Genomic DNA, 57229 nt, shown 5'->3' with positions numbered 1-57229 from the left:
GACCTGGCGCAGCGTGTCCTGGACTGCCCGGCCGGCGCCGCGAGCTTCGTGGCGGAGGCCGGGCGGCGCGGCATCGACGCCGTCGCCGTCGACCGTCAGTACGCCGAGCACCGCGAGGAGCTGGGCCTGCTGGTGGAGCGGGAGACCGGGTTCAAGCGCGAGCGGCTGGTGAAGGAGACGGCCGACCACGTGTGGTCCTGGTACACCGACGCGGACGACATGATCCGCCAGTGGACCGCCAACGCCCGGGACTTCCGCGCCGACATCGCCGCCCGCCCGGACCGCTACGTGGCCGGCTCGCTGCCCGAACTCCCCTTCGCCGACGACTCCTTCGACCTGGTGCTCAGCTCGCACCTGCTGTTCTCGTACGGCAACCGGCTGGACGGGGACTTCCACCGGGCGGCCCTGCTGGAGCTCGCCCGGGTGGCGCGGCACGAGGTGCGGCTGTTCCCGCTGATGGTGTACGACACGCGGGAGCGCTACCCCGGGCTGGAGCCGCTGCGCGAGGAACTGGCGGACCTCGGCGTCCCCAGCCGGGTGGAGCGGGTGGCCTACGAGTTCCGGCCGGGGGAGAACGAGATGCTGGTGCTCGCCACGGCGGGCTACCGGACGCCGGCCCGGACCGCGGCGGGCGCCGCGGCGGCCGAGGATCCGGTGCGGTGGCGGCACCGGGAGGCCGGGGACTGACCGCTGCCGGTCGCCCGCTCGCGCCCCGGGCCGGAGCCGTACGAGCTCAGGCCCGGGGCGGGCCCGGTCGGGTCGGTCCGCGGGTCGGTCGGTGGGTCGGTCGGCGGCCCGGTCGGCGGCCCGCGGAAATCCGTACCGGTTCGTTGTCGTCCGTTTCCGGTGGGTGCCGCGTCCTGGTGGTATGAACCACTGTCCAGTCCGACCCGAACCCGACCTGCGCCCCGGCCCCCAGGAAGCCGCGCCGGAACGAGGGACCCCGCCTCCGCGCCGGGCCGATCCGGTGGTGCCGGTGCCGGTGCCGGTGCCGGTGCCGGTCGCGGTGGCGGCGGTGGCGTCCGCGCTCCTGCTCCGGGGCCTGCTGCTGCAGTACGAGTCGTCGGACTGGTACTACTTCCTCGGCCCCTGGTACCGGTACATCGCGGCGCACGGCGGATTCCAGGCCCTCGGCGACACCGGCTTCTCGGACTACAACGTCCCCTACCTGTACCTGATGGCCGCGCTCGGCCGGCTGCCGGTGCCCGCGCTGACGGCGGTCAAGTGCCTGTCGGTCCTCTTCGACCTGGCGCTGGCCTACTACACCCACCGCATCGTCGCGCTGCGGTGGCCGCACCGGCCCTGGCGGCCCTTCGCGGCGGCGGTGACCGTGCTGTTCCTGCCCACGGTCGTGACCAACAGCGGGTGGTGGGCCCAGGCCGACGCGATCTTCACCGCCTTCCTGCTCGGCGGCGTCCACCACCTCCTGCGCGGTCGGCCCTGGTGGACCTGCGCCTTCTTCGGGATCGCCCTGGCCTTCAAGCTCCAGGCGGTCTTCCTCTTCCCCCTGCTGCTCGTCGTGGTCCTGGCCCGGCGGATGCCGTGGCGGTGCCTGCTGGCCGTCCCGGCCGCCTACCTGGCGCTCGACGTCCCCGCCGTGCTGCTCGGCGCCGACCCCTGGCAGCTGCTGACGGTGTACGCCCGGCAGACCGGGACCTACCGGGACCTCACGCTCAACGCGCCGTCGGTCTACCAGTTCGTCTCGGTGCCGTCCGGCGAGGACGACCCGGTGCGCCGGGCGGGCGTGCTGGTCGCGGGCCTGCTGGTGCTGGCGCTAATCGCCCTGGCGGTCCGGGCCCTGCGAAGCACCGGAGGCGCGGCCGGAGAGTCCCTTGCCGGCAGGTCCACGGCCGGGAGCGGCGGGGCGGGGCTCACCGGGACGGGGATCCTGCTGCTGGCCACCGTCTCCGCGATCGCGGTGCCGTTCCTGCTGCCGTCCATGCACGAGCGCTACTTCTACGTCGCGGACGTCCTCAGCGTGATCGTCGCCTTCCACCTGCCCCGGCGGCTCTGGTACCTGCCGGTGCTGGTCCAGCTCGCGTCCTTCGGCAGCTACCTCAAGTTCATCGCACCCGGCGTGGCGCCGTACCTGTCGATGCCGGCCCACGGCGCGCTGATGCTGCTGGCACTGGTCGCCGTACTCCGGGCCGCCGCCCGGGAGTTCGGCCTGCTCCGGGTCTGACCGGAGCCGGGGTGGGCCCGGCGGCGCTGCCACGCCCGCCCCGACTCCCTTGCGGGTGCGGTCAGTTGACGAAGACCGCCGGGCTTCCCGACTGGCTGGTGTCCGCGACCGGCCCGTACGTCGCGGAGAAGTAGCCGTCGGCCGGGCAGAGCGTCGAACCGCCGCTCTTGGCGAAGTGCTCGGTGCGGAAGGCCAGGCTGTGCGCGGTGTTGTCGGCGCTGCCGGTGAACGCGCCGCTCAGCTGGTAGGAGCAGGTGATGGTGCCGAACCAGGTGTCCAGCACGGCGGTGGCCTGGATCGTCCCGGCGGACCCGCCGGTCAGGGTGACCGGCAGGCCGGGCGCGTCGGAGACGGTGACGCCGTACGGCAGGTTGCCGACCGTCAGGCTGCGCACCGAGGTGACCCCGGTGACGTTGGCGGTGCACGAGCCGAAGGTCAGCCCGGTCAGTGACGCGGTCGCGCTGCCCGGCGCCGCCGGGTTGCCCAGCACCGAGGCCGAGAGCTGCGAGGTGGCGCAGGTGACACCGGTGGTGCTGGTCGCGGTCGAGTAGAAGGTGGCCTTGGTGCCCGGGGCGAGCGGTGCGGCGAGCGCGTCGCCGACGGCGACGGCGGTGCCGCCCGCGCTCCCGGCGGTGAGCACCGGGCCGGCGGCGAGGGACTCGGGCGACGCGGAGGCGGGTACGGCGGCCAGCGCGAGCGCGGCGGTCGCGCAGACGGCGGCGGCGGTGGCGGGGAGGCGGCGGCTGAAGCGCATGGGAAAACCTCTTCCTCGGTGAGGGGCGAGAAGACGTCCTCTCGCGCGCTCCCGAGCGGTGGGGACCGGGGAGCGCGCGGCGTTTCCGGGTCCACAGGGTCCAGCCGTGACCGCATGCCGTCAAGGCGATCGGACGAACTTGCTGACATTTCGTCAACAAGACCGTCCGCGCCGACGACGCCACGGCGCCACGGCGCCACGGCGCCACGGCGCCCGGGGCTTGCGGCGCGGGTCTTCCCTCCACCCGCCGGGAACCGCCACTGTGGTGGACGCGGATCCCTCGGACGGGGTGGGTGGAGTGGGCGACCAGCATGAGACGCACAACAGGATCAGCCAGAGCACCATCCACGGCAACGTGTTCATGGGCGGCGTCCTCACGCTGATGGGCGGCCGCAGACCGCGCCTGCGGCTGCTGATCGCCGTGCTGTGCGTGCTGGCCCTGCTGGGCGCCGGCACGACGTACTGGGCGCTGACCGCGACGGAGGGCGGCAGGGGGCCGGAACTCGGCGCCCACTACGACCCCGAGCACGCCGACGCCGACTCGACCACGGTCGTCCCCCGGGTCGTCAAACCGACCGACCCGCCGGCCGTCACCGGCTGCGAAGCCGCCCGGACGTGGGCGCACGCGCAGGGCGGTACGGACGTGGGCGCGTCGCCGCTGTCGGTCTCGATGGTCGGCAACGGCCACACCGTGGCGATCGAACAGGTGCGGGCGACGATCGTGGGCGAGCCCCGCGATCCGCTGCCCGGCACGGTCGTGGACTGCGCCGGACAGGGGGAGGGCAAGAAGATCGACATGGGCGTCGACCTGGACTCCCCGAACCCGGTAGCGCTGATCGGGGCCGCCGGACCGGTGTCGTTCGCCCCCTACTTCACCGACAAGTACCTCTACCTGGAGGACCGGAAGCCCGAGATCGTCGGCCTCACCGTGCTCGCGACCCGGCACAGCTACGACTACGTGCTCACGGTCGAGGGCACCGTCGACGGCAAGCGCCGCACCTGGACGCTGAAGGACGGCGACCGCCCGTTCCACGTCTCCGGGGTGCGCAGGGAGTCCGGCACCGAGCTGTCGACCCACGGCAGGGGCTGGGAGACGAGCTACGGCACCGGCTCCGGCGAGCGCATCCGGTGCAACCCCTGCTACGACCAGGACCAGCAGGAGATCCCGGGCACCACGGTCGCCGTCGCGCCGGCCGGCTACAGCTTCCCCTCCAAACCGGGATACCAGCCGGGGGATCCGATCGCCCCGCCGAAGGACCGGCCGACCGCGCAGACGCCGCCGCTGACGGTGGACGGGCACGACGCGGAGTCCGTCGCGATCGCCTGGGCCGTCACCTCGGGCACCTTCGACACCTCCCGCGGCGACACCGGGCCGGCGGCCGTCCTGAGCCGGTCGCGCCGGTACCTGACCTCCGAACTGGCCGCCGCCGGCGGCGGGTTGACCGCCTGCGAGGAGAACGGGTCGGCCTGGCCCGCCGACCTGACCGCACGCCGGGGCTGGTCGCTGGTCAGATGGGTGGTCGCGGGGCCCGCGGCGGGCCGCTTCGATCCGCGCGACCTCACCGGCGAGGTGGTCGAGCTGGAGGTCTCCGCCTACTGCACCTACGCCGCCGAGGAGGGCTGGTTCCGAACGCCCAGGCAGTCGTACACCCCGCGACTGACGCTCCGACGCGGGCCCGACGGCGGCTACCTGGTCTCCGACATCGGCAAGGTGACCTACGACATCCCGGCGCTCACCGACCCGGCCCCGCAGCCCTGAACGGCCCGACCCGAGCGCCGCGCCCCGATTGCCCCGGCCGAGCCGCCGCCTGCGAGAATCCCGGCATGGCTGAGCACGAGAGCGACCACGGCTACCTCCTGGACAACCGCCAGTCGGAGGCGGGCACCCGCTTCGGCGCCCTCGCCGAACTCTTCGACCCGGTGACCTTCCGGCACATCGACGCCCTCGGGATCGGCCCCGGCATGCGCTGCTGGGAGGTCGGCGCGGGCGGCCCCTCGGTGCCGCTCGGGCTCGCCGAGCGGGTCGGCCCGACCGGCGCGGTGGTCGCCACCGACATCGACGTCTCCTGGACCGCCCCCGCCGCCGGCGGCGTGATCGAGGTGCTGCGCCACGACGTGGCCGCCGACCCGCCGCCGCCCGGCGGATTCGACCTGGTGCACGCCCGGCTGGTCCTGGTGCACGTCGCCGACCGCGCCGAGGCCCTGCGCAGGATGGTGCGGGCGCTGCGCCCCGGCGGCCGGCTGCTCCTGGAGGACGCCGACCCGGCCCTGCAACCGCTGCTCTGCCCCGACGAGTCCGGCCCCGACGAGCGCCTCGCCAACCGGCTGCGGACCGGCTTCCGCACCCTGATGGCGGGCCGCGGCGCCGACCTCGCGTACGGGCGGACGCTGCCCAGGGCGCTGCGCGAGGCGGGCCTGGTCGACGTCCAGGCCGACGCGTACTTCCCGATCACCTCGCCGGCCTGCGCGGTCCTGGAGGACGCGACCGTCCGGCAGATCCGCGGACTGCTGGTACGGGAAGGCCTCGCGACGGACGAGGAGATCGACCGCCACCTGGCCAACGTCGCGACCGGCCGGCTCGACCTGGCCACCGCCCCGATGATCTCGGCGTGGGCGCGCCGCCCGTGACGTCTCCCGGGCCGCCGCCCGCAGGCCTGGACGGGGCCGGGGCCGGCGCGCTGCTCGCCGAGGTGCGCGCCTCCGCCGGGCGGGTCCTCGCCACCGTCGGCACGCTGACCGACCGGCAGGCCCGCGAGCCCTCGACGCTGCCCGGCTGGAGCCGCGCCCACGTCCTCACCCACCTCGCCCGCAGCGCCGACGCGTACCGGTGGCTGCTGACCGTGGCCCGCACCGGCACCGAGCCGGGTCCGCGCGCCGGGTCCGCCGCGCCGGACCGTGCCCCGCGCGAGGGCGCCGGGCGCGGTGCGGCGGAGCCGGCCGCCGACCTGCGGAACAGCCTGGACGGGATGTTCGCGGCGGCCGCCGCGATGCCCGCCGAACGGTGGTCCACGCCGGTCACCGCCCTCGCCGGCTGGCGGCACCCGGCGTGGTTCACCCTGCACCGGGCGTGGCGGGAGCTCGAAACCCACCACGTCGACCTGGACCTCGGCCGCTCGACCGCCGACTGGCCCACCGGGTACGTCGCCTGGGCGCTCGACGGGACGGCGGCCGCCCTGGCCGCGCGCGGATTCCCCGTCGCCCGGCTGACGGCCACCGACCTCGGCCGCGACTGGGCCCTGGCGCCGTCCGGCCCCACCGTCAGCGGCCCCGGCCACGCCCTGCTCGCCTGGCTGTCGGGGCGCGGGTCGGTGGAGCGCCTGCGGGCGGAGGGCCTGCGGGCGGACGGGCCGCTGCCCGGGCCGCCGGGGTGGCCGCTGCCGCCGGTGCCCGGCTGGGGCTGAGGCGGCGGGTCCGGCGTCCGGTCGCCGGAATGCGGCAACATCTGCTCCTGTAGCGGCGGTTCGGCCTCGTTCACCTCCGCGTCGGCGGGGTTTCCCGAGGGGCGGGTCCACTGGAACGGCGGCTCCGGCGGGTTCCGGCGGCGCGATGCCGCCGTCCGCCGTCCGCCACCCGCAGGGGAGGTGGCGGGCGGCGGCCGCCCGGCGCAGACTCGGCAGGCATGACACCCTCCCTCCCGACGACGGACCGAACCCCCAGCACGGACCGAACCCCCACCATGGACCGACGCCCGCACCTGCTCGTCGTGAGCGGTCCGCCCGGGGCGGGCAAGACCACGCTGGCGCACGCCCTGGCCGACGCGCTCGGCCGCCCGGCGGTCTGCCGGGACGAGATCAAGGAGCGGATGGCCGCCGCCCGGCAGGCCCCGGCCGAGGACCTGGGCCTGGATTTGGGCCCGGACCAGGACCTGAACCAGCGGACGCTGACCGAGTTCTTCCGCACCGTCGACGGACTCCTGCGCGCGGGAACGGACCTGGTGGCGGAAGCGGCCTTCCAGGACCGGCTGTGGCGGCCCGGTCTGCTGCCGCTCGTCGGCCGCGCCGAGCTGCGCATCGTACGCTGCACCGTCGACCCCGGGACCGCCCGCGAGCGCATCGCCCGCAGGGCCGCCGAGGAACCCGGTCGCGCCGTCCACGCGGACGGTGAGCTGCTGCGCCGCATCGCGCGCGGCGAGCGGCCGATCGAGTCCTGGGTGCCGATCGCGCTCGACGCCCCCTGCCTGGCCGTGGACACCACCCGGGGCTGGAACCCGCCGCTGGAGCGGATCACGGCCTTCGCCGCCGGTGCCGCCGGTGCCGCCGGTGCCGCCGAGGAGCCGTCCGGGCGGGTGGGGAACCACGTGCCGCGGGGTCGGAAGAGCTGACGGGACCGCGCGGTGCCGCGATCACGTCCCGATGCGTCCGGGACCTGTGCCGGCCCCTCCTGCGGCGCCACGCCCTAACCTCGACGGTATGGACGCGTTCGAACACCCGGGCGGGCAGGCCGCCGTTCCCCCGGGGGAGGAGCTGGAAGGCCTGGTACGGCTGCTGGACCGGCGCGGCGCGGTGGTGCTCAGCGGGGCCGGCCTGTCCACCGAGTCCGGTATCCCCGACTACCGCGGCGCCACCGGCCGCCGCCGCAGCGGCACCCCGATGACGTACCAGGAGTTCACCGGCAGCGCGGAGGCCCGGCGCCGCTACTGGGCCCGCAGCCACACCGGCTGGCCCGCGATCGCCGGGGCCCGGCCCAACGCCGGGCACCACGCGGTGGAACGACTGCGCCGGGCCGGGCACGTCGCGGCGGTCATCACCCAGAACGTGGACGGCCTCCACCACGCGGCCGGCACCCGGGAGGCCGTCGAGCTGCACGGCGGACTCCGCCGGGTGGTCTGCCTCGACTGCCGCCGCACCAGCACCCGGGCCGAGCTGGACCGGCGGCTGGAGGAGCTCAACCCGGGCTTCCGGTCGGCCCGGGCGGAGCTGCGGCCCGACGGCGACGCGCGGCTGCCGCAGTCCGCGGTGGACGGCTTCCGGGTCGCCGCCTGCACGGCGTGCGGCGGCGTGCTCAAGCCCGACGTGGTCTTCTTCGGTGAGAACGTCCCACCGCCCCGGGTCGAGCACTGCTACGAACTGGTCGACGCGGCGGGCTCGTTGGTGGTCCTCGGATCCTCCCTGGCGGTCCTGTCCGGGCTGCGCTTCGTCCGCCGCGCCGCCCGGGCCCGGCTGCCGGTCGCGATCGTCAACCAGGGGCCGACACGCGGGGACGAACTCGCCGGGCTCCGCCTCGACCTGCCACTGGGGGCGGCCATGACGGAGGTCGCCCGGCTGCTCGACGCGGCCTGACCGGGCCGGCCGGCGTTCCGGCCGGCCCGGTCGGTGCGCCGGTCGGCGGCCCGATCAGCCCGGGTCAGCCGGCGGGCAGGGCCGGTCGGCCCGGTACCCACAGCGGCACCCGGCCGGCGCGCGGCATGGAACGTGCCGCGTCCTGCTCCAGCCGGCCGGCCACCCGCTCCGGATCGCCCTCGCACAGCTCCACCAGCGCGGCCGCGGCGATCCGGGTGCAGCACAGCACCAGCGCCAGGGTGTCCTGGCGGCAGTGCCGCTCCCGCACGTACGCCTCGGCGCGCTCCTCGATCCGGCGGGCGTGATCCGGCCCGTCCTCGGCGGTCAGCGCCTGGACCCCGTGCCACACCAGGGTCAGCGCACAGGGCTCGGCCGGGTGCGAGGCGCCCTCCCGACGCGCCTGCTCCCGGGCCTCCGCCGAGCGCTGCCCGAGCCACTCCAGGGCCGCCGGACCGTCCTCCCGGCAGGAGCGCAGCACCAGCTCCGCGGCCCGGGCGACCACGGCCCGCAGCACCTCCGGCGCGGGCGCCCGCAACCCGGACGCGGGCCCGTCCCCGAACGCCAGCCAGGCATCGGCGAACGAGGCCGCCCGCAACCCGCCCACCCAGGCCGGCGCCCCGCCCTCCGTACTCAGCCAGTCCTGCGCCCCCAGCCGCACCAGCCCCACGGCCGCCAGGCGCACCGCGTCCCCGTCCAGCTCCCGCAACCATCCATTCCGCACCAGCACACACCCCCGTCAGCGGTTCATCCCCGTGAGGCTCATCCCACCACACCGGGACGGGAACGAACTAGACAGGGGCACGTCACAATCCGGAAGCAGGCCTTCCGGGTGGTTCTCCCGCGGGGACGGCCGCGCCGCGGGGGCGGGCGCGCGGGCGGGCGTCGACGCGGCGGGTCGACCGGGCTGGTGCCGGACGCCGTTGGCGGGCTGGTCGCGCGAGGGTTCCCGGCGGGAGCGTCAGGGCGGTCGGGCGGAGCGCGCGGGGGCGGCCCCGGCGGCGGCGGGATCCGGCCAGGGTTCGGCCGGGTGTGCGGGCCGCCGCATGGGGTGGCCGGGTTTCGGTGTGACGGCCGTGGCGTGTTCGGTCGTTCGGGGTGTGGGTGTCGGGTGAGTTGGGCAGGGACGCGTCAGGACCCGGGCGGCTGTGCGGACGCCCGGTGCGTCAGGGCTGGGCCGGTCACGGCCCGCCGTCAGTGTGCCGTGAGCCCGTCGACCGGGCCGCGGGCGCCCTTCACCGATCCCGCCGGGTCGATCACCGGTAGCGGACCCCACGGATGGTGCGGGTGGCGTCCGGCGCGAGGGTGATCCGTTCGGGCCGGTCGACGCCCGCGGCCCGGACGGTGGGCGGGTGCGGCGCGGCGTGCTCGGCGAACGCGACCGGCTGGTCCGTGACTTGGGCGCCGGTGCGGTGGCCCGGGGCCTCGCGGGTGGTGCGTGCGGCCGTGCGGTCTCGATGGGCGCCGGACTCCAGCGTGCGGCCGGGAGCGCCGGCGCCGGGGAAGCAGGGGAGCGATGGGTGGGCCGGTTGCGACGGAAGGGACGGACCGAAGATGGATGTGACGACGCGGACGGCGGTCGCGGCGGACCGCGCAGCGGAGGGGGAGGCGCGACACCGGACCTCGGCGGGGGTGTTCTGGCGCTACTGGACCGGATCGCTGGTCAGCCGGCTCGGGAACCAGGTGTCCGTCGTGGCCCTGCCGCTGATCGCTGTGCTCACCCTGCACGCGACGGCCTGGCAGGTCGGCCTGGTCACCGGCGCCGGGTACCTGGCCTGGCTGCTGGTCGGACTGCCGGCCGGGGTCCTGGTCCACCGGCTCCCGCTGCGCGGCACCCAGGTGGCGATGGACCTCTTGCGCGGGGCGGCGGTGGCCTCGGTGCCGGTGGCGGCGGCCCTGGGCGTGCTCGGCCTGCCGCAGTTGGTGGTGGTCGCGCTGCTGGTCGGGCTGGCGGGTGTGGTCTTCGACGTCGGCAACTCCACCTTCCTGCCCTCGATCGTCGCCAAGGAGGAGCTGACCGTCCGCAACAGCCTGCTCTCCGGCAGCAGCGCCGCGACCGAACTGGCCGGCCCCTCGCTGGGCGGGGTGCTGGTCCAACTCGTCGGCGGCGCGGCCGCGATGGTGCTGGACGCGGTCAGCTACCTGGTCTCGGCGGCGCTGCTGCGCAGTCTGCCGCGCGCGGAGCGGCCCGCCCCGCGGCCGGGCGGCGCGGGGATGTGGAGGCAGATCCGCGAGGGCTGGCACTTCGTCACCCGGCATCCGGTGATCGGGCCGTGTGCCGCCTACGCCACCGCGGTCAACTTCGTCTCCGGTGGGCTGATGACGCTCACTCCGGTGTTCCTGGTGGACGCCCTCGACGCCCCGGCCGCGGCCGTCGGCGCGCTGATGGCCACCGGCGGCCTGGGCAGCCTGGTCGGCGCCGTCCTGACGCCCCGGGTGGTCTCCCGGATCGGCAGCGGCGGGGCCCTGCGGTGGTCGGCACGGATCGCCGCGCTCGTCACCTTCCTGCTCCCGGCGGCCGGTTCGGGGTGGGCGGTGCTGCTCTTCGCCCTCGGCAACGCGGGCTTCGCGGCGGGCGTCGTCGTCACCACCATCGTCGCCCGCACCTACCGGCAGACCCACACTCCGCCGGAGCTGCTCCCGAGGGTGATGGCCACCGTCCGGTTCGTCTCCTGGGGCTCCATACCGGTCGGCGCGCTGCTGGCCGGTGCCGCCTCCACGGCCTGGGGGCCGCGTACGGCGCTGCTCCTGCTGGCGGTGTGCAGCCTGGCCGGCCCGGTAATCCTGACGGCCGGTTCGCTCCGCCGTCGGCGCGACCTCGCCTGACCTCGGCCCTCGGGCTTCCCGGCGGTCCGCCGAGCCATCGCGAGATGTCCTGACGCAGCGTCACCACCAGCTCCTTGCAAGGGTGTTGATTCGAGTGTCGAAGGCCCTCGCGCGGCACAGCCGGGGGAGTGGAGCGGCGGGGGCCGTGTACGGATAGCCTGGGCCGCCATGATGCGTGTGTGGATGCTGCCGTTGTTGTTGGTGCTCTGCGGTGCGGCCGTCGCGGGCGGACTCGTGTTGAGCGGGAGCCGCGGAGCGGCCGTCGTGTACCTACTGGGGTTCGCGGGGCTCGCGGCCGTGAGCTCGACCCTGGTCTTCCCGAAGTCGCTCGGCGCGGCGGAGGCGCAGCGCCGCAGCGCGGCCGACGGCCGGCCGGTGGTGTACTGGCGGCCGGGCTGCAGGTACTGCCTGCGGCTACGGATCCGGCTGGGCCGGGCGGCCCGGCGGGTGCACTGGGTGAACATCTGGAGCGACCCGGAGGCGGCCGCGGTGGTGCGCGCGGCCAACGACGGCAACGAGACCGTGCCGACCGTCGTCGTGACCGGCCGGCCGCACACCAACCCCGACCCCGCATGGGTGCGCGGACAGCTGTCCGCCGCCACCGCGAAGCGCTGACCGCCCGTCGGCGCGGCCGTACCGACGGCGGTGGCGGGGGATTTGAGTACGGCTCAGCGCCGGCGTGACCGGAGCCGTGCGGCCAGGGGCGTTGCAGTCCGGTGACACGGAAGGCTCCATTCCGTCGACTGTTCGCACTACCTTCGAACTGCACGCGAAGCCGCCCTCCGGTCCCCGCAGGAGAGGGCGCCGCGCGCTCCTCACCCGCACTTCGCTCAGGAGAACCGCATGCCCTTCTCGACGATCCGCCGCGCGACCACTGCCCGTACGCTGGCCGGAACCGTCCTGACCGCGGCCCTGCTGGTGCCCGCCGCGACGGCCTGCTCCTCCACGTCGGGCGCGACCGGCGCGGCCGCGCCGACCACCGCGTCGGCCGCCGCCACCGCGCCGCCCGCCGCGCCCGCCACCGAGCCTCCGGCCACGGCCTCCGCCGCGCCCACCCCGACCGGCACGCGCGGTGCCACCCCTCCGGCCGCCGCGCCCAGCGGGCACGCCGCGACCACGTCGGCCACCCCGCCCAAGGGGGGCCAGGGGGTCCGTACCGAGACCCTGGTGGACGGCAGCAAGGCCGAGATCCACGACCTCGGCAACCAGCACTACACCGCCAAGATCGTCAACGCCGGTCAGGTCCTCGCCACCATGGAGACGAAGGAGCACGACGACGGGCTCGACGCCAACGGCATGTTCGTCATGCTCTCGCTGGACGGCCGGATCCGCTCCTGGATGGGCGGCAGCCACCAGGGGCCGGGCACCTTCAAGCTGGCGGGCGGCTGGACGGCCAAGGTCACGAAGGTCGGCGAACTCCGGTACCGCGCGGAGATCCTCGGCAACGAGAACGCGGTGTACGGCACGCTGGAGGCGAACCAGCACGATGTCGGGGTCGACGCCAACGGCGTCTCCATCGTGCTCAGCGCCGGCGGCGAGATCAGCGCCCACGAGTGAGCGCGCCGGTACCCGGACACGCCGGACGGCGGAGCCGCCGACCCGATCGGTGACACCGCCCTCCGGCTCCGCCCCTGACCCAAATCCCTTGGTAGACAACGGCGTTGAAACCGGGACCGCTAGCGGACCTCGGCCACCAGGGCCCCGTACTTCGCCTTGATGTCCGCCTCGGCGGACTGCCACTGCGGGGTGTCGACCACGACGCCGGTGCCGTCGATGGCGAGCGTCAGCCCGTCGATCACCACGCCCCTGGCCCGCCACTCCTCGGTGTCCGCGCGGATCCGGTTCAGGACGGTCATGAGCTGCTCGCGGGAGCCCGCGGCGTCGGCGAACCGCACCTTCACCGTGGGCCAGTCGGCCGCCCTGGCGGTCACGGCGGCGTCCAGGCCGCTGCCGGGGACCCGCATCACGTAGAGCGTGTCCGTGTTCCTGTCGCGGCACGTGCCGAAGTAGTGGTCCGGGTAGTCGGTCATCGCCAGCGTCTCGATGGACTCACCCGCCCGGGTCACGCGGGCCTCCGCCGGGTCCTCCGACGACAGCGACGACGGCGAGCCCGAGCCCGAGGCCGAGCCCGAGGCCGAGTCCGTGGGCAGGGACGACGGCGAGCCGGACGACGACGGGAGGCCGGAGAACGGCGTGCCTGTCGACGGGACGTCCGAGGACGAGTGTCCCGGCGGAGGGGTGGCAGGCGACAACAGGCCCAACCAAGGGGAGCCCGGCGGCGGCGTCCACGACGACGAGTAGCCCGACGAGGTGATCGCCGACGGCGTCTCCCAGGGCTGCTGGCTGGAGTGCTGGTGCCAGCCCGGTGTCCGCATCGACGTGGGCCCGTTCACACAGTTCAGCATCACGGCGGTGTGCCCCGGCGCCGTCGCCCCCGCCGTCGGAGTCAGCACGCTGAGGCCCGTCCCGGCCGCCCCCGTACGGTCGCTCCCGGGGCCGCCGCCGCCGAGCTGCGTCAGCGCTCCCGCTCCGAGGACCAGCACCGCGGCCGCCGTCACCCCCCGTACGGCGGCCTGCCGCCGGGCGCGCCGACGCCCGGCCCGGTGCAGTTCGGCCAGCGGCGGGGTGCCGGCGATCCCTGCCGCGTGTGTTCCGAGCCGGGTGACCAGCTCCTCCTCGAACCTGTCCTCAGCGCTCACGGCCTACCAGCTCCCTCACGTTTTCCATGTCCTGTCGAAGCGCCTTGATCCCGCGCGCCAGGTGCGTCTTCGCCGTGGGCACCGAGCACCCCAGCTCCTCCGCCACCTGAGCGACCGGCAGGTCCAGGTAGTAGCGCAGCACCACGGCGGCCCGCTGCCGCTTGGGCAGTCCGGCCAGTGCCGCCGCCAGCTGGTCGTCCCGTTCGCCCTCCGGGGCCGCCGGTCCGTCCGGCAGCGCGGAGGTGAGCACTTCGCGTCTGGTCCGCCGCCAGCGCGAGACGTGGGTGCGGACCATCGTCCTGCGGACGTACCCCTCGGTCGCGGCCGTGTCCCGGATCGTCGAACGCTTCGGGTACACCTGCGCGAGGGCGTCGTGCAGCAGGTCCCGGGCGTCGTGGACGTCACCCGTGATCAGGTACGCCCCCCGCAGCAGGGCCTGGTACCGGGCTACGACGAACTCGTCGAACGGGTCGGATCCGGAGCCCCCCGGGAGGATCGATTCGCGCTTCATGCCTTCAGGACGCCCCAGCCACGGAAAACGGATGACAACCAGCCAGTATTCACGTCCACGGGGGCGCCGCCCCGCGCCGGGGGAGGGGCACCGGACCCGACGGTCCGCGAGGCGCCGTTCCGTTTTGGTCGCACATCTTGTGCGATGTCATGATCCGGCTCACACTTCCGATTTGCGAACACGTGTGCACTTCTGCGCGCGGCACGCGATCGGGCGGCGTCGCCCCCACGAGCCTCGACGGCGCCGAACCCCTCCGATCCGCACGCGCCAACCGGGGCGGGACCCCGCGCCCTCGGACCGCGGCCCGCCCCTCGTCGTCCGTACCTTCCCCCACGCGAAGGAGCTTCGGATGAAGCACCCGCGCACCCCTGCCCGCTGGCGGCGGCCGTTCGCCGTCGCCGCCGCGGCCGCCCTCGTCCTGACCGGCGCGGCCTGGAACGCCGCCCCGGCCGCCGGCGCCGCCCCGTACGCCCTGACCGTCGACGGTGGCGGACCGCGCCTGCTGCAGGTGAGCGCCGACCCGTTCACCGACACCGGGACCGGAAGCCAGCACGCCACCGAGGTGGAGCCCGACACCTTCGCCTACGGCGGCACGATCGTCTCCTCGTCCCAGGTCGGGCGGTTCCCCGCCGGCGGTTCGGCCGCCCTCAGCTGGAACACCTCGCGGGACGGCGGCGCCACCTGGCGGCACGGCATCCTGCCCGGCATCACCACCCACCAGGGCGGCGGCAACTGGGCCCGGGCCTCCGACCCCTCGATCGCCTACGACGCCAGGCACGGCACCTGGATGATCGCCGGCCTGGTCATCGACGCGGCGATCAACCCCGTCGGGGTGACCGTCAGCCGCTCGGTCGACGGCCTGCGCTGGCAGGACCCGGTGCGGGCGGTCGGCTTCGACGGCCAGGGCTACGACAAGGAGTGGATCGTCTGCGACAACACCCCGTCCAGCCCGTACTTCGGCACCTGCTACATCGAGGTCGACATCCCCTCCTCCGACAACCTGGTGGTGATGTCCGCCTCCCGGGACGGCGGCGCCACCTGGTCCGCCCCGTCGGGCCCGTCCGGCGTCAATCTGGGCCTCGGCGGCCAGCCGCTGGTGCAGCCCGACGGCCGGGTCGTGGTCCCCTTCTCGACCGACACCACCTCGATCCGCTCCTTCAACTCCACCGACGGGGGCCGGTCCTGGGGCTCCACCGTCCTAGTCGCCGACGTCGTGGCGCACGGCGTCGCGGGCGGCCTGCGCGACGGCGAGGGCCTGCCCTCGGCCGAGATCGACGGCGCCGGCCGGGTCTACGTCGCCTGGCAGGACTGCCGGTTCCGGGCCGGCTGCCCGGGCAACGACATCGTCTACGCGACCTCGACCGACGGGACCACCTGGTCCGCCGTGACCCGGGTGCCGATCGACGCCACCACCAGCGGCGCCGACCACTTCCTCCCCGGCCTCGGCGTCGACCGCGCCACCTCCGGGCGCAGCGCCAAGCTCGGGCTGTACTACTACTTCTACCCGAACGCCGACTGCACGGACGCCACCTGCGAGTTGGAGGTCGGCTTCATCTCCTCCGCCAACGGCGGCGCCACCTGGAGCGCGCCGCGGACCGTCGCCGGCCCGATGCCGCTGTCCCGGATCGCCGCCACCGGAGGCGGCGCCATGGTCGGCGACTACCTCTCCACCTCCGTGCTCGACGGCAAGGCGGTGGCGATCTTCGCGGTCGGCAGGGCCCCGGCCGACGGCCAGGCCTACGACGAGGCCATGTACGCCGTCGAGGGCGGCCTGCCCGTCCGCGGCGGCAGCACCCCGTCCAGCACCGGTCCGGTCGCCTTCACCGCGCCCGTCCGGGAGCGGCAGCTGCCGCCGCCGGTCCGTCACTGACCCGTCACTGATCCACCGCTGACCCGCCCGGGCCCGCCCTCCCGCCCCACCGGGAGGGCGGGCCCGGCCGCGTCCCGAACCGGGTCGGCGCGGCAGTGCGGCAGTACGGCGACACGGCAGCGCGGCGGATTCGAAAGAATCCGGCGCCGCCCCGGGAACGCGGCGATCCGGATCGCACGGTATTTCCGCTGAATGACCGCAGATTGCGGGAATGGGTCGCCCTTCGCGTATATCCGGACATTGCGGGCGTATTTCGTGAGCATGTATTCGGCAGGTTCGGTGTGGGTACTGTCGTGAGCGCGTCATGTGGTCTAAGTTGTCCGAGGTGTCGAAGTGAGTGGGGGAAAGCAGTGTGGGATCTCGCACCGGTCGTTCTGCTGCGTTACGCGGGGTTTCCGCTGGACCTGTTGGATCCGCTCGCCGATGAGGCCGCGGCCGAGCAGGCGCGGGCGCTGATCGACCGCACCCGTGAGGCGACCGCGCTGGCCCAGCGGGTGAAGGCGGCGTTCCGGGAACGCGGAATCGGGAAGGACGGCGATCTGGCCTCCGACCTGGGCATGCTGCGCGCCGTGCCCGAGGACGTCTGTTCCCGGATCGACTCCCGGCTCGACGGCCCGGGCCGCGAGGCCCTGCGCTCCTACAGCCGGGCCGTCGCCGAACTGGACGGTTCCTGGGGCGAGTTCACCGAGGAGCACGCCGCCCGGCTGGAGGCCGGCCGGCAGTACGTGATCGACGCTTTCGACGATTCGTCGCTGCGCCAGGTGCTGCTGCTCTCGAACGACGCCGGATACCGGGAATTCACGGACTGGCTCGACCGCGGCGGTTCCGGATCCGCCGGACACCGCCGGCGAATGACGGATTTGCTGACGATGTATTTGCAGCGGGTGACGACCAAGAACGAGACGAACTCGCACTTCGGCCCGCTCTCCACCGCCCGGATCACCGACCGGCCGGGCGGTATCGCCTGGTCGGACGGCCCGCTCGAACGCCGCGCCTTCCTGGCCCACTGGGCCGGCGAAGCCCTCGCCGAAGTCTTCAGCGGCCGACCGGAGTTGAGGGACCTCGTCCGTCCCCGGCGGCGCCCGCTGGCCTTCCTGGACGGGGATTCGCTGCGCCGGTACGCCTTCCGGACCAGCAGCGGCATGGCGGGGGACTGGCGCTTCCTGCCGGAGGGGGCCGCCGAGCCGACGCCCGGGGAGCGCTGACTGTGGGAGCGGTGCGACGGCCGGCAGAGCCGCGCCGCGCTGCGCACGGCCTGGTGCGAGCACCACCCCCACGCCCCGGCGGAGGAGTTCGACCGGACCCTGGACGGACTGGACCGCGACGGCTGGGTCGTCGCCCGCTGGGAGATCCCCGTCGGCGCCCCGGACCCGCTGGGCGTGCTGACGCGACTCCTGGAGGGCGCCGGACCGGCCGGAGCGGAGGAGCGCGCCCTGGTCGAGCGGTTGGAGCGCGCCCTCACGCGGTTCGCGACCGCCGCGCCGGACCGGCGGGCCGCCGCGCTGGAGGAGATCAAGACCGAGTTCTCGACGGCGACGGAGCAGTCCGCCAACCGGGCCGGCGGCCGGCACTACGCCGACCGCACGGTGGTCTTCGAAGAGGCCTTCGGGCCGGTGCGGGACATGACGCTCGGGGCCGGGATCGCCGCCACCCTCGGCGCGGAGCTGGCCCCGGCGTACGACCTCGCGCTGCTGGGCGCCCGCCGACGGCTGCGCCGGGAGACCGAACTGCTGCGGGACTGGGTGGTGGAGGAGTTCGGGGCGGACACCCCCGTGCCCCTGGACCACTTCTACGCCCGGTTCTTCGACCGGAAACCGGCTCTCGACCGGGCCTGCGAGGAGATCGACCGGGACGTGGCGGGCCTGGAGGCCGAGATCGCCGCGGCGCTGCTGGGGGAGCGCGACGGCGGGGAGCACGAGGTGGTGATCGAGGCCGCCCTGCTGGAGAAGCTGATCGCGAGCGAACCCGATCCGCTGCCCGCGGTCTGCAACCCCGACGTGCTGCTGGCCGCCCGCGACCGCGCGGCGCTGGACCGGGGCGACTACCTGGCCGTCGTCGGGGAGTGCCACGCGGTCCGGGAGCTGCTGACCCACTCCAGCTTCGCGCCGATGCTCCAGTCCGACGCCCCGGAGCTGCTCGACGAGATCCACCACCGGTACCGGGGGCTGCTCGCCGAGGACGAGCTGCTGCTGGACGTGGTCCGCTCCCACCGGGACAAGACCGGCACGGCCCTCAGCCACCCCTGCCCCGACTTCGAGGTCCACGGGCTGTCCGGCAAGCCGCGGGACCAGGTGCTGCACCCGGCGCAGTGCCACGTCGTCGTCCGCGGCGGCCGGCTGGAGCTGCGGGCGGACGGCGTCGCCCAGCGGCTGCGGCTGATGGCCCCGCTGGCCGGCGGGCCGAGCATCCGGCGGGACCCCCTGGTGCCCTTCTCCTTCCCCCGGCACTTCGGCGGCCTGGGCCTGCGCGGGCCGGACCGCGCCCACCTGCCCCGGATCCGGTACGGCCGGGTGGTGCTCCAGCGGGAGCTGTGGCGCATACCGCCGAGCGCCCTGCGCGGCTGGAGCCCCGGCGTCCACCGGGCGGCCGGGGACGCCCCCGAGTTCGCCGCCGCCTGCCGGCTCCGCGCCGAACTGGGGCTTCCGCGCTACGGGTTCGCGAAGATCCCGGGCGAACCCAAGCCGGTGTTCGTGGACTGGACGTCGCCGCTGCTGGTCCGGCAGCTCTTCCGGCTGGCCCGGAAGGCCGAGGCGGCCGTCGAGTTCTCGGAGATGCTCCCCGGGCCGGACCAGCTCTGGCTGGAGGCCGACGGCGGCCGGCGCACCAGCGAGCTGCGCTGCGCGGTCTTCTCCGGCGGGCCGGCGGCGCCGGCCGGGTACGGGTCGTGAGCGCCGGCCTCCTGCGGCCCGCCACCGTCGACCTGCACCTCCACAGCCGCGCCTCGGACGGGGACCACACCCCGGAGGAGCTCGCGCGGCGCGCGGCGTCCGCCGGCGTCACGGTGGCCGCCTGCACGGACCACGACACCCTCGCCTCGGCCGACGCCTTCCGGACGGCCTTCGAGGCACTCGGCGGACGCTGCGTCACCGGCTGCGAGGTGACCACGAGCTGGCTGGGCCGGGAGACCCACCTGCTCGTCTACGGCACCCTCGACCCCGACTTCGTCCGCCGGGTGCGCCGTGTCCACGACGACCACCTGGCCTGTCTGCGGCAGCGGGTGGAGGCGGCGCGGGACATCGGCGTCCCGGTCTCCTGGGAGGAGACCGAGGCGCTGGTCGGAGCGGACCGGATCCCGTACTTCGGCGAGATCCTGCGCCTGGTGCAGCGCAAGGCCGCGGCGGACGAACGGTTCGCCCACTACACCCCGGACACCCTGCTGGACCTGCAGCGCGACTGGTTCGAGGAGGGCCGCCCGCTGTACGTCCCGGATCCCGAACGGCCGTCCCTGCCGGAGGTGATCGGCTGGGCCAGGGCGGCGCGCGGCGTGCCCGTGCTCGCCCACCCGGCCCGCCTCCTCGGGCAGGTCCCGGAGAGCGCGGACGCGCTGCCCGGGCTGCGCGACGCCGGGCTGGCCGGCCTGGAGGCCTGGACCACCTGGCACTCGCCGGCCGAGGTGCGGACCGTGCTGGACCTCTGCTCCCGGCTGGGGCTCGTCCCCACCCAGGGGTCGGACTTCCACGGCACCCGGATCAAACCGTGGGCGACCGGGCCGGGGCTCGTCCCGGACGGCGGAGCATCCGACCCGCAGGCCCTGGTCGACGTGCTGCTCGCCGCCTGACACCCGCCCACCCCCACCACGAACCCACACCGAGGAGAGCCGACACATGGAACCGGGCACACCGGTCGCGGGGCCCCCGACCGCATGGAGCGTCCTGCCCCTCGCCTTCCTGCGGCAGGCGGGCTTCCCGCTGGACCTGCTCGACCCGCTGCTGGCACCGGAGGCGGCCCGTCAGGCGGAGCGCGCCGAGGCGGCCGACGCCGCGGAACGCGCGGCCGCGGGGAGACTGCGCGCCCTGCTCCACCGCGAGGCCCTGGGCGACGCCCACGCGGACATCACCAGGCGGCTCGGCCAGGGCCAGGAGCTCAGGCCGCGGCAGCTCAGACTGCTGGAGGAGCTGGGCCCGGACACGGCGCGGGCCGTCGAGGAGTGGCGGACCGCCGCCCGGCTGAGCCGGGAGGTCGGGCAGGAGTTCGCCCGCACCCACCGCACGGCGCTGGACCGGGGCCGTGCGGCCGTCCTCGCCGCCTTCGACGACGAGGCCCTGCGGCAGATGCTGCTGCTGTCCAACGACGCCCAGTACGACTTCTTCACCGGCTGGCTGGACTCCCGCGAGGGGCCGGCCACCGCCGCCGAGCGCGGTCGGATCGACACCCTCGCCCGCTACCTGCAACGCGCCTGCACGAAGAACGAGACCCACTCCCACTTCGGCCCCTTCACCCCGGCCAGGCTCACCCCGGACGGCGGACCGGACTGGTCCACGGGCACGGGCCTGGTCCGTACGGCCTTCATGACGCACTGGGCGGCCCAGGCCCTGGCGAGCACCGCCTCGTCCGACGACCGGCTGGCCGACCGGGTACGGCCCAGGCGCCGTCCGCTCACCTTCCTCCTCGACGGCCGCGTCGAACGCTTCCGGTTCGCCACCGACACGGTGTCGGACTTCGACAACTGGCAGTTCAGGAAGGCGGCGGAGCGCGCCCTGACGCCCGTCGAGGAGTGGATCCTGCGGCACAGCGACGGCGGGACGGAGCTGCACGCCCTCCGCGGACTGTGGTGCGGGCAGCACCCGGAGGAGGGCGAGGCCGGCGCCGCCGCGTTCGACGCGGTGGTCTCGGACCTCAGGGCCGACGGCTGGCTGATCGCGGAGTTCGAGGTGCCCAGCGGCACCGTCGACGCGCTCGGCGACCTGCGGGCGGCGCTGCCGGCGCACCCGGACGCCGACGGCTTCCGCCGCCTCACCGACGAACTCCAGGGCCTGCTGGCCAAGTTCGCTCAGGCCGAGCCGCGGACGAGGCCCGGGCTGCTGGACCGGATCAAGCGCCGGTTCGAGGAGATCACCGGACAGTCCGCGAACCGCGGGCAGGGCGACATCTACGCCGACCGCAGCGTCCTCTTCGAGGAGTGCCGCAGCACCCTGCGCGACCTGACCGTCGGCGGCGCGGTCACCGACTTCCTCACCGACGAGCTGACCCTCGCCTACGACCTGGTCCTGGTGCTGCCCCGGCTGCGCATCCAACTGGAGACCGAGCTCCTGCACCGGTGGAGCCTGCGCCGGTACGGCCCGGGCCACGAGGTCCCGCTCCGCACCCTGTACGAGGACTTCTTCGCCGACGTGGCCGGCCTCACCGCCGAGGTCGACGCCATCGAGCGGCAACTGGCGGACAAGGCCGCCGAGATCACCGCCGTCCTGCTGCCCGACGACGCCGGAGCACACCGGGTCGACGTCGCCGAGGACGCGCTGCGCAAGCTCCTCGGCGGCTGCCGCACCTGGCCCGGAGCCGTGCTCAACCCCGACGTGATGTTCGTGGCGAAGAGCGCCGACCAGCTCGCCGAAGGCGACTTCCTGGCCGTCATCGGCGACTGCCACGCCGTCCGCGACCTCCAGACCCACACGAGCATCGCCCCGCTGCTGGCCGGGGAGTTCCCGCAGCTGCCGGAGCTGGTCGCCCGGCACTACGCCGGCATCGTCGCCGAGGACGAGGTGGTCGTCGACATCGTCCGCGAGCACGGGGCCAAGACCTCCGCCCGGGTCGACCTGGGCCTGCCCGACTTCGAGGTGGCCGGCCGGTCGCCCCGGCCGCGCGAGGAGGTGATCACGCCGGAGTCGGTGTTCGTCCGGGTCACCGAGCAGCGGCTGGAACTGCGCGACACCGCGCTCCCGGGACGGCTGCGCCTGATGGCGGCACCGGCCGGCACCCCGAGCATCCTGGGCGACCCGCTCAGCGTGTTCGCCTTCCCCCGGCACTTCGGCGGCGGCGTGCTCCCCGTACGGCCCCGCGAGCACACCCCCCGGATCACCTGCGGTCGGGTGGTGCTCCAACGGGAGGAGTGGCGGATACCCGTCGGACGGCTGACCGGCGGCCGGCCCGGCGGCGACGACGCCGCCGACTTCGCCGCCGCCCGCCGGCTCCGCGCCGAACTGGGCCTGCCCGCCCAGGTCTTCGCCAAGGTGGCCGCCGAGCCCAAGCCCGTCTACGTGGACTGGGACGCGCCGCTCCTGGTGCGCCAGCTGTTCCGGATGGCACGCACCGACGGCGGCAGGGTCACCCTGTCGGAGATGCTGCCCGGCCCGGACGCGCTGTGGTTCTCCCCCGACGGGCGGCACTACACCTGCGAACTCCGGTGCACGGTGTTCTCGCCGGGGGACGATGCATGAACACCGGCCTGCACGCGGAGGCCCGGCCCCGCGCCGAGCGCGGCCTCGGCGCCGGCTTCCGCAGGACCTGGGCCGCCTCCGCCGTCTCGGCCGTCGGCACGGGCATGCACTTCGCCGCGTTCCCGGTCCTGGCCGCGGAGGTGACCTCGGACCCGGGACAGCTCTCGCTGGTGACGGTCCTGGGCAGCCTGCCCTGGCTGCTCGTCGCACTGCCCGCCGGCGTGCTCGTCGACCGGATGCACCCCGGACGGATCATGGTCGCCGCCGACTTCGGCCGCGCCGTGGCCGTCGTCGCGCTGCTCGCCATGCTCTGGGCGGGCGGGCCGAACCTGCCCGCGCTGCTCGTCGTGTCGGCGCTGCTGGGCGTCGGCGAGGTCTTCTTCGAGTGCGCCGCGCAGTCCTTCCTGCCGGCGGTCGTGGCCAAGGAGGACCTGGAGCAGGCCAACGGCCGGCTGTTCACCGGGGTGACGGCGGGCCGCGACTTCGTCGGACAGCTCGTGGGCGGCACGCTCTTCGCGGTGTCCCGGACGCTCCCGTTCGTGGTGAACCTGGTGTCCTTCGTGGCCTCCGGCCTCCTGATCGCCGGCGTGCGCACCACCGAGGCCCCGCCGAAGCGGGCCGCCAAGGGCGCCATGCTGCCGCAGATCGCGGCGGGCCTGCGGCTGATCCTCCGCAACCGCGTGCTGCGGTCCTTCGCGCTGGCGTCGGCGGTGGTGAACGCCGTCTTCCTCGGCGAGCTGGCCGTCCTCGTCCTGTTCGCCACCCGGGAACTCGGGCTGGCCGAGCGGTACTACGGGCTGCTGCTGACCGCGATGGCGGTGGGAGGCGTCGGCGGCGGCCTGCTCGCCCCGCGACTGGTCCGGCGGCTGGACCGCCGGGCGGCCCTGACCGGCGCGCTCGTCGCCATCGGCGCCTCCTCGCTGGTCCTCGGGCTCGCCGCCGAACTGTTCTCCGCGCTGGCCGCGTTCGTCCTGATGGGGTTCGCGATGACGCTGTGGAACGTCGTCGTCGTGTCCCTGCGCCAGATGATCGTGCCGGCGGAGTTCCTGGGGCGCACCAACAGCGTCTACCGGCTGCTGGGCTGGGGCGCGATGCCGCTCGGCGGTCTGCTGGCCGGGGCCGCCGCGGACGCCTGGGGGCTGAGGACGCCCTTCGCCCTGGGCGGCGTCGCCACCGTGCTGTGCGCGCTGGCCGTCGCCCGCGTGCTGCGCCGGGAGACCCTGCCGACCGACGCGCGGGAAACCGACGGGCGGGCAACCGCCGCGCCGGAAACCGACATTCGGGAATCGTAAGAAGAGGAATCTGATGGGGGAGACCGACATGGTGCCAAGGACTGCCGTCGCGCCCCTACCGGTGGGCGACGGGATCCACGCCGACGCCGCCCGGTGGACTTTCGGCGGGGACGTCTTCCAGACGTTCGACCAGCATGTGAGCAAGAGCGTCCCGCTCTACCGGGAAGGCCATGAACTCGTAGCCCAGCTGTCGGACTTCTTCGTCCGCCCGGACGGCCTCGTCCTCGACGTGGGCTGCTCGACCGGTACCCTGATCCGCACGCTGGCGGAGCGCCACCAGGGCAGCGGGGCGAGGTTCCTGGGCGTCGACGTGGAACCGGGCATGACGGCGGCGGCCGCGGAGCAGTGCGCGGCGTACCCGGAGATCTCGATCCTGGAGGCGGACGCCGCGGCCATGGAGTTCGACCGGCTCGACTTCGCGACCCTGTACTACACCCTCCAGTTCATGCCGCGGGAACGGCGCAGGACCCTCCTGGCCTCGCTGTACGCCGCGCTCCCGGAGGGCGGTGCCATCGTGGTGTTCGAGAAGGTGCGGTCCGCCACTCCCATGCTGCAGGACCTCATGCAGCAGACGTACCAGGAGTTCAAGGTGAACCAGGGCTACACCCCGGACGAGGTGCTCGGGAAGTCCAGGAGCCTCAAGGGCGTCCTGGACTGCCTCACCAGCGAGGAGAACGTCGCCATGCTCCGCGGGGCCGGCTTCGGCCAGGTGATGACGATGCAGAAGTACATCTGCTTCGAAGGCTTCCTGGCCGTCAAATAACACACAGAGGAAGGTGTCTGGTGAGGTTTCCCGCCACTGAACAACTGATCGACTGTACGGCCCTGAACGGTCCGGCCCCGTGGGACCAGGCCGTGGCGGAGGTGGTCACCGAGGCCGCGACCGCGCTGCGGCGGCACGGATTCGTCGTCTTCCGGATCGGCGCGCTGCGCTGGGACGAGGACCGCAGCCGTGACGTGGCGCACCAGCTCACGGCGGCGCTGCGCACCCGGCTGGTCCGGGACGGGGCGCCCGGGGAGATGTACCTGGAGGTGGACGCGGCGCAGCCCACCCCCGTCCCGGACGCGCGCCAGGTGCGCACGCTGCTGCCGCACCACGACGGCCAGCACTCCTCCTACCTGACGCCGAGCCTGCTCGACGACCCCGAGTGGGACCCCACGCTGCGGACCTTCTCGGACACCGGGTACACCACCACCCACCCGCACAAGCTGTACCAGGGCATCTTCATCGCCCACCCCGGGGAGGGCCTCAGCGTCACCACCTACTACGACTGGCTGCGCATCCTCGACGACGTCAAGGAACTGCGCGGCGACACCGGTGACCTGAGCACGCCGCGCTGGCTCGCCCGGAACATCCGCGACTCCTTCGCCGCGACCCGGCGCAACGGGTCCGCCTACCCCACCGTCGCGGGATTCCTCGGCCTGACCGAGGAGGCGCTGCTGGCCACGCCGCTGCTGCACTGCGAGCGCCCCCTCGCGGAGGCCGTCAAGGAGCGCTTCCCGCTGCTGCGTTCGCTCAGCACGCGCTGCCCCTGCGGGGAGTGCCAGGGCGAGGTCCGGCGGGTGTTCTGCCACGTCACGACCCTGGGCGCCGGGCTCAACTGGCGGGAGTTCCAGGAGCGTTACGAGATCCTGGCACCCAGTGAGCGCTTCGACCTGCTGCTCGGGGACAACCTGACGATGCACCACGGCGGTCTGGCCGGCGGCCCGGGACGGGTGATCGAGCCGCTCTGCCTGGTGCTGGACGAGCCCCGGGGCCCCGCCTACGAGAGCTGGCTCCACGGCATGTGGCGCCGTCCGACCGGCGACGCCACCGCCGCGGCCGGCTCCGCCCGGGTCGCGGAGGTCGCCCGATGACGGGGAGTACGGAGGGTACGGTCGGCCCGACCGGGGACCAGGACGTCACGGACGGGCTCGCCGAACTCGCGGGCTCGCTCGGCTACACCCCGCCCGTGGTGCTCAGCAGCGGCGTGGAGTTCCTCGTCTACCGGGCGAGCCCGCTGAGCGGCGCGGCGCACGAGGACGTGGTGCTGCGCGTGCCGCGCGCCCGTACGTTCCACACCGCGAACAACGTCGGCGTCGGCGCGGACGGCCTGCTGGAGCAGGAACTCCGGATCACCCAGTGGCTGGCCCCGGACGGCTTCCCGGTCGCCCGCGCCCTGGGCATCGAGTACACCCGGACGGGCACGCCGGTGCTGCTCTCGGCCTTCGTGGACTCCGACGCCCAGGCACCGGACTGGTCCGAGGTCGGGGCGCTGTTCGCGGCGCTGCACGCCAAGCCGGCCCCGGACCTCGCGCCCGTCGTCCAGTACGGCCGGCCCGTCCCCGACCTGCTGGCGCAGCGGCTGCCCGACCGGTTCGGCAGGCTGCTGGACCTCCGCCCGGGCCTGGGCGAGCTGCCCGAGCGCGCGGCGATCGCGGCCCGGCTCGCCGAGACGTCGGCCGAGCCCGCGCTGCTCCACCTGGACCTGCGCCGGCAGAACCTGCTGTGCGGCCAGGGGCGGGTGGCCGCGCTGATCGACTGGTCCAACGTGCTGATCGGCGACCCCGCGATGGAACTGGCGCGGATGTCCGAGTACGCGCTCATCCCGGAGAACGGCCTGGACGAGCGGGCGATCCGCCAGGGCTACGAGGCCGCGGGCGGGAAGTCCTCCGTCACCCCCGCGGCCGACCTCCTCTACCGGCTGGACGCGGCGGTGATGCTGGCCCTGGTCTTCATCTCGGTGGCGCCGGACCCGCGGCTCGGGCCGGCGCAGACGGCACGGGTGGTCGAACTGCTGCGGGAGCTCGCCGACGTGTGGTGACGGGTCCGGGGTGAGTCCCTCACCCCCTGGCCACCGGACGACGGAAGGGACCGAGGCCCTCTGCGGGGCTCCGGTCCCTTCCGTCGTCCCACTCTGGTGTTTCGGCGCCGCGCCGGTAACATGACTTCCCCTCATGTTTCCGTCAGGAGGCTGTCATGCCGGACCGCTTCGACCTGCCGGCGGGGTTCCGCTGGGGTGCCGCCACCGCTGCCTACCAGATCGAGGGGGCGGTGAACGAGGACGGCCGCGGGCCCTCCGTCTGGGACACCTTCGCCGCCCGCCCCGGCGCCGTCCGCGACGGCCACACCGGCGCGGTGGCCTGCGACCACTACCACCGGTACCCCGAGGACATCGCCCTGATGAAGGGCCTCGGACTGGACGGCTACCGCTTCTCCGTCGCCTGGTCCCGCGTCCAGCCCACCGGCGCGGGCGCCGTGAACGCCGCCGGCCTCGCCTTCTACGACCGCCTCGTCGACGCCCTCCTCGAAGCGGGCATCACCCCGCTGCCCACCCTCTTCCACTGGGACCTCCCGCAGGGCCTCGAAGGCCACGGCGGCTGGCTGAACCGCGACACCGCGTACCGCTTCGCCGAGTACGCGGGGATCGTCGCCGACCGCCTCGGCGACCGCGTCCCCGCCTGGATCACCCTCAACGAGCCCTTCGTCCACACCGTCTTCGGCTACGCCCTGGGCACCCACGCCCCCGGCCGCACCCTGATGTTCGAGGCCCTCCCCGCCGCCCACCACCAGCTCCTCGCCCACGGCCTGGCCGCCACCGTCCTCCACGACCGCGGCCTGGAGGCGATGCTCTCCAACAACCTCACCCCCGTCGAGCCGGCCACCCCCTCACCCGCCGACCTCGCCGCCGCCGAGGCCTACGACGCCCTCCACAACCGTCTGTTCACCGACCCCGTCCTCCTCGGCCGCTACCCCGACCTCTCCGCCCTCGGCGTCCCCGACGACATCTTCGGCGCCGTCCACCCCGGCGACCTCGACCTCATCCACACCCCCGGCCTCGACGGCCTCGGCCTCAACTTCTACAACCCCACCCGCGTCGCCGCCCCCACCGAACCCGGCCTCCCCTTCGACCTCGTCGACATCCCCGACGTCCCCCACACCGCCTTCGGCTGGCCCGTCGTCCCCGACGCCCTCCGCCAACTCCTCCTCAACCTCCGCGAGTCCTACGGCAAGGCCCTCCCACCCCTCACCATCACCGAGAACGGCTGCTCCGTCGAGGAGTCCACCACCCCCGACCAGCCCCGCATCGACTTCATGTCCGCCCACCTCGACGCCCTCGCCCAAGCCACCGCCGAAGGCATCGACATCCGCGGCTACTACACCTGGTCCCTCCTCGACAACTTCGAATGGGCCGAGGGCTACCACCAGCGCTTCGGCCTCGTCCACGTCGACTTCGCGACGCAGCAGCGCACCCCGAAGGCTTCCTACGCCTGGTACCGCGACCTGATCGCCGCTCACCGGGCGAAGCCGGCGGATCGGTAGCAGCGGCCGCGCCTGGTGGGCTCTACGCACCTGGGCGCTCGTGTCGCAGTGGCAAGTCGTCGAAGACCTGTCGGCTGAAGTGAGCTGCCCGCAGGGCGGTGTGGCGGCCCGCACCGGGATCCGAAGAGAGCGGCGGTGGGCGGTGCGCCCTGCATGGTCCCCTGGACCGGATCTCGCCGCGCCCTGCCCATTGACTCCGATCTTCGCCCCTCTTGCCGTAGCGGTCACTACATGAGTCTGTAGTGACCGCTACATGAACGGGTGCGTCCGTGGCGACGCAGACCCGCTGGTCCGGCATGCCTGCTTGGTGCCGATGACGACCCGCCAACGGTTCATGCTGCGTCCCGTTGCCCACAGGAGGTGCGCGTAATGATCGACACCGAAACCGAGAATGCCCCAAGTCCGGGGCGCCGAAGGCTCCTCAAGGCCGCCCTGCCGCTCGCCGTCGCCACCGCGGCGCTCGATCCGACGCCGGCCCGCGCGGCATCGCCCGACCCGGCGCCGCGGTCGCCCGTGACGCGCGGCCGGGGCCGCATCGACGTGCACTGCCACCTGCTCCCGGACTTCTACCGGCAGTCCCTCGCCGCGCACGGCATCGTCGAGATCGGCGGAGTGCCGGTCCCGGTGTGGAGCCCGGCCCTCGCGGTCGACTTCATGAACCGCTACGGCATCGAGGCGCAGGTGGTCTCCGTCTCCGAGCCGGGGGTCACCTATCTGGATGCCGCCGCCGACCGGTTGGCCATGGCGCGGCGCCTGAACACCTACATGAGCCGTGAGCTCGTCTGCGGATCCACCTACCGCCAGGGGCGCTTCGGCGGCTTCGCGGTCCTGCCGTTGGGCCGCAGGGTGACCGCGATGGACGTGGGCGACGCGGTGGTGGAAGCCCGGAGAGCGGTGCGTGAACTCGGGTTGGACGGCGTGGGCCTGTTCAGCAGTTACGGCGGGACCTACCTGGGCGATCCCGTCTTCGAGCCGTTGCTGCGCGAACTCGACGACCTGCGGGCCATGGTGTTCGTCCACCCGGTGACCCCCTCGGCCTATCCCGACCTGGGGCTGCCGCCCTTCCTCTACGAGTTCACGTTCGACACCACGCGAGCGCTGGTCAACATGCTCTACAAGGGGGTGTACGAGCGGCACGCGCGCATCCGCTGGCTGGCCGCCCACGCCGGCGGCACGCTGCCCTACATCTCCTACCGTGCGAGCCTGTTGACGCTGACCCCCGAGCTCGCCCAGCGGTTCGGCGCCTCCGGGTCGGCGGACAGCAGTGCGCAGTTCCGCGGCCTCTTCTACGACACGGCCCTCTCGCCGGCGCCCCAGGCGATGAAGTCGGTGCGGGAGCTGGCCGGCGCCGAGCACGTCCTGTTCGCCACCGACTGGCCGTTCAGCAGTCCCTTGTTCCTGGGGGCCGGAGATCCCGCGCCCCAACTGGACGAGACGTTCGGTCCCGACGAGCGCCTGGCTGTCGAGCGGGGCAATGCGCTGGCCCAGTTCCCGGCGCTGGCCGCCCGGCTCGGGGCCCGTACGGGCTGACCCCCGAGCCGGGCGCGCTCGGCCGATCCGGCAGGCGGAGCGCGCCGACGAGCGCACTGTGGCACACTTGCTGTAGTGATCGCTCCAATTGGAGTGAACGCTGCAGTAGGATCGCCGTCGACGACAGTCGAACGCACCCGAACACGAGGAGGCACCCGCCATGGCCGGGCCGCAGACGACCCGCAAGAAGCGCGCGAACGGGGTGGAGTCGCGCCAGCGCATCCTGGACGCCGCCGTGGAGATCGCGGGCGAGCGCGGCTACGAGGGCACCTCGATCGCGGCCGTCAGCACCAAGTGCGGGCTGCCCGCCAGCTCGATCTACTGGCACTTCAAGGACAAGGACGACCTGATCGCCGCGGTGATCGAACGCAGCTTCGCGACCTGGCTGGCTGCCGTCGAGCTGCCGGGCGAGGAAGCGGGCACTCCGTTGGAGCGGGTCACCGCCATGGCGGTGAGCGTGGCGAAGTCGCTGATCGACGCTCCCGACTTCCTCCGGTTCGGGCTGATGCTCGCGCTGGAGCGGCGCCCCACGGAGCCCCGGGGCCGGACGGTGTTCCTCCAGGTCCGTGAGATCGCGGGCGCGAAGATCGCCGAGATGGCCCGGGAGCTCGTCCCGGACCTCGACGAGGACTCTGTCCGCCTGCTCACGACCTATGCCGTCGCCGGTGCCGACGGACTGTTCGTCCAGCGCGAGATCAACGGGGACGGCGTCGACCTGGTCGCGATGTTCGAACTGCACGCCCGGCTCGTCTACGAGGCGGCTACACGCATGGCGGCGGAGAAGGAGGAGTGAGCCCGGCCGGTCGCGCGACTCCGCGGCCGGCTCCCCGCGCCGCCCGGCCGCCGACCCGGCCGGAACCGGGCAGGGCCGTGCCGCCGGCCCGGACCCGCCCGGTGCCACCCCGTACGCGTCCGGGGCCGTCGGCCGCTCCGACACCGAAGCGCGCGTCCCCGCCCGAGCGTCGCCTCCCGACCCTGCCGCTGTGAGGCGCCCGCCCGATCGCGGTGCGTCCGTTCCGTGCGGCCCGGTGCACCCGCGGCGCGTCCGCCCCTCGGGCCCTCTCAGCACAGCATCGACCGAGACAGGTTCCCCATGTCCACCATCCCTCAACACCAGACCGACGACCGGGCGGGGGAGAGCCTCGGCGCCGTCGCGGCCGGCCGGGCCGGCCACAACGGCGTACTCGCCGCCATGTGCCTGGCCCTGGTCCTCGTCGTGGCCTCCGTCTCCGCCCTCAACCTCGCACTGCCGGACCTGGCGCTCGACCTGTCGGCCACCAACAGTTCGCTGACCTGGATCGCCGACGCCTACACCGTCGCCCTGGCCGCGCTCGTGCTGCCCCTCGGCGCGATCGGCGACCGGCTCGGGCGCCGCAACGTCCTCGTCGCGGGCACCGTGGTCTTCGGTGCCGCCTCCCTGGCCGCTTCCTTCGCCGACTCCACCACCACGCTCATTGTCTGGCGGGTCGTCATGGGGATCGGCGCCGCGATGATCATGCCGGGCACACTGTCCACCATCACGGCCGCCTTCCCGCCCGAGCAGCGGGCCAAGGGCGTGGCTACCTGGTCGGGATTCGCGGCGGCCGGCGCCATCCTCGGCATGCTCGCCGCGGGGACGCTGCTGGAGTGGTACTCCTGGCGGTCGATCTTCGTCACCGGCGCCGCGGTCGCCCTGGTCGCCGCGCTGGCGGGGATCCTCCTGGCGCCCGACACCAAGGACCCGCACCCCGAGCCGCCCGACGTGCCCGGGGCCGTCTGCACCGCGCTCGGGATCGGCACCCTGGTCTTCGCCATCATCGAGGGCAACGAGCAGGGCTGGACGCAGCCCCCGGCCGTCGCCGCACTCGTCGTCACGGTTCTGGCCTTCACCGCGTACGCCTGGCTCGGCCTGCGCAACGAGCACCCGCTCCTCGACCCCGCCCTGTTCGGCATCCGCGGCTTCCGGGCCGGCGCGATCACCGTCCTCGTACAGTTCATGGCCGTCTTCGGGTTCTTCTTCGTCGGCCTGCAATACCTGCAGCTCATCCTCGGCTACAGCCCGCTCAAGGCCGCCGTCGCCCTCGTCCCCGTCGCCGTGGTCGTCCTGCCCACTTCGCAGCTCACCCCCCGCCTGGTGCGACGGGTGGGGATGAAGGTCACCATGGCCGCCGGCCTGGCCCTGCTGAGCGCCGGCCTGTTCGTCATCTCCCGGATCGACGTCGACTCCGGCTACCTGCCCTTCCTCGGCGGGCTCGTCCTGGCGGGCTTCGGCATCGGCCTGTCCGGGGCCGTGGGCACCTCCGCCATCACCGGCTCGCTCGGCCGCGGCCGGCAGGGCGTCGCCTCCGCGATGAACGACACCACCCGCGAGGTCGGCTCGGCCGTCGGCATCGCCCTCATGGGCTCGATCTACGGCAGCCACTACCGATCCAGCCTCCCCGCTTCCCTCGACCAGCTGCCCGCCGAGGCGGCCTCGGCCGCGCGCGACTCCGCCGCCGCGGGCCTGCACGTCGCCGATCGGCTCGGCGTCGGGGGAGTGGCCCTGGCGGACGGCGTCAAGGCCGCCTTCATGGACGGACTGTCGGCCTCGCTCGTCGCGGTCGGTGCCATCGTCCTGGCCGCAGCCGTCGGCTGCCTGTTCCGCGCGCCGAGAACACCGCCGACGTCGGACTGAACCCGCCCCTCCCGCACCGCCGGTGACGGTCCGTCGAAAGATGTGGCCGTCCGTTCGGCAGCCGGCCCGGTCATCAGTAGGACCGCAGACGCCGCCATGCAGTACATCCCCTACGACGAGTGGGTCGGCCTGACCGGCGGCGGGTACGCGTTGCGCGGGGTGATCGGCCGCGGCGGCGCGGGCGAGGTCCGGTCGGCCGACGACCTGCTCCCGCACCGTACGGTCGCCGTGAAGCCGATGCACCTGCGGCTCGCCCTCGACGACGCCGCCCGGAGCCGCTTCCAGCGCGAGGTCCGCGCCGCCCTTCCCCGCGCACCCCGACGGGCAGCGGACCCAGCCCCTCGGCACCGCGCACGAGCACCGGTCCCGGCCCGGTGCTCCCCCCCGTCGCCGGTCCGTCACTGACGAACCAACACCGCCGCTGTCCGACACCGCGGTCGGACCAGGCCATTACCGCAGAGGAGAGAGAACATGCACGAACCGGTCAACGGCCGGGCGCCGCGCCTCAAGCGCCGCCGCAACGGGTGGATCGCGGTGGCCCTGACGCTGCTCGCCGCCGCCGGCGGCGGCGAGGTACTGGCCACGCAGTACACCCAGGAGCGCATCGCCGACTCGGCTCGTCGGAACCTCGGCCTCGCAGCCGCTCCCGAGGTGCGCGTGCACGGTTTCCCCGTGTCTCTGCAGTTGGCCCGGGGAGTGGTCACCGAGGCGGACATCGACGCCGCACGCGTGCCGGCCGACCTGGACGGCCGCGTCCTGACCGTCGAGGACGTTGCCGTCCACCTGCGAGGAGTGCACCGGGAACGGGACGGCGGGGAGCGGGCCGACGAGGCGGAGGTCACGGCGACCGTCGCGTACGACGAACTCTCGGCCTTCTACGGGGTCGCCATCGGCCGGGGCGAGGGTGACGACCGGGTGGCAGCGACCGCCCGGCTGCCGCTGTTCGGGCAGGTCACCGCCTCCGCCCATGTCGGCGTCGCCGCTCCGGACGCCGTCGGACTCGACGACGTCCGGCTCCCCGAGAACGTTTCCCCGGCCGCACGAACCCTGCTGGCGAGGGCCTTGGAGCGCCGGACCCCGCTCGACGACCTGCCCGAGGGGCTCGCGCTCCGGTCCGTGGCCGTCACCGACCACGGCATCGTCGCCCGCATGTCCGGGCACGGTGTCGAGCTGCGGTCCCGCACCGCCTAGGACCCGGACCCGACGGCCACGACCCGGTCGGCCGGCGGTTCGGCCGCGCCCGTCAGCGGACCCCGCCGCTCCGGGGCCAGGGGTGGCAGGGACGGGTGGCCACCTCGTGGGCGTCCTCGTCCGACAGACCCGGCGTGAGCACCAGCAGCTCGGACATCCGCGTCCCGTCGCCGTCGTCGAGCCGCTTCACCATGGGCAACCGCAACCGCGACCGCAACAGGCCGAGGACGGCCCCTCCGATCGCGCCGAGGGGCACCACGGGGGCCTCGGTCCGGAACCGGCCCGCTGCGCGCCCGGGTTTGAGATCGCGCAGGGCAGGGGCAGGGGCAGGGGCCCGAGCCCGTCGGCCGTGCGGATGTGCTGCATGCCGCGCAGCCTCAGGACACCGGTGACCTCGGGGAGGGAGGCCGCCGGCACCAGGGTCGGCCGGATGCCGGCGGCGAAGCGTTCCGCCGGGTCCTCGACGTCCCGCGGCGCGGCGTCCGTCGGCCCGGGGCGTGCGAGGGCTGTTCGGTCAGTCGGCGGAGCGGGCCGTCGCGAGGTCGAGGGCGATGTCCGTGATCATGTCTTCCTGGCCGCCCACCATCTTGCGCCGCCCGACCTCGACCAGGATCGCGCGGGTGTCCAGGCCGTAGCGGCGGGCGGCGGTCTCGGCGTGGCGCAGGAAGCTGGAGTACACGCCCGCGTAGCCGAGGGTGAGGGTCTCGCGGTCGACGCGCACCTCGCGGTCCTGCAGCGGGCGGACCACGTCGTCGGCGGCGTCCATCAGCGGGAACAGGTCGCAGCCGTGCTCCCAGCCCATCAGGTCGGCGACCGCCACGAACGCCTCCAGAGGGCAGTTGCCGGCGCCCGCTCCCTGGCCGGCGAGGGAGGCGTCGACGCGGGTGACGCCGTTCTCCACGGCCACGACGGAGTTGGCGACGCCCAGGCCCAGGTTGTGGTGGGCGTGGATGCCGAGTTCGGTGTCGGGGGACAGGACGTCGCGGTAGGCGCGCAGGCGGTCGCGCACGCCGTCCATGGTGAGGCGTCCGCCGGAGTCGGTGACGTAGACGCACTGGGCGCCGTAGGACTCCATCAGCCTGGCCTGCCGGGCGAGTTCGGCGGGCTCGGCCAGGTGGGACATCATCAGGAAACCGGCCACGTCCATGCCCAGGCCGCGGGCGGCGTCGATGTGCTGGGCGGCGATGTCGGCCTCGGTGCAGTGGGTGGCGACGCGCACCGAGCGGATGCCGAGGGCTTGCGCCTGCCGCAGGTCGTGCAGGGTGCCGATGCCGGGCAGCAGCAGGGTGGTGGGCACCGCGTGGTGGACGCTGTCGCAGACGGCGGCGATCCACTCCCAGTCGGTGTGGGCGCCGACGCCGTAGGTGATGCTGGAGCCGGACAGGCCGTCGCCGTGGGCGATCTCGATCGCGGCCACGCCGGCCGCGTCGAGGGCGCCAGCGATGGTGCGGGCCTGGTCGACGGTGTAGCGGTGGCGCACGGCGTGCATGCCGTCCCGCAGGGTCACGTCCTGGACGTACAGGGAAGTCATCGCGTCGCCACCTCCGGGGCGCGGTGGGCGGCCATGCGTTCGGCGGTGCGCAGGGCGGCCGAGGTCATGATGTCGAGGTTGCCGGCGTAGGCGGGCAGGTAGTGGGCGGCCCCCTCCACCTCCAGGAACACCGACACCTTCGCGGCACCGCCGGTGCGGGAGGGCGCGGGCAGCAGGGAGCGGAGCGGGTCGTCGGCAGCGACGCGGTCGAACTGCACCTTCTGCTTGAGGCGGTAGCCGGGGACGTACGCCTGGACCCGGGCGACCATCCGCTCGACCGAGTCGGTCACCGCGGCGTCGTCGCAGTCGCCGACCAGGCAGTACACGGTGTCGCGCATGATCAGCGGCGGCTCGGCCGGGTTCAGGACGATGATCGCCTTGCCGCGGGAGGCGCCGCCCACCTTCTCGATGGCCGAGGAGGTGGTCTCGGTGAACTCGTCGATGTTGGCCCGCGTGCCGGGGCCCGCGGAGCGCGAGGAGATCGAGGCGACGATCTCGCCGTAGTGGACGGGAGTCACGGCCGAGACCGCGGCCACGATCGGAACGGTGGCCTGTCCGCCGCACGTGACCATGTTGACGTTGGGGGCGCCGAGGTGGTCGTCGCCGTTGACCGGCGGGACGACGTAGGGGCCGAGCGCCGCGGGCGTCAGGTCGACGACGGTGCGCCCCAGCGAGCGCAGCACCTCGTCGTGGCGGCGGTGGGCTCCGGCGGAGGTGGCGTCGAAGACGATCTGCACGTCCGCGAACTCGTCCAGTGCCACCAGGCCGTCCACGCCTTGATGGGTGGTGGCGACCTTCAGGCGGCGGGCGCGGGCCAGGCCGTCGGAGTCGGGGTCGATCCCGGCCATCGCGGCGATCTCCAGGGACTCGGAGAGCCGCAGGATCTTGATCAGCAGGTCGGTGCCGATGTTGCCGGACCCGATGACGGCGACCTTCGTGGTCATGCGAGGGCTCCTTCCGTGGCGGCGGGCGCGAACGCGGTCGTGACCGTGCCCAGTCCTTCGATGACGGCGGTGAACTCGTCGCCCGCGGCGGCGGGGGCCATCGGGCCCAGTGCGCCGGTCAGGACGGTGTCGCCGGCCCGCAGCGGGTCGCCGAGCCCGGCGAGGGCGGAGGCGAGCCAGAGGGCGGCGGTGAGCGGGCTGCCCAGGCAGTCGGCCCCGGTGCCCCGGGAGACCTGTTCGCCGTTCCGGGTGAGCGTCATGGTCACGGCCCGCAGGTCGACCCGGTCCAGCGGGACCGGGGTGCCGCCCAGGACGTACAGGCCGCAGGAGGCGTTGTCGGCGACGGTGTCGACGATGGTGATGTCCCAGTCGGCGATGCGGCTGTCGACGATCTCCAGCGCGGGCAGCGCGAACGCCGTGGCGCGCAGCAGGTCGGCGACGGTCGGGTCGCGGTGGGGCAGGTCGGAGCCGAGGACCAGGGCGACCTCGGCCTCGACCTTCGGCTGGAGCAGTCGGCCGGGGGCGACGGGCTGTCCCTCGGGTACCGCCATGTCGGCGAACAGGGCGCCGAAGTCAGGCCGGTCGACGCCGAGTTGGCGCTGTACGGCGGGCGAGGTCAGGCCGACCTTGCGGCCCACGAGCCGTCGCCCCGCCGCGAGGGCGCGCTCGACGTGGAGCTGCTGCACGGCATAGGCGGCCTCGATGTCGGCCTCGGGCAGCAGCGGGCGCACCGGGGTGCACGGGATGCCGGTGCGGGCGGCCTCTTCCAGGAGGGCGGCCGCCTCGGCGACGCGGGCGGGCCGGGTCGGAACCGGCAGGGATCGGTGGGGTGGTGCGGAGCCGAGCACGAGGGTGGCCTCCGGGGGATCGTCGAGGGGTGGGGGAACGGCCGGGGCACCGGCTTGTGCCGGGTGCGGGCGTGCGCCGCGGACGCCGGGCAGGGCGGGGACGGAGCCGTACCGGCGGTGCGGCGGCTGTCCCGGGTCAGTCGTCGGGGATGCCCGTGCCGCTGAGGGCGGGCACGGTGCGTTCCGGACGGGCCAGGGAGCGGGCGCCGGCGCGGAACTGGGCGAGCTTGTCGACGATGGTCCGGCCGACGGGGAGGTGGCCCCAGGCGCTGATGCCCTGGTGGGTGGTGGGCTCCCAGGTGCTCTCGTCGATGACGACCGGGTTCCAGCCGACCTCCCACTCGAAGCCCGAGGGGGTGCGGGCGTAGTAGGACAGTTCCCGGTCGTTGGTGTGCTGGCCGACGGACAGGGCCATCTCGAAGCCGAGTTCGTGGACGCGCTGGTAGCTGCGGGCGACGTCGTCGAGGGTGGCGGCCTGGATGTTGAGGTGCTGCACCCGGGTGCGGATCGGGTCCAGGGGCAGGCCGCGGACGGCGGCGATCGCGATGGAGTGGTGGCGTTCGTTGACGCGCAGGAAGCGGATCTTGAGTTTGACGCCGCTGATGGTCTCGTCGATGTAGTCGGTCAGGCGGGCGTCGAAGACGGTGTCGAAGTAGCCGCGCATCAGCTGCGGCCTGGTTGAGGTGATCGCGACGTGGCCCATGCCGGAGTCCCCGGTGACGAAGCCGGAGGCGAGCATGCGCAGCGGTTCGGCGGTCGTGGTGGGGTCGGTGCAGATCTCCTGGGTGATGCCCTTGGGGCCGGGGAAGCGCAGCAGGCGTTCGACGCCGCGCAGGGCCGCTTCCTCGTCGGAGCCCCGGGTGAGGGGCACGCCGTGGGCGCGGACGCGGGCTTCGATCCGGTCGAAGGAGGCGTGGTCGTCGACGTGCCAGCCGGTGGCGACGACGTCCTCGGCGGGCCCGCGGGTGAGCAGGAAGCGGCACTCCTGGCCGTCGAGGCGGAAGCGCATCAGGTCGGGGGAGAGGCTGTCGTGGTGCATGCCGATGGCGTCGGTGCCGAAGCGGCGCCAGTCGGCGAAGCGGTTCGTCTCGATGACGACGTAGCCGAGGTGGACGGCGCCGAAGACGGTGGCGCGGGCCGGTGCGGTGGTCATCGCCGGCCCGCCAGGAAGTCGGCGCACAGCCGGTTGAAGAGTTCCGCGCGCTCGAACTGGACCCAGTGGCCCGTGTTGGCGACCGTGTACAGGTCGCAGTCGGGCATGCGATCGGCGAGCATCCGGCCGCCGGAGGGCCGGTTGACCCTGTCCTGGGCCCCCCACAGCACCAGGGTCGGGACGGGCAGCCGGGACAGGCGCGGGTCGCGGGTGAAGTCCATCCTCCACACGGTCCGCAGGGCGTCGCGCCCGGAGGGCCGCCGCAGGGGCGGTGCGGCGACCACCTCCGGGTCGATGCTGGCGCGGTAGCGCTCGTCGATCACGGAGTCGGGGACGTCGGCGGCATTGAAGACGAGGTGGTCGCGGATGAACTTCTCCAGCTTCGGCCGCGAGGGCCCGTCGCCGGTGTAGTAGTTCAGCAGGCTGTTGAGGCCGGGGGTGGGCAAGGCGCGGGTGGTGCCGATGCCGCCGGGGCCCATCAGGACCATGCGGTCGACCCGGTCGGGGGTGTCCAGGGCCAGGCGCAGGGCGCAGGCGCCGCCGTAGGAGTTGCCGACCAGGTGGGCCTTCTCGAGGCCGAGGCGGTCGAGCAGGCCGCGGACGTGGTCGGCGAGGAAGCCGAAGGGGTCGCCGGCGTCGACGCCCTTGGTGCTGCGGCCGTAGCCGGGCAGGTCGGGCACGATGACCCGGTGGCCCCGGGCCAGGGCGGCGATGTTGCGGGTGTAGTTGGAGACGCCGGAGGCGCCCGGGCCGCCGCCGTGCAGCAGCAGGACCGGCGGGCCGTCCCCGGTCTCCGCGGCGAAGACCTTCCTTCCGCCGATGTCGTACGTCGTCTCCTGCATCGTCGGCAGGCCGGTCGGTGTCGTCGTCATGGTGCCGGTGTCCTCACTGGGCGGTGGACGCGTGCGGGCGGGGAGCGGTGGTGGGGGCGAAGCCCCGGGGCGGCAGCGGGAGCGGAGTGCCCGCGGGGGCCGCCGCGTAGACGTAGGCGTCGGGGCGCAGGGCGAGTGCGGCCGCGCCGTGCCGGGCCATCCAGGGCAGCAGGACGCCGTCGCTGTCGACGAGGGTGCCCTCCGCGGGTGCGGAGCCCAGCGGCGTGACGGTCAGGGACGGCACGCCCAGGACGTCCCAGGCGAGTTGGGGGGCGGCGGTCCGGGCGTGCAGGAGGTGCCACCGGCCGCCGAGCGCGTCGTCGAGGCGCACGCGGCTGCCGTCGGGGCCGGTCACCCACGGCTGGGGCACCTGGTGGCCGGTCGCCCTGGCGCGGGAGCGGGCCCGCAGGCCGGCGTCGTACCGGGCGACGGGGATCCAGTTCGCGCTCTGCAGCCAGTTGCTGAAGCCCGGGACGCGGTCCAGGGTGCGCAGGGCGCCGTCGCGGACCTTGGTGACCGGCCGGCGGCGTTCGGTGATGGTCCGGCCGACGAGCACCGCCCGCCGGGTGACCTCCTTGACGTGCGGTTTGCGTTCGGCCTCGTAGCTGTCGAGGACCGTCTCGGGCAGTTCGCCGCGCAGGACGGCGTCGAGCTTCCAGCAGAGGTTGGCCACGTCGCGCACGCCCGCGGCCATGCCCTGGCCGATCCACGGCGGCATGGCGTGGGCGGCGTCGCCGGCGAGGAAGACCCTCCCCGCACGGAAGCGCGTGGCGAAGCGCACGTGGTGGCTGTAGACGGTCGCGCGCAGCACCTTGACGCTGTCGCGGCCGATCCCGTACCGGGAGATCAGCCCGTACACGGCGTCCTCGGTGACCAGGTGCTCCTCGTCGTCCCCGGGCAGGAGCGGGAACTCGTAGCGGTGGTGGCCCAGCGGGGTCGGGCAGTCGACGGCCGGGCGCGCCGGGTCGCAGTGGAAGCGCAGCTTGTCGTGGTCGGGCCAGGGCTTGAGCATCTCGGTGTCGATGACGACCCAGCGGTCCTCGTACGTCCGGCCCTCGTAGCCGATGTTCAGCTGGGCGCGGGTGAGGCTGGAGCCGCCGTCGGCCGCGATCACGTAGGAGGCGCGCAGCCGGTGCACGGAGTCGTCGGCCGTGCCGACGACCGTCAGCTCCACCCCGTCGGCGTCCTGGCGCAGGCGCAGGCACTCGTGGCGCAGCAGGACCTCCACGTTCGGGTACCGGTCGACGCCGTCGCGCAGCACCTGCTCCAGCGCGGGCTGGTAGATGAACATCTGCGGCGGGTGCCCGTGCCCGCGCGGGGTGGGGCGGGCACGGATGAAGGGGCGGCCGTCCGCGTCGACGAAGTCCACGGGCCGCTCGGTCAGCATGTCCTGCTTGAGGCGCTCGGCCAGTCCGGTCCGCTGCCAGATCCGCACGACCTCCTCGTCCGTGGAGATGGCCCGGGCGCGGGAGAAGACCTCGGCGTCCCGCTCCAGGACGACGACGCGCAGCCCCGCGGCGCCCAGCAGGTTCGCCGCGGTCACGCCCGCGGGCCCGTAACCGATGACGGCCACGTCGTAGGAGCCGTCCTCGGGCGCTGTCCCGGCCCCGGTCTGACGCATTAGGCCACCTCACTGTCGATTGCACCGCGCAACTGTTGTTGTAGCGCTCACTCCAATTGGAATGACTGCTACGGTATGCTCGCCGTCGGAGAGGGTCAAGTGACCGGAACCGCGCACCACCGGAGGGGACGCCCGCCGCGGCCGAGCCGCGGACGACCCGCGAGCGGCACGCGCCCGGCCCGGCGCCGTACGGCCGGCGGCCGGTACGACAACCCCGCTCCGCCCCCACAGAGCGCACGAAAGGCCGCGGCATGTCTCCTTCGGCACAACGCATCGACGTCCACCAGCACGTGGTGCCCGGCTTCTACCGCGACGAGCTCGCCAGGGCCGGCATCACCGACGCCGGAGGCCGGGCCCTGCCCGACTGGAGCGCCCGGTCGGCCCTGCACCTGATGGACCTCCTGGACACCGCCACCGCGATCGTCTCCGTGTCCACGCCCGCGACGGGCTTCCTCGCCGACCCCGCCGAAGCGGCCGACCTGGCCCGACGTCTCAACGACCACGGCGCGTCCCTCGCCTCGGACCACCCCGGCCGCTTCGGCTTCTTCGCCACCCTGCCCCTGCCCGACGCCGGAGCCTCCGCCGCCGAGGCGGTACGCGCGCTGGACGAGCTGCGCGCCGACGGCGTCACTCTGCTCGCCAACAACCGCGGCGCCTACCTCGGGGCCGACGGCCAGGACGTCCTGTGGCAGGCACTCGACGACCGCGGCGCGGTGGCCTTCGTCCACCCCGCCGAACTACCCGCCCCACCGGTCCGCGGCATCCCGGCCTTCGCCGCCGACTTCCTGCTCGACACCACCAGGGCCGCCTACCTCCTGGTCCGCAACGGCATCCTGCGCCGCTACCCGAACATCCGCTTCATCCTCAGCCACGCCGGCGGCTTCCTCCCCTACGCCTCCCACCGGATGGCCGTCACCCTCGCCAACGACACCGCACGCAGCCCGCTCGACGTGCTGGACGACTTCCGCTCCTTCCACTTCGACACCGCCCTGTCCTCCAGCCCGGCCGCCCTGCCCACCCTCCTCGCCTTCGCCCGCCCCGGACACGTCCTGTTCGGCAGCGACTGGCCCTTCGCCCCCACCCCCGCCGGGCAGTACTTCGCCAACGGCCTCGACACGGGCGTCGACCCCGGCACGCTCACGGCCGTCAACCGCACCAACGCCGAAGCACTCTTCCCCAGGCTGGCCACCACCCGCCCGGCACCGCTGCCGGCGCCGTCGGCCCCGGTGCGCATCCGCCGAGCGGCCCAACGCGCCGCAGCGCGCCTGGCTTTCAAGCTCGTTCAGCCAGGCACGGACTGATCCGGCGTTGTGGGACCTGGCGTGCGCCGGGTGCGTCCGTGCGTCTCCTCCGTACCCGCAGCACCCTCGCCGAGCGCTCCCGGACGGGAAGAAATCTCTGCACGGAATGTTCGGCAACCTCGTCGGCCGACTGAGGGTCGCGACCACAATGACACCCCGTCCGACGGGCCGAGGGCTACCACCAGCGCTTCGGCCTCGTCCACGTCGACTTCGCCACCCTGAAGCGCACCCCGAAGGCCTCCTACGCCTGGTACCGCGACCTGATCGCCGCCCACCATGCGAAATTCGGACGTTAGTCAAGGCCTGGGCAGGGGGTGCGGGTCAGGATCGCGGCGGGGAAGGGAGTGTCGTCCGATCCTTGACGGCCATGGGAACTCCGCCCGCCTCCGCGCGCTGTCACCTGTCCTCGCCACCCGTGCCATCGGGTGACTACGATCGGTGAGGATTCCGGTCGACTGACGTACCAGGGAGGCCCGGATGGACGCGGAACTACCGGCGCTGCGGCTGAAGCTCTACATCGAGTCGCTCCAGGTCCTGATGCCCGAGCGGCAGTTCAAGCTTCTGATGGATCTCCTGCGCGGCTATGCCGAGCTCGGTGGTGGGCGGATCGAGGTGAAGCTGGACGCAGAGGAACGGGAGCTGTTCACATCCGCGGTGCAGCGCGAACTGCTCGTTCTCCTCGGCCTGCTCGGTGCCCTGGTGCCCGGACACGAGGACCGCGCCGACGGTGTGGTGGCCGACCTCGGCGACGGCGAGCGGGCCAAGGGGGTCATGTCGCTCGTACCGCCGGAGGTCGCTTCCGATCCGGCCCGCCTGCGGGACATGCGCGACCGGCTTGACGCCGCCGAGGGCCGGCGGGCGAGCGACCGCGCGACGGTCGAGGGAATCGCGGAGGTGAGCGGGATGGCGGGGACGGAAGAGAACTGATCCGAGCGCGTTCAGCTCTGTGAAACCTCACCGGCCGTTGCCGGAGCCGGGACACAGGCCTCCCCGGAGGCCCGGGCGCACCTGCACCAGCTGTACCTGCCGCACGCGACCTGGCCGGTCGACAACCGCGTCGTCGGGCGTCGGCACGTCCGCGTACTGTGGTGCCCGGACGACGGGGAGGGGAGCCGTTGCGCAGGGTGCCGCCGGAGATGTTCCGGTTCACGACGGGGGAGAAGGCCGAACTCTACGGTGCGATCCTTCAGGCCTTCGGAGCGGCCAACGAGCGGCTGGAGACCGCGCTCGGGCTGGACGAGGTCCGCACCCGGCTGCGGACGGTGGGCTGGCTCGACGCGGTCCATGACGACGACCTCCAGGAGGCGCTGCGCAAGCTCAGGGAGTGGCAGCTGCTGGACGTCGTCCAGAACCACGCGGAGAACTACCGCACCGCCGAGGAGTACGAGCGCCGCAACCTCCAGTACTCGCTGACCCGACGCGGTGAGGCCGCGTCCGCCGGGGTCGAGCACGCCCTGTTCGTCCTCGCCTCGACGGGGGCGCTCCAGACGGCGGTGCTGGAGGCGATCACGGACCGGCTCGACGAGCTGTACGTCCTGCTGGGCGACTCCGCGTCCTCGGACCGTCGGGTCTTCACCACGCTGCAGGAGCTGGAGGGCCACCTGGAGGCGCTGCTGGCCAACACCAAGGCGTTCAACGGCGAGTTGCAGCGCCTGCTGCGCGCCGAAGGTGCGGACCTGGCGACCTTCCGCGAGGTGAAGGCCGCGACGGTGGCCTATCTCCAGGAGTTCCTCGTCAACCTCGACCAGCGGGGCCAGGCGGTCGCCACCGCCGTCGAGCGTGTGGAGCGGCTCGGGGTGAGCCTGCTGCACGCGCGGGCGCTGCGGGGCGCCGAGCTGCCGCCGGTCGCCGACGGCGATCCCGCGCCGGCCTGGCTGGAGCGGCGCCGGGCGCGCTGGGAGGGGCTCCGGTCCTGGTTCCGGCCGGCCGACGGGGCACGGCCCCGCGTGGAGCAGCTGCACGACGTGGCGCGGCGGGCGATCGTGACGCTCCTCCAGGTTCTCGACCGGATCACCGAGTCACGGCGCCGCTCCTCCAGCGCCGTCCAGGACTTCCGGGAGCTGGCCCGCTGGTTCGCCGCCGCGCCCACCGAGGACGACCTGCACCGCCTCTGGTCGGCCGCCTTCGGTCTGGGGTCGGCCCGGCATGCCCATCTCGCCCACCCCGACCCGGAGTTGGTGCCCTCCTCGGGCAGCTGGGCCGAGACCCCGCCGGTGGAGGTCTCGGCGCTGCTGCGCACCAGCGGCCGCACCGAGCGGTTCACCCGCACCGGGAAGGTGCGCGACATCGGAGGCATCAAGGCGGCCCGGGCCGAGCGGGCCCGGAAGGAGCGGGCCGAACTCGAAGCGGCCTGGGACGTTCTGGGAACCGACGGCCCGGTGCGGCTCTCCGACCTGCGCGTGCTGGACCACACCGTCTTCGAGCGGCTGCTCGACCTCCTCGGCCGGGCGCTGGCCGTACGACCGGACGCCGGCGGGGCACGTCGGGCGGTCACCTCGGACGGCCGCGTGGAGATCGTGCTCCGGCCTTCTCCCGAGGGCGGACGGGCCGTCCTGCGGACCTCCCACGGCCGGTTCGAAGGGCCCGACTACCTGGTGGAGATCCGGAGCCCGAGCGCACTGCGGGCGGTCGTCCGGGAGGACAGCGGATGAACACCATCAGGAGCGGTACATGAGCACCCTCGCCAATCAGCTGGTCCTGGCCGAGCGGCAGGACATAGCCCGAGGCATCAGACTGCTCCTCGGCCTGCCGCTGATCACCGAGCGCGGTGACCCGCCCGCCTTCGAGCTGATCCGCCGCCGTCAGGATCCGCTGACGAAGTGGTTCGACTACAACTGCGGCTGGCAGCTGGTGGTGGAGCCGCGCCTGGGGTATGCGCGTCTGCTCAAGATCCGGACCGTGCCCGACGCCTCGCGCCCCGCCCGTCGGCTGCGGTCCGGCAAGGCCCCGTTCGACCGCCGCCGTTACACGCTGCTGTGCGTCGTCGCGGCCGAGCTGCTTCCGGTCCCGGTCACGACGGTCGGCCTGCTCGCCGACCGGGTCGTCCACGCCTGTGCCACCGACGAGGCAGTGCCGCCCTTCGACACGGCGAGCAGGTCCGAGCGCATGGCGTTCGTGGACGTGCTCAAGCTGTTGGAGGCCTACGGCGCGCTCCTCACCGTGGACGGCGTCACGGAGAGCTTCGTCGACTCGGCGAAGGCCAAGGTCCTCTACCGCGTGGACGCCACCGTCCTGATGCGCCTGCTCGCCGCGCCCGTCGGCCCGTCCCGGCTGGCCGTTCCGGCGCAGGACGTGCCGCTGCGCTTCGAGGAACTCCTGCGGGGCACGGTGCGCGAGAGCCGGTACGGCGGGGCCGACGCCTCCGACGCGCAGCGCAACCTCCGGCTCCGGCACTCGGTGCTCCGGCGGCTCCTCGACGATCCCGTCCTGCACCACGACGAACTCGGCGCCGACGAACTGGCCTACCTGGCCTCGCCGACGGGGCGCCAGATCGTCAAGCGCGCCGCCGAGCAGGGCGGCTTCGTGCTGGAGGAACGGGCCGACGGCCTGCTGCTCGTGGACCCGGAGGCCATCGCCACCGACAGCCGCTTCCCGGACGACTCCGCGACGGCACGCGTCGCCGCCCTGCTCCTGCTGGAACCGCTGACGGCCGCCCCGGACGGGCTGACACCGGAACAGCTCGAGGCCGAGGCGAACACGCTGCTGCGGCGCTTCCCGCGGTGGGCGAAGGGTTACCAGTCCGAGGACGGCGCCCAGCGGCTCACCGCCGATGCCCTTCGTGTCCTCGACGACTTCGGCCTGGCCCGCCGGATCGGCGACCGCACCGTTCCCCGGCCCGCGGCGTTCCGGTACCGCACCACCGTGACCGACGGTCCCGCAACCTGACCAGGGAAGACCTCCGATGACCGTGACACAGCCACCGCAGAGCCCCGTGCCCCCGACGGCGGCCGCAGCCGCGCGATGGCGGCCCGCCAGGGCCGGCATCCTCAACGTCTGGCGCTACTACGACGAGACCTTCACCTTCCACAAGGGCCGGCTGCTCCTGCGGGGGCAGAACGGCACCGGCAAGTCGAAGGCGCTGGAGGTGCTCCTGCCGTTCCTGTTCGACGCGAGCCTGCGACCCAACCGGCTGTCCACCTTCGGCGGCTCCGAGCGCACCATGCACTGGAACCTGATGGGGGAGGGCACCACGGGCAAGACCCGCGTCGGGTACGTGTGGCTGGAGTTCGTCCGCGGTGACGGCGATCCCGGGTGGTTCACCTGCGGCGCCAGACTCCAGGCGAGCGTGCACACCCCCGGTGTCACCGTCGACTACTTCACCACCGGCGCGCGGATCGACCGCCCAGGCGGTCTCTCCCTGGTCAACGACGCGGGCCAGCCGCTCACCCGCGCCGCCCTGGCCGAAGCGCTGCACGGCCGGGGCGAGTTGCACGGGGCACCCACCGACTACCGCAACACGGTCCGCAGCACGCTCTTCCCCGGGCTGAGCGAGCAGCGCTTCGACGCCCTGATCACCGCGCTGCTCCAGCTCCGCACCCCCAAGCTCTCGGAGCGCCTGGATCCGTCGCTGCTGTCCTCGCTGCTCTCGCGGGCGCTGCCCCCGCTCGGCCAGGGCGAGATCACCGAACTGGCCGAGGGTTTCGAGCGCCTCGACCGCCAGCGCGAGCACCTGAAGACACTGGACGACGAGGTGGCCGCGGCCACCGCCGTCGCGAACCAGCAACGCGGCTACGCCCAGCGCGTCCTGCGTGCCGGAGCAGCCGGTCTCATCTCCGCGACGACCGAGATGGACAACCTCGCCCGCCTCGCGAGGGAGAGCGGGGAGGCGCACGCGGGAGCCGTGCGTGAGCGCGACGAGAGCAACCGGACGCAACAGGAACTCGAACACGGGCGGCAGGAGATCGAGGGCGCCATCGAGGGGCTGCTCGACTCCGAGGTCTACCGGCAGGGGCAGGAGCTCGACCAGCTCCGTCGTAGGAGCGAGCAGGCCGACCAGACCGCCGCCCGGGCCCGTACCGCCGCCGACCGGAAGGTTCGGGCGGCCGACGAGGACGCGGGGCGTGCCGACGATGCGCGGCTGCGTTCCGAACAGCGGGCCGAACAGACCCGGGCCGCTCGCGAGGAGGCACGTGGCGCGGCGCGGCGAGCAGCCATGGAGTCCGTCTGCGCCGAGGTGCAGACGGTGCTCGGCACCGCACCGGGTCCGTCGGGGGAGAACGAGGAGCAGGGGCGTACGGCGCGCCGTCTGCTGCGCGGTGCGGTCGTCTCGCGGCACCACCAGATCGCCGACGTCCGAGCCGCCGTCGAGCGCCACGAACGGTTCCTCGCGGGCCGGACGACGGCGGAGCAGCACCTCGATTCGGCGCGCGAACGGCTGACCGGGGCGACCGCGAAGCGCGAGGGGAACGCCCGCGCCTACCAGGCCGCCGTCGACGCCCACGCCGCCCTGTTGCGTCGTTGGGCGAGGGAGGACTGCGCGGAACTCTCGATCGACGACGCCGAGGAACTCGCGTCCCGTGCCGCCGTCGAGACTGATGTCCTCGTGCTGGTCGAAGCCGCGGCCCGGGCGGCGGAGAGCTCCATCACCGCCGACGAGACGACCGCGCGCGCCGGCCGGGACGACGCCCGCGCCGGGCGTGACCGGGTCCTCCGGGAACTGGAACGCATCGCGGCCGCGGCCGATCTCCCGCCGGTTCCACCACGGACTCGCACGGCCGACCGGTCGGTCCTGCCGGGGGCGCCACTGTGGCGTCTGCTGGCCTTCCGGCCGGACGTTCCGCCCGCCGATCAGGCCGGCGTCGAAGCGGCCCTCGAAGCGGCCGGCCTGCTCGACGCCTGGATGACCCCCGACGGCGGTCTCGTCGTCGCAGGGCACGACATCCTGGCCGATCCGGCAGCGGCCGCGCCCGCACCCGGCCCCTCGCTGCTCGACGTCCTGGCTCCGGAACCCGACGGCCCGGTGCCGCCCGCCCGGGTGCGGCGGCTGCTCGCCGGTGTCGCCTACGGCCCCGCACTGACGACGGACCACCCGGCCGTCGTGGGCGCCGACGGAAGCTGGCGGCTGGCGATGGCGGTCGGCTCCTGGGCCAAGGAGGAGTCCAGCCACATCGGCGCCGCGGCCCGGGAACGCGCGAGGCAGCGGCGGATCGCGGAACTCACCACCGAACTGGCCGAGGCCGACACCGCCGTCGTCGGCTACGAGACGCGGCTGCATGCCCTCACCGACCGCCGGACGCGCCTCGAAGCCGACCTCCGCTCCCGGCCGCACCACCGGGAGGTGGAGGAGGCCAAGGGTGTCTGGGACCGGGCCGAGTCCGAGGTGGGCGCTCGGGAGGACGCCGTGCGGGAGGCCGTCGAACAGCTCGCGCGGCAGGAGAAGGCGGTCGCGGACGCGCTGCGCACACTCGCCGTCGCCTCCGCCGAGCATGCCCTGCCGACCGAACGCGCCGCCCTGGACAAGACCGCCGCGGCCGTCGAAGCGCTGCGCGAACAGGCCGACGTCTGGCTCGACGCCCATCTCGCCTGGACAGCCGCCCACCAGGCCTGGCACTCCGCGCGCGGCCATGCCGAGGCATCGAGGGGGGCTGCGACCGAGGGCCTGGCGGAGGCCGAGACCGCCGAGGCCGCCGCCCGTGGGCTCCGCTCCACGCTCCGGGCGGTCGAGAGCACCGTCGGTGAGGACTACCGCGAAGTGGCCGCCCGCATCAGTGACTTCCGGACGTCCCTCGACCGCGTTCGCCGCGACCTCGAATCCGGCACCCAGGCACTTCTCGCGCTCGAAGGCCGCATCGGCGCGCTCGGCGCCACCGCGGCCCAGGACGAGGCCCTGCACGACAAGGCCGTCGAGGCCCGGAACGAGGCCGCCCATGGTTTCCGGCGCCTGTGCGTCCTCGGATTCCCCGAGGACGCGGGCCTCGGGCTCGTCCTCACCTCCGCGGACGGCACCCGCGCCACCCTCGAAGCGGCGCGCGAGACCGCTGCCGCGTGGCCCGACCTGCCGCACGGCACCAGGAACCTCGGTGACTCCCTGAACCGTCTCTCCGAGGCCGTCCACCGAGCCCGCCAGAGCCTCAGCAGCCGCGCCGACCTCGAGCTCGAAGCGGAGGAGGACGTCCAGGTCCTCACCGCCACCGTCGACGGCATCCGGGTCGGCGCGACCGGCCTCCTCGTCATCCTCACCGGTGAGCGTGACCGCGGTCAGGACGACATCACCGCAGCCGAACGCGGCCTCTTCGACCGGACCCTCACCGGCGACACGCGCCGCCACCTCGCCTCCCGGATCCGTCAGGCCGGTGAACTCGTCGAGCGGATGAACGGCCACCTCGAAGGGATCCGCACTGCCTCGCGGGTGGCCGTCCGTCTGGTGTGGCAGATCCACCCCGACCTGCCAGCCGGTACCCGGACGGCCCGTGAGCTGCTGCTCAAGGACCCGGCGCGGATCACCGAAGCCGACCGCGAGGCCCTCCACGCCTTCTTCCGGGGCCGGATCGAGGAAGCGAAGACCCGCAACACGGCGGCGACCTGGGAGGAGCAGCTCGCCGAGGTCCTCGACTACACGGCCTGGCACCAGTTCGTCGTCAAACTGGACCGCGCCAACGGCTCCGGGTGGCAGCTGCTCACCAAGAAGCTCCACGGCGCGCTCTCGGGCGGCGAGAAGGCCATTGCCCTCCACCTGCCGCTGTTCGCCGCCGTGGCCGCCCATTACGAGGCGGTGCCGGAGTCTCCGCGGCTGATCCTGCTCGACGAGGTCTTCGTCGGCGTCGACACCGTCAACCGCGGGCAGGTCTTCGGCCTCCTCGCGGCACTCGACCTCGACCTGGTGCTCACCTCGGACCACGAATGGTGCACCTACCGGGAGCTCTCCGGCATCGCCGTCCATCAGTTGATCACCGGAGGTGACGGCGACGACGCCGTCACCAGTGCCCGTTTCACCTGGACGGGCACCGACCTGCTGCCCGACGAAGCCGACGCGGAAGAACCGGCATGACGGACCGCCACCCCCTCGACCTCCCCGAGCTCCGACCCCTGTGGTCGGCCGTTCACGGCCGTCTCTCGACCGGTCGCCCCGTCAACCGGGTACGGTCCGGACCACTCGACGAGGCGGGCCGGGAGGCACTGGCCGACCTCCTCGGACTCGACCGGCTCCCCGGCGCCGAACCGACGCTCCCCCTCGCCGGGCTCGACAGTGCCGTGCTGGACGCCTGCGGCCGACCCGTCCGGGACGTGGTGGCCGCGATCCTCGGCCCGATCCACGACCGGGCCGCCGAGCGCGAACGGAAGACCGGCCAACGCGATGCCCTGTGGGCGTGGTTGGCCGGCCACGAGGTGGTCACCGCCCAGCCGGCCCTGCTGGACTGGGTCGGCCACCTGCGGGCCGGCGGCCTCGTCGACGGCTCTCCCGAGCGGACCCGAGGCCTGCTGACCGCCGCGCTGACCGTCCTTCACGCACTCCCGGCCGACGGTGAGCCACTACCGGTCCTCGCCGCCCGCCTCCTCGACGGCGACTCCCACGCCCTCGACGACGGGACCCGGCTCTCCTCCCTGGTCCTGCGGGCACTGGCGGTGCTGTACGGCACTGACATGCCCGAAACGGCCGAAGGGCGGCGCGCACTGTGGAGTCGAGCCGGCGTGGCCGACGACGAGCTGTCGGCCACCGTGCTCGCCGTCGGTCTCCGCCCCGGGGGAGAGGGCCCGGTGGCCGAGATCTCCCGAATCTGCGCCGGAGCGGGCCACCCCGTCAGCCTCACCCTCGCCCAAGTGCGCTCACCCGGCGAATTCACCGGTCCCACCGGACCCGTGCACATCACTGAGAACCCCAGCGTGCTCGCCCTGAGCCTGCGCCGCTTCGGCCCCCACTGCCCGCCGCTGGTCTGCACCTCCGGCTGGCCCAACACCGCCGTGATCCACCTGCTGCGCCGACTCGCCGACGACGGCGCGTCCCTGCACTACCACGGCGACTTCGACGGCGAGGGCATCCGCATCGCGGCGCACGTCATGGCCAAGACCGGCGCAGCCCCCTGGCGGATGGCAGCCGACGACTACCGGGCCGCCGCGCCACGGGTTCCCTCGGGCCCCGACCCGGGGCGTCTGACGCCCGCACCGTGGGACCGGAGGCTCGTCGATTCCATGGCCGAACTGCGCACCGCAGTGGTCGAAGAGGTGGTCGCCGACCTTCTCCTCGACGATTTGGCAGACCACCGACACGGATAGAATGACAGCCTGTCCGACGGGCCGAGGGGTTCAATGCCGTCAACCCGGCGGACGCACCGCCGCTGCTCTGCCGGACCGTGATGCAGGCGCTCGGGCTGTCGGCCGCCGTGGTTCGGGTGCGGACCCGGAGCGGGCCGCGTGAGCTGGCCCCGCCCTCTCCGGCCTGCGCCTGCGAATCGATGCCGCCTGCAACGCCCCCGGCGGTGGTGTCGGCGCCGTCGTCCGCGCCGTCTTCCCCGCGGCCGGGCGCCCGCTGCCGTCGAGTTGAGCGGGCCATCGAACGGTGTTTGCCTGGAAGGACAGGCCAGTAGAGGGCGCAGCGCGCTCGGACACACCGGAAACACCGGACATACCGGAGACGCCCCGGGCCGGAGCGGGTCGGCAGGCTCGCCGATGCCGGGCTTCGGGCGGTGACCCGCCGGGTGCTGCGGTCGCCCGCGGAGCAGGAGGCGGCGGATGTCGCCGTGCGGTGAGGTCCGGTACTCGATCACCCGCACCCGGGACGAGTGGCGCGCGAGGCTGGTCCGGGCCTGTTCCCGGTGGGCGGACGAGGGGGCCGACAGGTGTGCGCAGTGGGCGGATCGGGGTGCCGGCCGGTGCGGTGACCAGGCGCCGTCCTCGTGGTTCCGCGATGCGTTCTACCGGGTCGCCGACCTGCTCGGCCAGGCCTGGTACCGGCTGGCGAACCGGGTCTGCCGCGCGTTCGCCTGGGTCCTCTACTGGGTCCTCACGGCGGTGGCGTACGTCGTGTGGCTGGTCCTCTGGATCCCCTGCCGCGTCTTCGGTCCGGCCACCCGGCCGGAGGGGCCGATCAGGCACGTCTTCGTGCTGGTACTGGAGAACCGTTCGTTCGACCACATGCTCGGCGTCTCCACCGGCACGGTCGACGCCGGGTCCGGCTTCCGGCCGGGGGTCGGGGTGGATGCGGTGAGCGGCGCGCCGACCACCGTCAACGGGCCCTCGGCGAGCCTGACGAACACGCACGACGGTCAGGTCTTCGCGGTGCGCGCCGGCGCGCCCTTCGTCATGCCGGTCGACCCGCCGCACGAGTTCTGCGACGTCCAGCTCCAGCTGGCCTCGGTGCCGATCACCGGCACACCGAGGGACGACACGTGCCACTACGGCGGCAGCTACCCCGCGCTCACCATGCAGGGGTTCGTGGACAACTACGCCAACCAGGCCGTGGCCAAGGGCGACGCCTCGGCCCTGGCGGACCTCGGGGCGGTGATGGCGTGCTTCACCCCGGACCAGGTGCCGGTGATCAGCGCGCTCGCCCGTGAGTTCGCGGTGTGCGACAACTGGTTCTGCGCCCTGCCGGGGCCGACCTGGCCGAACCGGTTCTTCCTGCACGCGGCGACCTCGGGCGGGCTGGACCGCAGTCCGGACCCGCTGGAACTGGCCGCCTCGCAGGTCGACGGCTACCAGTTCGAGAACGGCACGATCTACGACGCGCTCGACAGCAAGGGGTGCGACTGGCAGGTCTACCAGGGTGACGCCCTCCCGCAGGTCAGCGCGCTGGCGGGCATGGACCTGCCCACCATGCTGGAGCGCTTCCACGGCCTGGACGAGCTCGCCGGGGATCTGCGGCATCAGGACTTCGCCGCCTCGTACGTCTTCATCGAACCCAGCTACGGTCACGTCCTCAGCCACGGCGGCAACTTCCAGTGCGGCAACAGCCAGCACCCGATCGACGACGTCACCCGGGGCGAGGCCCTGATCAAGTACGTCTACGAGTCGATCAGGCAGTCGCCGCACTGGGAGTCGAGCCTGCTGGTGATCACCTACGACGAGCACGGCGGCTTCTACGACCATGTCGAGCCGCCGGCCGCCGTCCCGCCCGGTGACGTGACCGACCCGGCGCACAACAGCCACGGCTTCCGGTTCGACCGGCTCGGTGTCCGCGTCCCCGCCGTCATCGTCTCGCCGTGGGTCCCGGCCGTCCGGCCGAGCGGACCGGACGGCCGGAACTGCAACCTGATCGACCACACCGTCTACGACCACGGATCGCTGCTGGCATCGGTCGAACGCCTCTACCACCTGCCGAGCCTCACCCTGCGTGACGCCGGAGCCAATGACTTCCTCCACCTGCTGTCCGCGGCCGAGCCGCGCGGCGACGCTCCGCTGACCCTGCCCGCTCCGGCCGACTCCGGGTTCACCTGCGACGACGAGGGCGACGACGGGGCACCGGTCGGGCCGGGCGAGGGGCCGGTCGGAGTGCGGAGCACCGCCGACCGGCCGATCAGCTCCACCCTGCAGGGCTTCCTCCAGGTCGCGGCGCTCCACGACGCCCGGCTCCACCCCGCCGAACGCGAGCGCATCGTCCGACAGCTCCGCTCGGTCCACACGGTCAGGGACGCCCACGGCTACCTGACCCAGGTCCTCGCGCGGCTCGACGCCGTCGGCCTCCGTACGGACATCGCCGCACCGTCGCCCCGACCGGACGGCCGTTAGCGGGCGGGCCCCTCCAGCTGGTGGCCCACCGGGATGGGAGCGTCGCAGGACGCCTGGTACCGCGACCTGGTCGCCGCCCACCGGGCGGCTGCTCGCGAGCAGTCGCGCCCCGGGGCTTCGCGGAGGTTCCGGCGCCGGTCCGTTCAGGGGGCCATGGTGAGCCCGGCCGAGGCGCCGTCGCGGCTCAGGACGACCGACCGGATGTGGTCGAGGGCCCGGGTGTAGTCGGCGCGGTCGGGGGTGTAGCGGAGGGCCTCGGTCAGGTCGAGGACCCGGTAGGGCGGGCCGAGGTCGGTCAGCTGCGGGAGGAACTCGGCCTTGGTGACGGTCCATCGTTGCCCGGGCCCGGGCGGCGGGGAGAAGGTGAAGCGGGCGATCGAGCTCCAGTTCCCCCGGGGGTCCTCCGCGCCGGTGGGGTTGAACATGTGGCCGGCGAGCTGGTCGCCCATGCCGTAGACCGTCCAGGTGTCGTTGATCTTCTCGTAGGCCTGCGGGATGTGGGCGTGGGTGCCGAGGACCAGGTCGATGTCGGGCCGGCCGGGGCTCTGCTCGGCGGCCAGGTCGCGGGCGAGCGCGAGTTGCTGCTCGTCCGGGGTGTCCTGCCACTCGGTGCCCCAGTGGAGGCTGACCACCACGATGTCCGCGCCGCGCTCGCGGGCGGCCCGGGCGTCGGTGAGGATCCGCTCCCGGTCGATGAGGTTGACCGCCCAGGGCCGGTCCTTCGGCAGGGGGATGCCGTTGGTGCCGTAGGTGTAGGCGAGCTGGGCCACCGTGGCGCCGCCCGCCGTGAGCGTCGTGGGGCTGCCCGCCTCGTCGGCGCTGCGCGCGGAGCCCGTGTGCTTCAGGCCGACGGCGTCCATGGCGTCGAGCGTGCGCCGGATGCCGTCCGGGCCGCCGTCGAGCGTGTGGTTGGAGGCGGTGTCGCAGGAGGTGTAGCCGGTGTCCTTGAGCGCCTGGGCGACCTGGGGTGGCGAGATGAACGACGGGTAGCCGGTGAACGGCCCGCCGTCGGGGCCGTAGACCGTCTCCATGTGGCAGATGGCCAGGTCGGCGGCGCTGATGACGGGTTTGACCCCGGCGAGCATCCGGGTGAAGTCGTAACCGCTGCCCCCGGCGTCCTCCTTGGCCTGCTGGATGATCTCCGTGTGCGGCAGGACGTCCCCGGTCGCGACGAGGGTGAACGCCCGCGGCCCCGCCGGGGTGGGCGCGGCCGGGGAGCTCGGATCGCGGGGTGTCGACGGTGCGGGCTGCCGTTCCTGCGGCGACCCGCAGCCGGTGAGGGAGAGCAGCAGGGCGGTGGCGGCTGTGAGGATCTCTCGGCAGGCAAATCGCATGGTCGGCTCGTCCCACGATCGGCGGGTATGACGAGTCCGACTATGCGAGTCCTGGACGGGCCGTCGTGGAACCCGCGCCCTGGGATCACCCGACGGGGCCACCGACCCGTCGGCGAGCACGGACGGGCGTGGACGGGAGTGGACGGGCGGGTGCGCGGGGTGGCGCGGGGCCGCGCACCCGCCCGGCGGGCGGGTCAGAAGGTGACGGCCTTCAGGTAGCTGCTTTCGCCGCGCGGACCGGCCAGGTAGAGGGTGTGGCCGTCGGGGCCGAGGGCGGCGGTGCCGACGCCGTCCAGGCCGAAGCCGGTGAGGTCGGCGGCCGGGAGGGCGGTGTTGGTGGCGGTGTCGTAGGCCAGCACGGTGGCGGAGGGCTTCCAGCCGTCCTTGAGGACGAACAGACGGCCGCCGTCCGGGGAGACCGCCACCAGGTGGGTGTCGGCGGAGGTGGCCGGGCCGCCGAGGGTGAAGGCGGTGCGGGACGTGTCGGTGAAGGGGTCGAGCTCGTAGCCGGAGCCCTGGGCGGCCCGGCTGCCGAGGGCGTAGAGGCGGGTGCCCTCCGGGGAGGCGGTGACCTCGGTCGCGGCGGAGAGCGGCTGGACGGTGCGGGTGACCGTCGGGACGGGAGCGGTCAGGTCGAGGTGGACGACGCCCGCGCCGGTGGCGACGTAGGCGTCGGCGCCGCCGTTGTGGAGGGCGATCCCGTCGACGTCGGGGTCGCCCAGCGGGACGGCGCCGGTGAAGGAACGGGTGAAGGTGTCGAAGACCAGCACCCGGCCGGGGCCGGCGGTGCCCTGCTGGGTCACGAACACCCGGGAGCCGTCGGCGCTGACGGCGAGTGCGCGCGGGCGGTCGACGGGCGTGCGGGACAGCACGGTGTTCGTGGCGAGGTCGACGACCAGCAGCTGCTCGGCGGCGAGGACGTAGATCCGGTTGCCGTCGGGGCTGAGGGCGGGCCGGCCGGCGGTGCCGTCCTGGCTGAGCAGGGTCTGCGCCACGACCGTGCGGGTGCGGGTGTCGACGGTGCGCAGGAGGGTGGGGTAGCCGGTGCCGACGTGGTCCTCGGCGACGACGTAGGCGCGGTTGCCGTCGGAGCTGACGGCGATGCCGAGCGCCCGCCAGCCGACGGCGGTGTCGGCGGTGCCGGCCGTGGCGCCGGCCGGCACGGCGCACAGGAGCGTGACTGATGCCGCGAGGGCGGTGGTCCAACGAGCCGTACCCGTAAGCGAGTTCATGGAGATCTCCCCGGACGGTGTCCTCGCGCTGTGCGAGGCGTGGACACGCTACGGGGGAGGGGAGGGCGCGTGGACGGGGCGTGGAGGAGTTGACCGGATCGGTATTGGTCTAGTCCAAAATCCGAAGCCGCCCGCGGGGCCGTGCGGGTGGCCGGGGCCGCCGGGTGGCCGCGTCACGGGTGCGGGCGCGGGTGCGGGTGCGGTGCGGACAGGGCGCGGGCGTGGCCCGGGCGTGGTGCGGAACCGGGCTGCGGGCCGGGCGCGTCGACGCATCACGAAACGCCTGGCGTCCGGCCGGGTGGCCGGACCCAGGTGAGCGGCCGATCGGGCTCCGGCATGCGCCCCGGAGCGGTGACGGTAGGGCCGCGGGTGTGCCGGTCAGAGTGTGAACAAGGCGGCGTACGGTGGGGCGATCCGCTCCTGTCGGGTGCCGAAGTCGACGAGGACGGCCGCGTAGGCTCCGTCCTCCACCGCGAGGACGCGGCCGAGACCATACTTGTCGTGGCTCACGCGGTCGCCCACCGCGAATAGCTTGGGCGGTGCGTCGGGCCGGGGTTTGAAGGGGCTGGTGGGCAGGGGGCGTCGGACTGCCGGTGTTTTCCTCATCCCGGTCAGTATGCTCCGAAAATCGACGGAACGGGCCGTTCCGGAGGGTGTGAATCCGTTGCCGGGTGTCCCCGGGGCGACTCGCCCCCTGGGCGCGGCGAAAAAATCATGACCGGGGCGGCGCAGGGTCCGGTGTCGCCAACTCCGGTGCGGGAATCGATCGTTGCTGTCGCTTTCGGGGCGAGACGGTCGCGCCCGGGAGGGCGGGAAAAAAATAGACGAGTGAAAATCCGCGCCGGCGGGCCGGAGTCTGCTAAGCTCTTCTTAGTTGCAGTTGTGGTTCCCATGAACTTTGTGTGCGCCTGCTTATTGTTGCGGGCGCATTTTTTGTTTTACCGGCTCTTTCCGGCGGGTTCTCATCGCGGCGACTCGAATGTCTGCATGGTGCAGACTTCGCACAGTCTCTCGAAGGAGATTTCTCATGGCTACTGGCACCGTGAAGTGGTTCAACGCGGAAAAGGGCTTCGGCTTCATCGAGCAGGAGGGCGGCGGCGCTGACGTGTTCGCCCACTACTCGAACATCGTCGCCCAGGGCTTCCGCGAGCTGCTCGAGGGTCAGAAGGTCGAGTTCGACGTCACGCAGGGCCAGAAGGGCCCGCAGGCCGAGAACATCCGCCCCGTCGCTCTCTGACATTTCCCGCCGCACGATTCTCGAATCGTAGAGG

General features: G+C 73.7%; 46 protein-coding genes and 2 pseudogenes (1 of these 48 cut by a window edge). 34 read left to right on the top strand and 14 right to left on the bottom strand.

The genetic code is table 11. The features are described 5' to 3' along the window. Both ACFRQN_RS04250 and ACFRQN_RS04245 read left to right on the top strand, forming a co-directional pair. Positions 1 to 687, top strand: the 3' portion of a protein-coding gene (locus tag ACFRQN_RS04250) for a class I SAM-dependent methyltransferase (RefSeq protein ID WP_380738084.1). The gene continues 60 nt to the left of window position 1, outside the view; 687 of the gene's 747 nt are visible here — the last part of the coding sequence; its start codon lies off the left edge, out of view; its stop codon occupies positions 685 to 687. Between the two features lie 289 nt (positions 688 to 976). Then, positions 977 to 2182 (top strand): glycosyltransferase 87 family protein, encoded by a 1206-nt coding sequence (locus ACFRQN_RS04245; RefSeq protein WP_380738082.1) that lies wholly within the window; start codon positions 977 to 979, stop codon positions 2180 to 2182. 61 nt (positions 2183 to 2243) lie between these two features. On the opposite strand, the gene ACFRQN_RS04240 is transcribed toward ACFRQN_RS04245, so the two are convergent. Then, positions 2244 to 2936 carry a Tat pathway signal sequence domain protein gene (locus ACFRQN_RS04240; RefSeq protein ID WP_117492178.1) on the bottom strand — a complete coding sequence of 231 codons (693 nt, stop codon included), beginning with the start codon at positions 2934 to 2936 and terminating at the stop codon, positions 2244 to 2246. A gap of 298 nt (positions 2937 to 3234) precedes the next feature. Between ACFRQN_RS04240 and ACFRQN_RS04235 the strand changes: the two genes are divergently transcribed. From ACFRQN_RS04235 to ACFRQN_RS04215, 5 genes are all read left to right on the top strand, one after another. Continuing rightward, the gene (locus ACFRQN_RS04235; protein WP_380738080.1) at positions 3235 to 4695 is read left to right on the top strand and encodes a hypothetical protein; all 1461 of its coding nucleotides are present in this window, start codon (positions 3235 to 3237) and stop codon (positions 4693 to 4695) included. Between the two features lie 65 nt (positions 4696 to 4760). Beyond that, positions 4761 to 5564 carry a methyltransferase domain-containing protein gene (locus ACFRQN_RS04230; RefSeq protein ID WP_380738078.1) on the top strand — a complete coding sequence of 268 codons (804 nt, stop codon included), beginning with the start codon at positions 4761 to 4763 and terminating at the stop codon, positions 5562 to 5564. Then, on the top strand, positions 5546 to 6337 hold the full coding sequence (locus tag ACFRQN_RS04225) for a maleylpyruvate isomerase family mycothiol-dependent enzyme (protein ID WP_380738076.1): 792 nt from the start codon (positions 5546 to 5548) through the stop codon (positions 6335 to 6337). Before ACFRQN_RS04230 ends, ACFRQN_RS04225 begins: the two co-directional genes overlap by 19 nt. A gap of 275 nt (positions 6338 to 6612) precedes the next feature. Further along, positions 6613 to 7257, top strand: a complete 645-nt coding sequence (locus tag ACFRQN_RS04220; RefSeq protein WP_380738074.1) for an AAA family ATPase — start codon at positions 6613 to 6615, stop codon at positions 7255 to 7257. Positions 7258 to 7345: 88 nt separating this feature from the next. After that, complete coding sequence (locus ACFRQN_RS04215) at positions 7346 to 8215, top strand: NAD-dependent protein deacetylase (RefSeq protein ID WP_380738072.1); 870 nt, start codon at positions 7346 to 7348, stop codon at positions 8213 to 8215. 64 nt (positions 8216 to 8279) lie between these two features. Here ACFRQN_RS04215 and ACFRQN_RS04210 read toward each other — a convergent pair whose 3' ends face one another. After that, positions 8280 to 8921 (bottom strand): hypothetical protein, encoded by a 642-nt coding sequence (locus ACFRQN_RS04210; RefSeq protein ID WP_049658637.1) that lies wholly within the window; start codon positions 8919 to 8921, stop codon positions 8280 to 8282. Positions 8922 to 9766: 845 nt separating this feature from the next. On the opposite strand from ACFRQN_RS04210, the gene ACFRQN_RS04205 reads away from it, so the two are divergent. From ACFRQN_RS04205 to ACFRQN_RS04195, 3 genes are all read left to right on the top strand, one after another. Further along, the gene (locus ACFRQN_RS04205; protein ID WP_380738070.1) at positions 9767 to 11038 is read left to right on the top strand and encodes an MFS transporter; all 1272 of its coding nucleotides are present in this window, start codon (positions 9767 to 9769) and stop codon (positions 11036 to 11038) included. A 168-nt stretch (positions 11039 to 11206) separates the two neighbouring features. After that, positions 11207 to 11653, top strand: coding sequence for a glutaredoxin domain-containing protein (locus ACFRQN_RS04200; protein WP_375875316.1), 447 nt, complete (start codon positions 11207 to 11209; stop codon positions 11651 to 11653). A gap of 228 nt (positions 11654 to 11881) precedes the next feature. Then, positions 11882 to 12595: a hypothetical protein gene (locus ACFRQN_RS04195; protein WP_380738068.1), complete on the top strand. Its 714-nt coding sequence runs from the start codon at positions 11882 to 11884 to the stop codon at positions 12593 to 12595. A 119-nt stretch (positions 12596 to 12714) separates the two neighbouring features. Here ACFRQN_RS04195 and ACFRQN_RS04190 read toward each other — a convergent pair whose 3' ends face one another. Next, positions 12715 to 13737, bottom strand: coding sequence for a hypothetical protein (locus tag ACFRQN_RS04190; RefSeq protein ID WP_380738066.1), 1023 nt, complete (start codon positions 13735 to 13737; stop codon positions 12715 to 12717). Further along, entirely contained in the window at positions 13727 to 14248 is a 522-nt protein-coding gene (locus tag ACFRQN_RS04185) for a SigE family RNA polymerase sigma factor (RefSeq protein ID WP_053112272.1), read from the bottom strand. Before ACFRQN_RS04185 ends, ACFRQN_RS04190 begins: the two co-directional genes overlap by 11 nt. Positions 14249 to 14597: 349 nt before the next feature. On the opposite strand from ACFRQN_RS04185, the gene ACFRQN_RS04180 reads away from it, so the two are divergent. From ACFRQN_RS04180 to ACFRQN_RS04110, 15 genes are all read left to right on the top strand, one after another. Continuing rightward, on the top strand, positions 14598 to 16118 hold the full coding sequence (locus ACFRQN_RS04180) for a sialidase family protein (protein WP_380738064.1): 1521 nt from the start codon (positions 14598 to 14600) through the stop codon (positions 16116 to 16118). Positions 16119 to 16525: 407 nt separating this feature from the next. Further along, positions 16526 to 17323: a lantibiotic dehydratase gene (locus tag ACFRQN_RS04175; RefSeq protein ID WP_380738062.1), complete on the top strand. Its 798-nt coding sequence runs from the start codon at positions 16526 to 16528 to the stop codon at positions 17321 to 17323. Then, the gene (locus ACFRQN_RS04170) at positions 17324 to 19006 is read left to right on the top strand and encodes a lantibiotic dehydratase (RefSeq protein ID WP_380738118.1); all 1683 of its coding nucleotides are present in this window, start codon (positions 17324 to 17326) and stop codon (positions 19004 to 19006) included. It begins immediately after the preceding gene. Continuing rightward, on the top strand, positions 19003 to 19896 hold the full coding sequence (locus ACFRQN_RS04165; protein ID WP_380738060.1) for a PHP domain-containing protein: 894 nt from the start codon (positions 19003 to 19005) through the stop codon (positions 19894 to 19896). Before ACFRQN_RS04170 ends, ACFRQN_RS04165 begins: the two co-directional genes overlap by 4 nt. A gap of 46 nt (positions 19897 to 19942) precedes the next feature. Next, a complete protein-coding gene (locus tag ACFRQN_RS04160; RefSeq protein WP_380738058.1) occupies positions 19943 to 22492 on the top strand; it encodes a lantibiotic dehydratase in 2550 nt (849 codons plus the stop codon). Further along, positions 22489 to 23784 carry an MFS transporter gene (locus tag ACFRQN_RS04155; RefSeq protein WP_380738056.1) on the top strand — a complete coding sequence of 432 codons (1296 nt, stop codon included), beginning with the start codon at positions 22489 to 22491 and terminating at the stop codon, positions 23782 to 23784. Before ACFRQN_RS04160 ends, ACFRQN_RS04155 begins: the two co-directional genes overlap by 4 nt. A gap of 13 nt (positions 23785 to 23797) precedes the next feature. After that, the gene (locus tag ACFRQN_RS04150) at positions 23798 to 24547 is read left to right on the top strand and encodes a methyltransferase domain-containing protein (RefSeq protein WP_117492796.1); all 750 of its coding nucleotides are present in this window, start codon (positions 23798 to 23800) and stop codon (positions 24545 to 24547) included. A 20-nt stretch (positions 24548 to 24567) separates the two neighbouring features. Further along, positions 24568 to 25641 (top strand): hypothetical protein, encoded by a 1074-nt coding sequence (locus ACFRQN_RS04145; RefSeq protein WP_380738054.1) that lies wholly within the window; start codon positions 24568 to 24570, stop codon positions 25639 to 25641. Further along, positions 25638 to 26588: a phosphotransferase family protein gene (locus ACFRQN_RS04140; RefSeq protein WP_380738052.1), complete on the top strand. Its 951-nt coding sequence runs from the start codon at positions 25638 to 25640 to the stop codon at positions 26586 to 26588. The genes ACFRQN_RS04145 and ACFRQN_RS04140 overlap by 4 nt, the downstream gene beginning before the upstream one ends. A gap of 155 nt (positions 26589 to 26743) precedes the next feature. Next, on the top strand, positions 26744 to 28087 hold the full coding sequence (locus ACFRQN_RS04135) for a GH1 family beta-glucosidase (protein ID WP_380738050.1): 1344 nt from the start codon (positions 26744 to 26746) through the stop codon (positions 28085 to 28087). A gap of 369 nt (positions 28088 to 28456) precedes the next feature. After that, positions 28457 to 29617 carry an amidohydrolase family protein gene (locus ACFRQN_RS04130; protein WP_380738048.1) on the top strand — a complete coding sequence of 387 codons (1161 nt, stop codon included), beginning with the start codon at positions 28457 to 28459 and terminating at the stop codon, positions 29615 to 29617. Between the two features lie 160 nt (positions 29618 to 29777). Beyond that, the gene (locus ACFRQN_RS04125) at positions 29778 to 30410 is read left to right on the top strand and encodes a TetR/AcrR family transcriptional regulator (RefSeq protein ID WP_049656129.1); all 633 of its coding nucleotides are present in this window, start codon (positions 29778 to 29780) and stop codon (positions 30408 to 30410) included. Between the two features lie 300 nt (positions 30411 to 30710). Next, positions 30711 to 32270 carry an MFS transporter gene (locus ACFRQN_RS04120; RefSeq protein ID WP_074004601.1) on the top strand — a complete coding sequence of 520 codons (1560 nt, stop codon included), beginning with the start codon at positions 30711 to 30713 and terminating at the stop codon, positions 32268 to 32270. Between the two features lie 96 nt (positions 32271 to 32366). Continuing rightward, positions 32367 to 32675, top strand: a complete 309-nt coding sequence (locus ACFRQN_RS04115; protein ID WP_380738045.1) for a hypothetical protein — start codon at positions 32367 to 32369, stop codon at positions 32673 to 32675. 66 nt (positions 32676 to 32741) lie between these two features. Continuing rightward, the gene (locus tag ACFRQN_RS04110; protein WP_375875325.1) at positions 32742 to 33461 is read left to right on the top strand and encodes a DUF2993 domain-containing protein; all 720 of its coding nucleotides are present in this window, start codon (positions 32742 to 32744) and stop codon (positions 33459 to 33461) included. Between the two features lie 52 nt (positions 33462 to 33513). Here the strand turns inward: ACFRQN_RS04110 and ACFRQN_RS04105 are convergent. From ACFRQN_RS04105 to ACFRQN_RS04075, 7 genes and pseudogenes are all read right to left on the bottom strand, one after another. Continuing rightward, positions 33514 to 33810: pseudogene (locus tag ACFRQN_RS04105) on the bottom strand (hypothetical protein); the annotation flags it as partial. Positions 33811 to 33975: 165 nt separating this feature from the next. Then, the gene (gene dmpG / locus ACFRQN_RS04100) at positions 33976 to 34992 is read right to left on the bottom strand and encodes a 4-hydroxy-2-oxovalerate aldolase (protein ID WP_074004605.1); all 1017 of its coding nucleotides are present in this window, start codon (positions 34990 to 34992) and stop codon (positions 33976 to 33978) included. Continuing rightward, positions 34989 to 35936, bottom strand: coding sequence for an acetaldehyde dehydrogenase (acetylating) (locus ACFRQN_RS04095; protein ID WP_380738043.1), 948 nt, complete (start codon positions 35934 to 35936; stop codon positions 34989 to 34991). Before ACFRQN_RS04095 ends, dmpG begins: the two co-directional genes overlap by 4 nt. Further along, positions 35933 to 36754, bottom strand: a complete 822-nt coding sequence (gene mhpD, locus ACFRQN_RS04090; protein WP_380738116.1) for a 2-keto-4-pentenoate hydratase — start codon at positions 36752 to 36754, stop codon at positions 35933 to 35935. Before mhpD ends, ACFRQN_RS04095 begins: the two co-directional genes overlap by 4 nt. Before the next feature lie 166 nt (positions 36755 to 36920). Beyond that, positions 36921 to 37937, bottom strand: coding sequence for a VOC family protein (locus tag ACFRQN_RS04085; protein WP_380738041.1), 1017 nt, complete (start codon positions 37935 to 37937; stop codon positions 36921 to 36923). Beyond that, positions 37934 to 38809, bottom strand: coding sequence for an alpha/beta fold hydrolase (locus ACFRQN_RS04080; protein WP_380738039.1), 876 nt, complete (start codon positions 38807 to 38809; stop codon positions 37934 to 37936). The genes ACFRQN_RS04085 and ACFRQN_RS04080 overlap by 4 nt, the downstream gene beginning before the upstream one ends. A gap of 13 nt (positions 38810 to 38822) precedes the next feature. Continuing rightward, complete coding sequence (locus tag ACFRQN_RS04075; RefSeq protein WP_380738037.1) at positions 38823 to 40430, bottom strand: bifunctional 3-(3-hydroxy-phenyl)propionate/3-hydroxycinnamic acid hydroxylase; 1608 nt, start codon at positions 40428 to 40430, stop codon at positions 38823 to 38825. Positions 40431 to 40681: 251 nt separating this feature from the next. On the opposite strand from ACFRQN_RS04075, the gene ACFRQN_RS04070 reads away from it, so the two are divergent. The 8 genes and pseudogenes from ACFRQN_RS04070 (at position 40682) to ACFRQN_RS04035 (ending at position 53392) form a co-directional block, all read left to right on the top strand. After that, positions 40682 to 41731, top strand: a complete 1050-nt coding sequence (locus tag ACFRQN_RS04070) for an amidohydrolase family protein (protein WP_380738035.1) — start codon at positions 40682 to 40684, stop codon at positions 41729 to 41731. A 167-nt stretch (positions 41732 to 41898) separates the two neighbouring features. Then, positions 41899 to 42027, top strand: a pseudogene (locus ACFRQN_RS04065) (family 1 glycosylhydrolase); the annotation flags it as partial. Positions 42028 to 42208: 181 nt separating this feature from the next. After that, a complete protein-coding gene (locus ACFRQN_RS04060) occupies positions 42209 to 42658 on the top strand; it encodes a hypothetical protein (RefSeq protein WP_259316984.1) in 450 nt (149 codons plus the stop codon). Between the two features lie 209 nt (positions 42659 to 42867). Next, positions 42868 to 44382: a TIGR02677 family protein gene (locus tag ACFRQN_RS04055; protein WP_380738114.1), complete on the top strand. Its 1515-nt coding sequence runs from the start codon at positions 42868 to 42870 to the stop codon at positions 44380 to 44382. A 19-nt stretch (positions 44383 to 44401) separates the two neighbouring features. Continuing rightward, entirely contained in the window at positions 44402 to 45616 is a 1215-nt protein-coding gene (locus tag ACFRQN_RS04050) for a TIGR02678 family protein (RefSeq protein ID WP_380738033.1), read from the top strand. 16 nt (positions 45617 to 45632) lie between these two features. Continuing rightward, positions 45633 to 49718 carry a TIGR02680 family protein gene (locus ACFRQN_RS04045; RefSeq protein ID WP_380738031.1) on the top strand — a complete coding sequence of 1362 codons (4086 nt, stop codon included), beginning with the start codon at positions 45633 to 45635 and terminating at the stop codon, positions 49716 to 49718. Beyond that, entirely contained in the window at positions 49715 to 50941 is a 1227-nt protein-coding gene (locus tag ACFRQN_RS04040; protein WP_380738029.1) for a TIGR02679 family protein, read from the top strand. Before ACFRQN_RS04045 ends, ACFRQN_RS04040 begins: the two co-directional genes overlap by 4 nt. Before the next feature lie 456 nt (positions 50942 to 51397). Continuing rightward, on the top strand, positions 51398 to 53392 hold the full coding sequence (locus ACFRQN_RS04035; protein WP_380738027.1) for an alkaline phosphatase family protein: 1995 nt from the start codon (positions 51398 to 51400) through the stop codon (positions 53390 to 53392). A gap of 143 nt (positions 53393 to 53535) precedes the next feature. Here ACFRQN_RS04035 and ACFRQN_RS04030 read toward each other — a convergent pair whose 3' ends face one another. The 3 genes from ACFRQN_RS04030 to ACFRQN_RS04020 form a co-directional block, all read right to left on the bottom strand. Further along, on the bottom strand, positions 53536 to 54726 hold the full coding sequence (locus ACFRQN_RS04030) for a CapA family protein (protein WP_380738025.1): 1191 nt from the start codon (positions 54724 to 54726) through the stop codon (positions 53536 to 53538). Positions 54727 to 54920: 194 nt separating this feature from the next. Beyond that, complete coding sequence (locus tag ACFRQN_RS04025) at positions 54921 to 55958, bottom strand: YncE family protein (protein WP_380738023.1); 1038 nt, start codon at positions 55956 to 55958, stop codon at positions 54921 to 54923. Between the two features lie 378 nt (positions 55959 to 56336). Next, positions 56337 to 56468 (bottom strand): hypothetical protein, encoded by a 132-nt coding sequence (locus ACFRQN_RS04020; RefSeq protein ID WP_375875341.1) that lies wholly within the window; start codon positions 56466 to 56468, stop codon positions 56337 to 56339. Between the two features lie 517 nt (positions 56469 to 56985). On the opposite strand from ACFRQN_RS04020, the gene ACFRQN_RS04015 reads away from it, so the two are divergent. Continuing rightward, positions 56986 to 57195 (top strand): cold-shock protein, encoded by a 210-nt coding sequence (locus tag ACFRQN_RS04015; RefSeq protein WP_380738021.1) that lies wholly within the window; start codon positions 56986 to 56988, stop codon positions 57193 to 57195. The last annotated feature ends 34 nt before the right edge of the window (positions 57196 to 57229 follow it).

It is taken from the genome of Kitasatospora sp. NPDC056800 (assembly GCF_042789775.1).
Taxonomy (GTDB): Bacteria; Actinomycetota; Actinomycetes; order Streptomycetales; family Streptomycetaceae; genus Kitasatospora.
The sequence above is the reverse complement of the archived record's forward strand: the minus strand, read 5'-3'. Positions and strand labels throughout refer to the sequence as shown.

Excerpts from the sequence above, each read along its gene's own strand:
- ACFRQN_RS04240 (WP_117492178.1), bottom strand. The coding sequence starts at position 2,936 with ATGCGCTTCAGCCGCCGCCTCCCCGCCACCGCCGCCGCCGTCTGCGCG.
- ACFRQN_RS04230 (WP_380738078.1), top strand. The coding sequence starts at position 4,761 with ATGGCTGAGCACGAGAGCGACCACGGCTACCTCCTGGACAACCGCCAG.
- ACFRQN_RS04220 (WP_380738074.1), top strand. The coding sequence starts at position 6,613 with ATGGACCGACGCCCGCACCTGCTCGTCGTGAGCGGTCCGCCCGGGGCG.
- ACFRQN_RS04215 (WP_380738072.1), top strand. The coding sequence starts at position 7,346 with ATGGACGCGTTCGAACACCCGGGCGGGCAGGCCGCCGTTCCCCCGGGG.
- ACFRQN_RS04205 (WP_380738070.1), top strand. The coding sequence starts at position 9,767 with ATGGATGTGACGACGCGGACGGCGGTCGCGGCGGACCGCGCAGCGGAG.
- ACFRQN_RS04200 (WP_375875316.1), top strand. The coding sequence starts at position 11,207 with ATGATGCGTGTGTGGATGCTGCCGTTGTTGTTGGTGCTCTGCGGTGCG.
- ACFRQN_RS04195 (WP_380738068.1), top strand. The coding sequence starts at position 11,882 with ATGCCCTTCTCGACGATCCGCCGCGCGACCACTGCCCGTACGCTGGCC.
- ACFRQN_RS04185 (WP_053112272.1), bottom strand. The coding sequence starts at position 14,248 with ATGAAGCGCGAATCGATCCTCCCGGGGGGCTCCGGATCCGACCCGTTC.
- ACFRQN_RS04180 (WP_380738064.1), top strand. The coding sequence starts at position 14,598 with ATGAAGCACCCGCGCACCCCTGCCCGCTGGCGGCGGCCGTTCGCCGTC.
- ACFRQN_RS04160 (WP_380738058.1), top strand. The coding sequence starts at position 19,943 with ATGGAACCGGGCACACCGGTCGCGGGGCCCCCGACCGCATGGAGCGTC.
- ACFRQN_RS04155 (WP_380738056.1), top strand. The coding sequence starts at position 22,489 with ATGAACACCGGCCTGCACGCGGAGGCCCGGCCCCGCGCCGAGCGCGGC.
- ACFRQN_RS04150 (WP_117492796.1), top strand. The coding sequence starts at position 23,798 with ATGGGGGAGACCGACATGGTGCCAAGGACTGCCGTCGCGCCCCTACCG.
- ACFRQN_RS04140 (WP_380738052.1), top strand. The coding sequence starts at position 25,638 with ATGACGGGGAGTACGGAGGGTACGGTCGGCCCGACCGGGGACCAGGAC.
- ACFRQN_RS04135 (WP_380738050.1), top strand. The coding sequence starts at position 26,744 with ATGCCGGACCGCTTCGACCTGCCGGCGGGGTTCCGCTGGGGTGCCGCC.
- ACFRQN_RS04130 (WP_380738048.1), top strand. The coding sequence starts at position 28,457 with ATGATCGACACCGAAACCGAGAATGCCCCAAGTCCGGGGCGCCGAAGG.
- ACFRQN_RS04125 (WP_049656129.1), top strand. The coding sequence starts at position 29,778 with ATGGCCGGGCCGCAGACGACCCGCAAGAAGCGCGCGAACGGGGTGGAG.
- ACFRQN_RS04120 (WP_074004601.1), top strand. The coding sequence starts at position 30,711 with ATGTCCACCATCCCTCAACACCAGACCGACGACCGGGCGGGGGAGAGC.
- ACFRQN_RS04115 (WP_380738045.1), top strand. The coding sequence starts at position 32,367 with ATGCAGTACATCCCCTACGACGAGTGGGTCGGCCTGACCGGCGGCGGG.
- ACFRQN_RS04110 (WP_375875325.1), top strand. The coding sequence starts at position 32,742 with ATGCACGAACCGGTCAACGGCCGGGCGCCGCGCCTCAAGCGCCGCCGC.
- dmpG (WP_074004605.1), bottom strand. The coding sequence starts at position 34,992 with ATGACTTCCCTGTACGTCCAGGACGTGACCCTGCGGGACGGCATGCAC.
- ACFRQN_RS04095 (WP_380738043.1), bottom strand. The coding sequence starts at position 35,936 with ATGACCACGAAGGTCGCCGTCATCGGGTCCGGCAACATCGGCACCGAC.
- ACFRQN_RS04085 (WP_380738041.1), bottom strand. The coding sequence starts at position 37,937 with ATGACCACCGCACCGGCCCGCGCCACCGTCTTCGGCGCCGTCCACCTC.
- ACFRQN_RS04080 (WP_380738039.1), bottom strand. The coding sequence starts at position 38,809 with ATGACGACGACACCGACCGGCCTGCCGACGATGCAGGAGACGACGTAC.
- ACFRQN_RS04075 (WP_380738037.1), bottom strand. The coding sequence starts at position 40,430 with ATGCGTCAGACCGGGGCCGGGACAGCGCCCGAGGACGGCTCCTACGAC.
- ACFRQN_RS04070 (WP_380738035.1), top strand. The coding sequence starts at position 40,682 with ATGTCTCCTTCGGCACAACGCATCGACGTCCACCAGCACGTGGTGCCC.
- ACFRQN_RS04060 (WP_259316984.1), top strand. The coding sequence starts at position 42,209 with ATGGACGCGGAACTACCGGCGCTGCGGCTGAAGCTCTACATCGAGTCG.
- ACFRQN_RS04055 (WP_380738114.1), top strand. The coding sequence starts at position 42,868 with ATGTTCCGGTTCACGACGGGGGAGAAGGCCGAACTCTACGGTGCGATC.
- ACFRQN_RS04050 (WP_380738033.1), top strand. The coding sequence starts at position 44,402 with ATGAGCACCCTCGCCAATCAGCTGGTCCTGGCCGAGCGGCAGGACATA.
- ACFRQN_RS04045 (WP_380738031.1), top strand. The coding sequence starts at position 45,633 with ATGACCGTGACACAGCCACCGCAGAGCCCCGTGCCCCCGACGGCGGCC.
- ACFRQN_RS04040 (WP_380738029.1), top strand. The coding sequence starts at position 49,715 with ATGACGGACCGCCACCCCCTCGACCTCCCCGAGCTCCGACCCCTGTGG.
- ACFRQN_RS04035 (WP_380738027.1), top strand. The coding sequence starts at position 51,398 with ATGTCGCCGTGCGGTGAGGTCCGGTACTCGATCACCCGCACCCGGGAC.
- ACFRQN_RS04030 (WP_380738025.1), bottom strand. The coding sequence starts at position 54,726 with ATGCGATTTGCCTGCCGAGAGATCCTCACAGCCGCCACCGCCCTGCTG.
- ACFRQN_RS04025 (WP_380738023.1), bottom strand. The coding sequence starts at position 55,958 with ATGAACTCGCTTACGGGTACGGCTCGTTGGACCACCGCCCTCGCGGCA.
- ACFRQN_RS04015 (WP_380738021.1), top strand. The coding sequence starts at position 56,986 with ATGGCTACTGGCACCGTGAAGTGGTTCAACGCGGAAAAGGGCTTCGGC.